The sequence below is a fragment of the Pleionea sp. WD8-19 genome, from assembly GCF_055326765.1.
In genome coordinates, this window is the sequence record NZ_JBUZOU010000023.1 from 1 (window position 1) to 41,894 (window position 41,894).

Annotated in this window: 35 protein-coding genes, 1 tRNA gene and 2 pseudogenes; 29 read left to right on the plus strand and 9 right to left on the minus strand. The window is 43.0% G+C overall.

All coding sequences use genetic code 11. The features are described from left to right. Positions 1-182: 182 nt before the first annotated feature. The gene (rlmB, locus tag ACTUJY_RS19120; RefSeq protein ID WP_463617740.1) at positions 183-941 is read right to left on the minus strand and encodes a 23S rRNA (guanosine(2251)-2'-O)-methyltransferase RlmB; all 759 of its coding nucleotides are present in this window, start codon (positions 939-941) and stop codon (positions 183-185) included. Between the two features lie 34 nt (positions 942-975). Then, positions 976-3,378 (minus strand): ribonuclease R, encoded by a 2,403-nt coding sequence (rnr, locus tag ACTUJY_RS19125; RefSeq protein WP_463617741.1) that lies wholly within the window; start codon positions 3,376-3,378, stop codon positions 976-978. 100 nt (positions 3,379-3,478) lie between these two features. Between rnr and ACTUJY_RS19130 the strand changes: the two genes are divergently transcribed. The 21 genes from ACTUJY_RS19130 (at position 3,479) to ACTUJY_RS19230 (ending at position 23,671) form a co-directional block, all read left to right on the plus strand. Further along, a tRNA-Leu gene (locus tag ACTUJY_RS19130) sits at positions 3,479-3,565 on the plus strand. Between the two features lie 635 nt (positions 3,566-4,200). Continuing rightward, positions 4,201-4,662: a hypothetical protein gene (locus tag ACTUJY_RS19135; protein ID WP_463617742.1), complete on the plus strand. Its 462-nt coding sequence runs from the start codon at positions 4,201-4,203 to the stop codon at positions 4,660-4,662. Continuing rightward, positions 4,613-7,300 (plus strand): ligand-binding sensor domain-containing protein, encoded by a 2,688-nt coding sequence (locus ACTUJY_RS19140; protein ID WP_463617743.1) that lies wholly within the window; start codon positions 4,613-4,615, stop codon positions 7,298-7,300. Before ACTUJY_RS19135 ends, ACTUJY_RS19140 begins: the two co-directional genes overlap by 50 nt. A 376-nt stretch (positions 7,301-7,676) precedes the next feature. Then, positions 7,677-8,282: a 4'-phosphopantetheinyl transferase family protein gene (locus ACTUJY_RS19145; protein WP_463617744.1), complete on the plus strand. Its 606-nt coding sequence runs from the start codon at positions 7,677-7,679 to the stop codon at positions 8,280-8,282. Positions 8,283-8,486: 204 nt separating this feature from the next. Continuing rightward, entirely contained in the window at positions 8,487-9,233 is a 747-nt protein-coding gene (locus ACTUJY_RS19150) for a beta-ketoacyl synthase chain length factor (protein ID WP_463617745.1), read from the plus strand. Between the two features lie 2 nt (positions 9,234-9,235). Then, positions 9,236-10,021 (plus strand): lysophospholipid acyltransferase family protein, encoded by a 786-nt coding sequence (locus ACTUJY_RS19155; RefSeq protein ID WP_463617746.1) that lies wholly within the window; start codon positions 9,236-9,238, stop codon positions 10,019-10,021. After that, positions 10,008-10,262 carry a phosphopantetheine-binding protein gene (locus ACTUJY_RS19160; protein WP_463617747.1) on the plus strand — a complete coding sequence of 85 codons (255 nt, stop codon included), beginning with the start codon at positions 10,008-10,010 and terminating at the stop codon, positions 10,260-10,262. Before ACTUJY_RS19155 ends, ACTUJY_RS19160 begins: the two co-directional genes overlap by 14 nt. 18 nt (positions 10,263-10,280) lie before the next feature. After that, positions 10,281-10,526 carry an acyl carrier protein gene (locus ACTUJY_RS19165; protein WP_463617748.1) on the plus strand — a complete coding sequence of 82 codons (246 nt, stop codon included), beginning with the start codon at positions 10,281-10,283 and terminating at the stop codon, positions 10,524-10,526. Continuing rightward, entirely contained in the window at positions 10,501-11,091 is a 591-nt protein-coding gene (locus tag ACTUJY_RS19170; protein WP_463617749.1) for a COG4648 family protein, read from the plus strand. Before ACTUJY_RS19165 ends, ACTUJY_RS19170 begins: the two co-directional genes overlap by 26 nt. A gap of 2 nt (positions 11,092-11,093) precedes the next feature. After that, positions 11,094-12,509, plus strand: coding sequence for an AMP-binding protein (locus ACTUJY_RS19175; protein ID WP_463617750.1), 1,416 nt, complete (start codon positions 11,094-11,096; stop codon positions 12,507-12,509). Continuing rightward, positions 12,506-12,865 (plus strand): ApeI family dehydratase, encoded by a 360-nt coding sequence (locus tag ACTUJY_RS19180; protein WP_463617751.1) that lies wholly within the window; start codon positions 12,506-12,508, stop codon positions 12,863-12,865. The genes ACTUJY_RS19175 and ACTUJY_RS19180 overlap by 4 nt, the downstream gene beginning before the upstream one ends. Beyond that, complete coding sequence (locus ACTUJY_RS19185; RefSeq protein ID WP_463617752.1) at positions 12,862-14,580, plus strand: glycosyltransferase family 2 protein; 1,719 nt, start codon at positions 12,862-12,864, stop codon at positions 14,578-14,580. The genes ACTUJY_RS19180 and ACTUJY_RS19185 overlap by 4 nt, the downstream gene beginning before the upstream one ends. Continuing rightward, positions 14,573-16,120, plus strand: a complete 1,548-nt coding sequence (locus ACTUJY_RS19190; RefSeq protein ID WP_463617753.1) for an HAL/PAL/TAL family ammonia-lyase — start codon at positions 14,573-14,575, stop codon at positions 16,118-16,120. The genes ACTUJY_RS19185 and ACTUJY_RS19190 overlap by 8 nt, the downstream gene beginning before the upstream one ends. After that, the gene (locus ACTUJY_RS19195) at positions 16,113-16,532 is read left to right on the plus strand and encodes an acyl-CoA thioesterase (RefSeq protein ID WP_463617754.1); all 420 of its coding nucleotides are present in this window, start codon (positions 16,113-16,115) and stop codon (positions 16,530-16,532) included. The genes ACTUJY_RS19190 and ACTUJY_RS19195 overlap by 8 nt, the downstream gene beginning before the upstream one ends. Continuing rightward, entirely contained in the window at positions 16,522-17,091 is a 570-nt protein-coding gene (locus tag ACTUJY_RS19200) for a LolA family protein (RefSeq protein WP_463617755.1), read from the plus strand. Before ACTUJY_RS19195 ends, ACTUJY_RS19200 begins: the two co-directional genes overlap by 11 nt. A gap of 9 nt (positions 17,092-17,100) precedes the next feature. Further along, positions 17,101-19,416, plus strand: coding sequence for an MMPL family transporter (locus tag ACTUJY_RS19205; RefSeq protein ID WP_463617756.1), 2,316 nt, complete (start codon positions 17,101-17,103; stop codon positions 19,414-19,416). A 133-nt stretch (positions 19,417-19,549) separates the two neighbouring features. Further along, positions 19,550-19,993: a DUF3261 domain-containing protein gene (locus ACTUJY_RS19210; protein WP_463617757.1), complete on the plus strand. Its 444-nt coding sequence runs from the start codon at positions 19,550-19,552 to the stop codon at positions 19,991-19,993. Between the two features lie 15 nt (positions 19,994-20,008). Then, on the plus strand, positions 20,009-21,220 hold the full coding sequence (locus ACTUJY_RS19215; RefSeq protein WP_463617758.1) for a beta-ketoacyl-[acyl-carrier-protein] synthase family protein: 1,212 nt from the start codon (positions 20,009-20,011) through the stop codon (positions 21,218-21,220). 8 nt (positions 21,221-21,228) lie between these two features. After that, positions 21,229-21,714 (plus strand): ApeP family dehydratase, encoded by a 486-nt coding sequence (locus ACTUJY_RS19220; protein ID WP_463617759.1) that lies wholly within the window; start codon positions 21,229-21,231, stop codon positions 21,712-21,714. Continuing rightward, positions 21,711-22,442, plus strand: coding sequence for a 3-ketoacyl-ACP reductase FabG2 (locus ACTUJY_RS19225; protein WP_463617760.1), 732 nt, complete (start codon positions 21,711-21,713; stop codon positions 22,440-22,442). The genes ACTUJY_RS19220 and ACTUJY_RS19225 overlap by 4 nt, the downstream gene beginning before the upstream one ends. Then, positions 22,439-23,671, plus strand: coding sequence for a beta-ketoacyl-ACP synthase (locus ACTUJY_RS19230; protein ID WP_463617761.1), 1,233 nt, complete (start codon positions 22,439-22,441; stop codon positions 23,669-23,671). The genes ACTUJY_RS19225 and ACTUJY_RS19230 overlap by 4 nt, the downstream gene beginning before the upstream one ends. A gap of 23 nt (positions 23,672-23,694) precedes the next feature. On the opposite strand, the gene ACTUJY_RS19235 is transcribed toward ACTUJY_RS19230, so the two are convergent. After that, positions 23,695-24,318, minus strand: a complete 624-nt coding sequence (locus ACTUJY_RS19235; RefSeq protein ID WP_463617762.1) for a DUF2799 domain-containing protein — start codon at positions 24,316-24,318, stop codon at positions 23,695-23,697. 85 nt (positions 24,319-24,403) lie between these two features. Here ACTUJY_RS19235 and ACTUJY_RS19240 point away from each other — a divergent pair, with 85 nt between their 5' ends. Both ACTUJY_RS19240 and ACTUJY_RS19245 read left to right on the plus strand, forming a co-directional pair. Further along, positions 24,404-25,312 carry a patatin-like phospholipase family protein gene (locus tag ACTUJY_RS19240; RefSeq protein ID WP_463617763.1) on the plus strand — a complete coding sequence of 303 codons (909 nt, stop codon included), beginning with the start codon at positions 24,404-24,406 and terminating at the stop codon, positions 25,310-25,312. 3 nt (positions 25,313-25,315) lie between these two features. Beyond that, positions 25,316-25,657 (plus strand): hypothetical protein, encoded by a 342-nt coding sequence (locus tag ACTUJY_RS19245; RefSeq protein ID WP_463617764.1) that lies wholly within the window; start codon positions 25,316-25,318, stop codon positions 25,655-25,657. A gap of 2 nt (positions 25,658-25,659) precedes the next feature. On the opposite strand, the gene ACTUJY_RS19250 is transcribed toward ACTUJY_RS19245, so the two are convergent. After that, positions 25,660-27,921, minus strand: a complete 2,262-nt coding sequence (locus ACTUJY_RS19250; RefSeq protein WP_463617765.1) for a TonB-dependent receptor plug domain-containing protein — start codon at positions 27,919-27,921, stop codon at positions 25,660-25,662. A gap of 228 nt (positions 27,922-28,149) precedes the next feature. Between ACTUJY_RS19250 and ACTUJY_RS19255 the strand changes: the two genes are divergently transcribed. The 4 genes from ACTUJY_RS19255 to ACTUJY_RS19270 all read left to right on the plus strand — a co-directional run bounded on the left by ACTUJY_RS19255 (position 28,150) and on the right by ACTUJY_RS19270 (position 34,987). Next, positions 28,150-28,860, plus strand: a complete 711-nt coding sequence (locus ACTUJY_RS19255) for a substrate-binding periplasmic protein (protein ID WP_463617766.1) — start codon at positions 28,150-28,152, stop codon at positions 28,858-28,860. Positions 28,861-29,288: 428 nt separating this feature from the next. Next, positions 29,289-32,819 carry a S8 family serine peptidase gene (locus tag ACTUJY_RS19260; RefSeq protein WP_463617767.1) on the plus strand — a complete coding sequence of 1,177 codons (3,531 nt, stop codon included), beginning with the start codon at positions 29,289-29,291 and terminating at the stop codon, positions 32,817-32,819. Between the two features lie 703 nt (positions 32,820-33,522). Further along, positions 33,523-34,530, plus strand: coding sequence for an alpha/beta hydrolase (locus ACTUJY_RS19265; protein WP_463617768.1), 1,008 nt, complete (start codon positions 33,523-33,525; stop codon positions 34,528-34,530). A 79-nt stretch (positions 34,531-34,609) separates the two neighbouring features. Next, on the plus strand, positions 34,610-34,987 hold the full coding sequence (locus ACTUJY_RS19270; RefSeq protein ID WP_463617769.1) for a hypothetical protein: 378 nt from the start codon (positions 34,610-34,612) through the stop codon (positions 34,985-34,987). 23 nt (positions 34,988-35,010) lie between these two features. Here the strand turns inward: ACTUJY_RS19270 and ACTUJY_RS19275 are convergent, their stop codons facing one another. Continuing rightward, complete coding sequence (locus tag ACTUJY_RS19275; RefSeq protein ID WP_463617770.1) at positions 35,011-35,355, minus strand: hypothetical protein; 345 nt, start codon at positions 35,353-35,355, stop codon at positions 35,011-35,013. A 266-nt stretch (positions 35,356-35,621) separates the two neighbouring features. Between ACTUJY_RS19275 and ACTUJY_RS19280 the strand changes: the two genes are divergently transcribed. Then, positions 35,622-37,721 carry a TonB-dependent receptor plug domain-containing protein gene (locus ACTUJY_RS19280; protein ID WP_463617771.1) on the plus strand — a complete coding sequence of 700 codons (2,100 nt, stop codon included), beginning with the start codon at positions 35,622-35,624 and terminating at the stop codon, positions 37,719-37,721. A gap of 205 nt (positions 37,722-37,926) precedes the next feature. On the opposite strand, the gene ACTUJY_RS19285 is transcribed toward ACTUJY_RS19280, so the two are convergent. From ACTUJY_RS19285 to istA, 4 genes and pseudogenes are all read right to left on the minus strand, one after another. Then, a complete protein-coding gene (locus ACTUJY_RS19285) occupies positions 37,927-38,487 on the minus strand; it encodes a porin family protein (RefSeq protein ID WP_463617772.1) in 561 nt (186 codons plus the stop codon). 396 nt (positions 38,488-38,883) lie between these two features. After that, positions 38,884-39,414 (minus strand): REP-associated tyrosine transposase, encoded by a 531-nt coding sequence (locus ACTUJY_RS19290; RefSeq protein WP_463617773.1) that lies wholly within the window; start codon positions 39,412-39,414, stop codon positions 38,884-38,886. A 291-nt stretch (positions 39,415-39,705) separates the two neighbouring features. Continuing rightward, positions 39,706-40,485 carry an IS21-like element helper ATPase IstB gene (gene istB, locus ACTUJY_RS19295; RefSeq protein ID WP_463617774.1) on the minus strand — a complete coding sequence of 260 codons (780 nt, stop codon included), beginning with the start codon at positions 40,483-40,485 and terminating at the stop codon, positions 39,706-39,708. After that, positions 40,482-41,501, minus strand: a pseudogene (istA, locus tag ACTUJY_RS19300) (IS21 family transposase). Before istA ends, istB begins: the two are co-directional and overlap by 4 nt. Positions 41,502-41,634: 133 nt before the next feature. Between istA and ACTUJY_RS19305 the strand changes: the two are divergent. Next, a pseudogene (locus tag ACTUJY_RS19305) lies at positions 41,635-41,894 on the plus strand (IS110 family transposase); the annotation flags it as partial.

The window sequence follows — 41,894 nt, forward strand, 5'->3', positions numbered from 1 at the left end:
AGTTCTAAGTTCTAAGTTCTAAGTTCTAAGTTCTAAGTTCTAAGTTCTAAGTTCTAAGTTCTAAGTTCTAAGTTCTAAGTTCTAAGTTCTAAGTTCTAAGTTCTAAGTTCTAAAAAGGATGTTTTGGACTAACCACCATGTCAACTTTATTTCTGATTTTCTTATTACTTATCACTTAGTGCTTATTGCTTAACGCTTTCATGTCCTCTTTGTCGCATCATTTCAAACAAGCACACGCCTGTAGCTACGGAAACATTCAAACTGGAAACGCTACCCGCCATTGGGATCTTGATCAGCTCATCGCAGTGTTCTCGTGTTAAGCGTCGCATACCTTTTCCTTCGGCGCCCATCACCAAAGCGATAGGGCCGGTAAACTTTGACTGATACAGATCTTGTTCAGCTTCACCCGCGGTGCCAATAATCCATACGCCCAAATCTTGTAACGACTTAAGTGCCCTTACAAGGTTAGTCACGGCAAAAAAAGGTACCGATTCTGCAGCACCACAAGCGACCTTACGCACAGTAGCGTTTAAACCAACCGACTTATCTTTCGGAACGATAATAGCGTCGACACCCGCAGCGTCTGCTGTTCGAAAGCAAGCGCCTAAATTATGAGGATCGGTGACACCATCCAAGATTAACAAGAGTACGTTCCCTTCTTTTTGCTCCACCAATTGGTATAGCTCGTTTTCTCCTTGCACTAAAGCCCCTGTGTTGGCAATCTCGGCTACCACGCCTTGATGATTTTCCGTAGTCAGTTGATCCAGCTTCTGTTTATCCCATCGAACTACTGGAATACGGTGCTTTGCGGCAAGGCTTATCAACTTTTGTGCCTTGGCATCCTGACGGTTGGCCTGGAGATAAATTTTGATCACTTGATCAACGCTTTTTTTCAATAGGAGATCCACGGCATGGATCCCGCATACAATATTTTCAGCCATATTTTTGTCGTTCATTTTAATTTTGTATTAATGTTCAACGCTTCGACTTTCGTCCACGCTGCTTACCCGATGTTTTTTTCGTGCCATGAGACTTTTTCTTATGCGATTTTTTTTCGCCTTGGTTTTCGCCTTTATGCCCCCGTTTTTCTTCGGTTTGTGATTGTTGTTTTTTATTCTTCACAGACTTACTTTTCGCACGAGCGTAAAGTTTTTCACGCTCACTCATCGGCTTGCGTTGGCTGTTTAATTTTTGCTCAATCAAGTCAAAATCGATTTTACGGTCTTCCAAGTCGACATTCGACACTTCAATTTTTACCAAGTCACCCAAAGCATAACTGACACCACTGGACTCACCGACCAGTCGCTGTTTACCCGCTTCAAAATGAAAATAATCGCGTCCAAGTGACGTAACATGCACCAGACCATCAATATGGAATTCCTGAATGCGAACGAACATCCCAAAGTTAGTCACTGCAACGACTTCACCATCGTACTGCGATCCAATGTGAGCGGACATAAATTCGCATTTGAGCCAGTCGACAACTTCACGCGTCGCCATATCGGCATTACGCTCCGTTGCGGAACAAACCTCGCCCAGTTGGCTCAATTGCTCGTGGCTATAACTTTGAGAGCCGGTGTAACTCAGTTCAGCGTCTTGTTGTTCAAGTTTGGATTTAATCAAGCGATGAATTAATAAATCGGGATATCGTCGAATGGGCGAAGTAAAGTGTGTATAAGCCTTAAAGGCTAAACCAAAGTGACCAATATTATCCGGTGCATAGACAGCCTGGCTCATCGATCTCAACAACATGGTTTGAATTTGTTCGGCATCAGGACGATGACTCACACCTTTTAATAATTCTGCGTAATGTGCGGGATCGGGCGAATCGCCTCCAAATAAAAACAATCCTAACTCACCTAAATAACTGCGTAAGTCCTCAAGCTTCTTTTCGGTAGGACCTTCGTGAATGCGGTACATGCCAGGCATTTTATGTTTAAGAAAAAAGCGAGCGGCAGCAACATTGGCACAAATCATACATTCTTCAATAATGCGGTGTGCATCGTTGCGGATCACCGGTACCACTTTTTCGATTTTGCGTTGTTCATTAAAAACAATTTGTGTTTCTGTCGTTTCAAACTCAATCGCACCCCGTTTTTTTCGCTCAACCGCGCGTGCCTGATATAACGCATACAACTCTTCAAGGTGTGGAATCAGCGCCTTGTATTCTTCTCGTAAGGGCTTATCGCCTTGTAATATCGCCCATACTTTATTGTAAGTGAGTCGTGCTTTTGAGTGCATCACTGCGGGATAAAATTGATAACCGCTGATTTTACCTTTTGCACTAATGGTGACTTCACACACCATACACAAACGATCAACATGAGGATTTAAAGAACAAAGACCATTCGAAATTTGTTCCGGTAACATTGGAACGACATACTCCGGAAAGTACACCGAGTTACCTCTTTGACTGGCTTCAACATCCAAAGCACTGTTAGGTTGGACATAATGTGAAACATCGGCAATTGCAACCCATAAACGCCAACCACCGCTCTCTTTCCATTCACAATAAACCGCATCGTCAAAATCACGTGCGTCTTCACCATCAATAGTAACCAGTGGCAAATGGCGCAAATCCACTCTTCCCTGTTTATCGCGTTCGGCGACTTCTGGAGCCAGACGTTGCAACTCATTGAGTACCGCTTCGGGCCAATCGCGACGGATATTATAGTTGTGTATGGCGATATCAATTTCCATTCCCGGAGCCAGATAGTCACCTAACACTTGCACAACCGCCCCAACCGGCTGCGTCTGCTCGCCAGGTCGGGTGGTAATTCGCGCTACTACCACTTGCCCTTGCTCCGCACCTGCAGTCATTCCGGGCGAAATAAGAATATCTTGGGTAAATCGTTGATCGTTGGGTTTAACAAAAGCAATACCGCTTTCTTGATAAAAGCGCCCTACAATTTGCAGAGGCTGTTCCGACTCCAGTATTTCAACAATCTTAGTGTCGACACGACCACGACTGTCGAACCCTTTAGGACGACACACGACTCGTTCGCCATGGAATACCTTGCGCATTTCCCTTGCCGAGACAAACCAATCATCGCCGCCTTTGTCTGGGGTAAAAAAGCCAAAACCATCTTTGTGCGCTGAAATCACACCAGGCGTCAAATCCAGCTTATTAATTAAGCCATACGCACCTTTTCGATTGCGGATAAGTTGCCCGTCACGCTCCATGGCTTTAAGACGCCGACTCAGTGCGACCAGTTCCTCTTCATCATGAAGTCCTAATCCTTCCATTATCTCAGGAAAATGCGCCGGCCCTTGGTGATTGGCCAGAAACTCCAGAATAAACTCTCGGCTGGGAATGGGATTATCGTATTTGGCGGCTTCGCGTTGAAAGTGCGGATCTTTAATTTTCTTTTTAGGCATGGTTTGTCCATTTGTTTTATACCCTGCAAGTGTAACTTAAAAATGCCCAAAAACAGAATTGACAATCACCACTGGCCAACGTATATTTCGCCTCCCTATTGCCCAGGTGGTGAAATTGGTAGACACGCTAGCTTCAGGTGCTAGTGCTCTCACGGGCGTGGCGGTTCGAGTCCGCCCCTGGGCACCATTCGTAATACAAATCATCTCGGCTTTATTTATCACAGTGCTAATCAGCCACGCCGTGCGTGTCGACCGAAGCGTCGGACCGTCGAGTCCACCCTGGGCACCATTCGTAATACAAATCATCTCGGCTTTATTTATCACAGTGCTAATCAGCCACGCCGTGCGTGTCGGCCGAAGCGTCGGACCGTTGTGTCTATCGTTCCAGGCAACAAACCAAACTGCCTAACTTTATTTCATATCAACCGTAATCATTTCCACGGCTTCAAGTTTTTGAACCATTCCCGCAAATAATATAGTTTGAAACAGGGCTTATTAAGCCAACGTGCTTCTTCTCAATTTAACGAAAACAAAAGCGAGACGATAATATCCTTATAAGCTGAAAGTGCATTTAATCCAGTTAGTGCGTTGCGCAACGAGAGCGGTACTTTATAATGCCATGAGTTATAGGCGTCAGCACTTTAACAAGTAAAAATGATAGACTCTGGTAAACTGAAATCGTACTCCCATTATAAGTTCAGAACAGACAGCATAAACATTTTTAATGTTGGAGACTCGTAGGAGTGTGATTTACGTCATTATTCCATTACATGTACATCGGGATATGATTAACTCAAAAATCAATAATTAAGGAAACTCAAAATGAAACAACTACTCATGTTGTCAATATGCCTGTTATGCTTAAACTCTCAAGCAACAGGCCGGGCATCGGTTGTTGATATGTGGGCTAAGTTGGAGCTACCCGACGGTAATTTTTTACATGTTGAAGTTTTTACGACATGTGCGGGCAGCTCAAACAATGTTGGGGCTTTATTATTCAGTGACCAGCAAGTGGAAATTTTTGCATCAGGGCTCGATGCAAAGTATGGAATAGAGTATGGTAACCGTGTTCGTGAACAGTGGGCAAACAAAGCGAAGAATGAGGATCCACGTTTACCAACTTATTTGATTGTACTCAACTCGGGAACAAGAAGTGTTAAAAGTAAAAGAAAAACAATATTCTACAAAGAAGACGATAATAAAGAGTATATGCCACCGACTACTTTTGGCAATTGTGGCGGTTACGTTCACGATCCCAATATCAGCAAAAACAAAGACTCCTGAAGTATCAGAAGTATTTAAGCACATATCCAAGGCGCACGGTTTACCCTCAAACCGTACGCCCTCTATTTTTCTCGACTCTCATGGTTACCTTTGGGCCGCAACCTATAACGGTCTAGCTCGTTACGATGGTTCAAATTTTGAATTATTTTCGAAAAAACCAGATAAAAAAGTATTAAAGAGCGCCCAAGTCAATGCGATACATGTCATCGCGTCAAACAACTGGATGTCGGGGTCCCCTCCAAGCTATGTTGCTTATGTAGGACTCAATGATAAACAAGGCGTTCAAATTTTAGAAAACGGAAAAGTCACGGGTGAACTTTTAGAGTTAAACAATAGAACCATTAACCCAAATGGCATCATCGAAATCAACTCTGGTAAGTACTTGGCCATTTTATCCGAAAACATGGTTTTTATTATTGATACAGAAAGTAATCAAAAGGTAAAAACATACGAGTTTGACGCTTATGTGACCGCGATAGACAAAAACCTCAAGTTCGTTGGAACAACAAGCGGTATAAAACCGATGGGTTCGGCACAAACCATTAATCTCAATTTGAAAAATAAGTACGTCAATGCGGTCGAGCCTATCAATGGAGGAACGCTGTTCGGATTAAAACAGGGTCTTTATTTTCAAGCCACAAACGGAGAGTTAACCAGCGTAATGGGCTTCGAAAATATCAATGTCCGTTATATATCCAGCAAAGATGATACTGTGTTCATTGGTAGCAATAAAGGCCTTTTTGAATGCCCTACTACAATGAGTTCTGTGACAAATTGTAAGCGCTATTTAAAAGATAAAACCATAACGAGTATTGCACACGACCATCTGACAAACTTAATCTGGGCCTCAACGACCAGTAATGGCATTTTCCAGCTCGCTGGCAATCGACAAGATATTGTTAATTATGCGGGAATAGATGGTGTTTACTATCACTCAATCACTGAGATTAAAGATGAAACATTTATTGCAACTTTCGGAGATGGGTTGTGGCACTTTTCGTCTAACAACACACCTGTGAACTATGGCATAGAAAAAATTGGCAGCAATAAAATTTCTTCAATGAGTAAAGATGGTCAAGGACAACTCTGGATAGGACACTTTAATGGCGTTACTGTTTTTAATTTAGAAAAAAAACAGTTTAATCAGTTACTCAAAGATAAAATTGTTCTCAATGTTGTCTCAGGTAATGACTTTGTGTACGTAGGTACCGATCGGTCTGGAATTTACAAGCTTTCTTTAACCGGTGAAGTAGAAGATATTATCAGCCTAAAAGCGGATCTTTTCAGTAACGCTGTCACCGCATTAAATGTTGACGAGTTCGGTGTGCTTTGGGCAGGAACAGACGTTGGCCTATTTAAAATAGCGTCGGAAAAAGAAGTTACCCATTACTTGCATAACAAATCAATTTGGTCGCTTTTAACGCTGAATGCAAATGAACTTTTGATAGGTACAAATGGCGATGGGCTGTTACATTGGAAAGAAGGTGAAGTCGTAAAACAACTTACAACCAGTAACTCAAACCTTTTAAATGATACAATCTCAGACATTTCACTCTTCGAAGAAGGGCCCTCCCTGAGTTTCATACTCAGTACACTCGACGGTGTTTCGATTCTCAAATATTTGGATGCAGATTGGTTTCAAAACTTTACACAGAAAGATGGGCTTTACCCAAGTGAGTTACTAAGACATTCTACTAGCGTTACACCGGAAGGCTCTATTTATGTTGGAGGTGCAGACGGTTGGACCCTACTGAACTCATTACCCAATACAAAATCGATCCCATCCCTTCCGATATATTCAAAAACGCCTATACAAAGCATGTTAGAGTTTGGTCAATCGTTTTTGATAGAATTTACAATCGTCAATCACTCACACTTATACCCAACACGCTACTTCTATTCCATTGATAACGCCCCAATGCAAGAGTTACATACCAATGTTATTTATCTGGACTCATTAAGCCCAGGGGAACACACCATTAGAGTACATGCTCGCTCAAGCAGCGCTTCCGGTATTCGAGAGTTCCAGGTTACTGTGCTCCCCCCGCATAGCGAGTACTGGCTTTACGCTGCTGTTATTTTAATGATTCTAAGCACACTTTATTTTTATTATTGGCGAAAGGTAAAAAAACTCAATAAAACAATTGAAGGGCTGAATATTGAAATTGAAGAGTTGCTAAGAGACGAAGACTCAAACTCAATGCTGTTAGCTTATAACCATCTGCCTCTCGAAGTTCCCAAAACGATCAAGCAAATGGGGTTGGTCGAACAAATAAAGCTGGTTGTCACTTTAGATCAAAACTTAAACGCTGCGGTAACCATTAAGGACACTGTCGATCCAGACCAAACAATCAAGATGCCATTCGAAATAAAAGCACATTTGTGGGGCATATTTGCAGTTGCCATCAATCAATTAATGACACCGGGGCAGAAGCTCTCCATACACATGACCAGCAACGATCGCTTGTTTGATATGAAGCTCGTTTTCAAAGATAAAAATGACACAATCTTCAATGCCGTTAAGCAATTTATTAACAATCATTACGATCTTACAGGCATAAAGCTGCGGTACACAAACGCTTCAGCCGGAGCAATGATGACGATTCTGGTAGAAAAAACACAATTTACCTATGCCTAAATTATCATCTCGAGCGCTTCGTCCGAATAATTGGGTACCTCTACATGGGTGTCTCGTTACCGTTATTTCTTTTGGTGCTCACTATGGTTTATTGCAAAAATTAAGGCATAAAACATAAACACTTTTGGTCGCAGTCCGTAAAAATAAACAGTGGATCGCCGAGCTCTATGCAAGCCAAACAGCGTTAAGACCTTAACTCAAATCTTCTCCAACACGTAGAGCCAGCAGTAACTCATTGAGTTTTATTGCTTTTTAAAAGCTTCTTCTGCACTGTCCTGAGTTTTAGGACCTTTTATTTTTTAACATATCTTCCTTTCTAGCCAACCCGTCTATAATAAAGTATCCATTATTTATCGCTGTCATAAAGGAGCCGCGGTTGGAATTGCCTGGTGAGAATCATGTGCACCTTTGGAAAGTCGAGTTTCCGATCGACGCCGAGGTTAAAATTGCAGAGCAAAAAAAGCATTGGCGTGCTCTAACCCATCAGTGGATCAAGCAAGTTCTGGTAGACGAATATCAATTGGATGAAAGTCAAACTGAAATTGCCTATGAACCATCGGGTAAGCCCTACTTTCAAAATACCGCAGCGGGACTGCATATCAGCATAAGCCACTCTTACGAGCTGTCGGCATTTACACTGTCTTTAATCGATTCCGTGGGGGTCGATCTGGAAAAGCATTTGCCCAGAAAAAATCTGGAAGCCCTTTGGCAACATCTCAACTTAGAAGGCGAGCAACACGTCACCGGAGTGCACTTCTATCGATTGTGGACTCAACTAGAAGCCTACACCAAAGCCGTAGGTGCCAGTATTTGGGAGACACAACCTGTCGCGCCACAAATAATGAAGTTCAGCAAAACGGAGAAAGAAGTGAAAGGTGAAATCAACGGGAGCCCTTGGGCTTTTTTTGACAAGTCCAATGAAAAATACAGTTTGGCGATTGCCGTTGGCGGTGACGATTCCGCTAAACTCATCGAGCCTTAAAAATATTATTCTCGATTACGAGATATTGGGCAAAAAATAATCTTTTCGTGACCATTGCAATTTAGCCTCAATACACGTAGTATTCCCGCTCGCCGTTCCACATGATGGCCAAATTATTCTTTAAATATTAATAAGTTAGTTAACTTTCGTAAAATTATTAACTTTAAATTAGACGTCTATCCAGTTGTAAAAAGCCGCAATTTCATGACCGGGGTGAAATTTAATATCGAGCATTGGGCCGCCTGGGCACCAGGGCTAGAAACGAACAATCTATGGCAGCAATGGGCTGTAGGCTCGCTGTCGCCTAGCATTTTTACCGGTCAACCCGATACCAGTCAGCCTGACGCCAGTTTTATACCAGCGATGCAACGAAGGCGATTCAGTCGATTAAGCAAAATGGCTTTACATGTGGCACACAAATGTCAGGGAGATCATCAGGACATGAGTTCTGTGTTTGGCTCTCGACACGGTGAGTTGCAACGTACCCGTAAACTACTGGAAGAAGTCATCACTCAACAGCTGCTTTCGCCGACCGGCTTTAGCATGTCAGTTCACAATACGGCCAGCGGCTTGAACTCCATTCTCAATAAAAATCGACAGGCATCCACTTCCATTGCCGCAGGCCTTAATACGTTAGAGCATTGTTTTTTGGAGGCGTTTGGACTATTAACATCTGGAGAAAGAGAACAGGTATTAGTGGTTTATGCGGATGAACCCGTACCCAATGACTACCAAAGCTATATCGAGCATCCCGAAATTCCCGTGGCCGCAGCGTTTGTGGTTTCTTTATCTCAGCCTCGTTGGCAACTCACACTCTCTGCCACTAATGAGTCGAGTTCGCTAAGCGAAATGCCCATATTAAGCTTTATCCGCTTTTTCCTTGGTGGTCAGTCCGATTACCGATTGCTTACAGAAGGCAATCAGTGGCACTGGCATTACCTCGGTGAATAACCATGCGTGCTAAAATCAACTATTTATGGCGCGTACTGGCCACCGGTTGGTGTTTTGTTTCTTTTGGTCTGGGCGGATTGTTATTGACACTCACTGTATTTCCCTGGTTGAACCTTACCGTTAAAGATCGCCAAATACGCAAAAAGAAAGCGCAATACGTAATCCACCGGTGCTTTCGCTTTTTTATAGGTCAGATGATAGTTCTGGGTGTTATGCGTGTAACTTTAAAAAATAGAGAGCGATTGTCTCCTTCGGGTGGGCAATTAATTCTCGCCTCACATCCAACATTGATCGATGTGGTTTTACTTATCTCACTTCTACCGGAAACGGACTGCATTGTAAAACGACAACTGTTTCAAAACTTCTTTCTTAAAGGCGTTGTAACCGCCGCAGACTATACCAGTAATTCAGATGACCCCGCCGTACTGATGGAAAGCTGTAAAAGAATTCTCGATGAGAAAAATTCGCTGATTATTTTTCCGGAAGGCACCCGTTCAGTACCAGGCAAATCGCTCAAACTGCAAAGAGGTGCATCGCGTATCGCTTTATACGCTCGCAAAGATATAACACCAGTAACGATAACCTGCACTCCTCCTGCATTAATGAAAGGAGTTCCTTGGTATCGAGTGCCAGAACGTCCGTTTCACGTCACTCTGTCGGTAGGTGAAAATATTGCCATAAAACCATACTTTGATTGCACTCAAGCAGAAAGCAAACAAGCACGCCAATTGACCGACTATTTAAAAAATTATTTTACAGAGGAAATTACCACCCATGAACCAGCTTGAGCAAGAACTGAAGCAATTAATCATTGATGCTTTAGAACTCGAAGATATGACCAGTGACGATATTGAATCTGAAGCCCCCTTGTTTGCCGAAGGTTTGGGTTTAGATTCCATTGATGCTCTAGAAATTGGTGTTGCCATTCAAAAAAAATACAATGTTAAGCTGGATGCCAACGCGGAAGAAAATAAAAAGCATTTTCATAGCATCGCCAACATGGCCAAATTTATTCAACAGAATCAGTAACACCGGAGTAACCCTGCAATGAAATCACGCGCAGAAATTTTAATCACCTTGAAAGACATTCTGGATGAATTATTCGAAATTGATGCTAATGATGTTTCTGAAGAGAGTCATCTATACAACGACCTCGACTTAGACAGCATTGACGCCGTCGATCTGGTTATCAAACTTCAAGAGCTGACCGGTAAGAAACTCAAGCCTGAAGAGTTTAAAAACGTTCGCACCGTTTCAGATGTCATCGATGCTGTTGAAAAACTGGTCGCCTAAATTGCCAGCAATTTTGCAAGTCATAGTTTCGGTGGTTTTTATTGTTTATCCACTGATTGTTTACTTTGGCTTGCAATATTTTGAAGCCCGCTACCTCGCAATCGCTTTATTGGCATTATTTGCATTGCGTTTAGCGACACAAAAAAATTTAAAACAAACAAAAGCTTTGTTTACTCCTGGTATGTTTATAACAATAGGTGTACTGATAACAGCAGCTATTGTTTTCAACCAAATTCGTTACATCCAGTTTTATCCGGTTTTTCTAAATTTATTCTTATTTCTGCATTTTTCGCTGAGTCTAAAAAAACCACCTAATATGATTGAGCGTTTTGCTCTTGCAATGGGCGAGCCTGAATCCCCTGAATTAAGCCGTTATACAAAAAAAGTATGCATTGTTTGGTGTTTGTTCTTCATTATTAACGGGACCATCGCTTACTACACGACGACATTTGATACCCTAAAGTGGTGGACACTGTACAACGGACTTATCGCTTACTTGTTAATGGGACTTATTTTCGCGATCGAGCTATTTTGTCGCCCTAAACGTGAAACACCGGCGAAGTGATCATGAATAGTTTAACATCCAGCGCTTGCCCCGCTTTATTACCTCATACCCATGTTTGGTGGAGCAAGTTAATGGCGACCAATGCGAACCATATCATAGCTCTGCATAAAAACAATCCAATTGGTTATTCACAGTTTTATCGAGATTTACTTTGTATTAATGAATTAGTTTCAAAAAGTGAACATCAACGTTGGTTATTATTCACCGAGAATAGCTATTATTTTTTACTGAGTTTTATTGCACTTGCTGCAAATAACAAACACATCATACTGCCTCCCAACGGCCAACAAGGTACGATTATTAACCTAGCCGGTCAATTCGATAATGCGCTAGGTGATGAATTTTTATCATCACCTCATCAAAACATTGCAAAGCTACTCGAAACTTCTAAAACAGAGATTTCGACAACTTCATTAACCATGTACGATGTTAAACTCACGTTTTTTACTTCGGGCTCCACCGGTAATGCGAAGCCCGTTTCTAAAAAACTCAGTCATTTGTTGCAAGAAGTGCAAACATTGCAAAATACATGGGGTGAGGAGCTTCTCAATAGTTTATGTGTTAGTACTGTTTCACATCAACATATTTATGGGTTGTTATTTCGTTTACTCTGGCCATTTACTTCCAAACGCTTATTTTGCAGTGAACGAGTGGAATACCCAGAGCAAATAGACGCGTTAGCACAGCAATATTCCCAATTACATTTGGTCAGCAGTCCTGCACATCTTCATCGTATTGGCGATATCCTTACTCCCAAATTACTCACCCAACGTTTGGGCCTCATTTTTAGCTCTGGTGGCCCGTTGACTTTAGAAACCGCTGAGCTTTACTTTAATCGACTCAATCTATGCCCAATTGAAGTTTTCGGTAGTACCGAAACCGGAGGTGTTGCTTGGCGACAAAGGTTTCCGAACAACCAAAGCGGCTTTTGGCAATGCTTCAAGGATGTATCCGTTACAACCATTGGTGATCAAAATCAGCTGTGCGTATCTTCACCTTTTATTGATACTCACGATAATCAATTCATAATGGGTGACAAGGTTCGTATACTCGATCAGAGGCAATTCGAACTGCTAGGCCGGATTGATCGCATCGTTAAGATTGAAGAAAAGCGAATATCTCTGGACCAAGTTGAACAACTACTGATGCAATCTGACTGCGTTCAATCAGCGAAAGTCATCATAGCACCCGGTAAACGTAAAGCATTAGGTTGTGTGATTGTTTTAACGCAAGAAGGTCATACATTATTAGCCAATGGTAAATTGTCACTGGTTCAGCGACTCAAGCATGAACTCAATGCTCACTTAGAAAAAGTGGTATTACCGAGAAAGTGGCGCTTTGTGAACGACTTTCCTGTTAATGAACAAGGTAAAACCACCGTCAGTGCATTAGAAAATTTATTCAAGGACAAGCCATGAAACGACTACCCGATTACCAGGAAATCGAGCGCAGTGACCAACAGGTAAAGCTACTGCTTTCTATAACATCAGACATTGTTTATCTACAAGGTCACTTTCCTGAAGCGCCAATCTTACCCGGTGTAGTACAAACACAATGGTCTATTGAGTTGGCGCAAAAATTTTGGCCGTTTGAAATACAATGCCAATCACTTAAGCAGATAAAGTTTAAAGAACTCATTTTGCCTGGCAATCAAGTTGTTTTGGCGTTGCAATTTAAAGCAGAAAAAAAGCAATTGGTTTTCAGTTATCACAATGCCGATGAAAGCCAGCCTTTATCTTCTGGCATCATTGAACAGGTCATTAAAGTCGAATGAAATTTTCGCCCTGCATTGTAATCCCAGTTTACAATCATTATCGAATGATTGAGTCTACTGTGGCCAAGATCCATGAAAAACGTTATCCGGTAATTTTGGTAAATGATGGTTCGGATCAAACCACTACCGATACTTTGCGTGATATTGCAAACCGATACTCTTCGGTTGAACTGGTCGAGCACAGTGAAAACCAAGGCAAAGGTGGTGCAGTGATAACCGGAATTTATCGTGCCGCTGAATTAAATTTTAGCCATGCATTGCAAGTTGATGCGGATGGCCAACACAACCTGGACGATATCGATACATTTATCGCTTCAGCCAATCAACACCCAGATGCATTGATTTGTGGTATCCCGCAATTTGACAAGAGTGTTCCTAAACATCGTTTCTACGCTCGCTATTTGACTCACGTCTGGGTCTGGATTGAGTGTTTATCTTTCACTATTAAAGACTCCATGTGCGGATTTCGAGTTTATCCTTTGCAGCCCGTTCTGAAAACGATAAAGCGCCACTCAATTGGTAAACGCATGGATTTTGATACCGAAATTTTAGTGAAATTATATTGGGATGGTGTTGCTATTATCAATCAGCCGACACGCGTCATTTACCCAGAAGATGGCGAATCTCACTTTCAACCATGGCGCGATAATGTGTTAATTAGCAAAATGCACACGCGCCTGTTCTTTGGCATGCTTTGGCGAGCGCCAATGTTGTTGACTCGAAAGCTGAAACGAAAAAACAAACCTACCCATTTAACCGCACAGCGAAAAGAAAAAGGTTCTCGGTTGGGTATTAACTTATTGCTAAAGTGCTACCAATGGTTTGGTTTAAAACCCGTCTATTTATTACTTTACCCCATTATCTTTTACTTTCTAGTCACCTCCCCCGTGCAAAGGCGGGTTTCTTTAGCGTATTTACGTCGCCTACACCGGAGAAGTCAGCGCGATTTATTTGAAAGCCAACCGGGCTTTTGGCAAGCATTCCAACATTTTTATCAATTTGGTGTCATCAACGCCGATAAATTTCCAGCTTGGTCTGGAAAAGTACATTTGGACGACTTAAATTTTGCCAATGAGCATGACTTACAGAAAATTCGTGAATCGAAAAAAGGCGCCTTATTTTTTTTAAGTCATGTTGGCAATATCGATATGGGTCGTGCAATTTCCGCAAAATACGCCGATATCCCGATCAACTTTGTTGTTGATTACGAGCATTCTGGCATGTTTAATTCGGCGTTGGAATCTATTTCTAGTGACGCCAAACAAAGATTAATACACATTAAAGATTTTGGCATTGACACAGCCATTGACTTAAAACAACGCATCGATCAGGGTGAAATTATCGTTATTGCGGCAGACAGGCGAGATGAACAATTACCGTCAACGGATCTACCAGTAACGTTTTTAGGTGAAACAGCACTGCTCAACCGAGGACCATTTCTCCTCGCTGGATTAATGGAGTGCCCTGTATTCAGTTTCTGCTTTATCAAAACCGCCACCGGTTACGACTTCCACCTCGACAAACTAACCGACGGCATTCAATTAAAACGCAAAACTCGACAGCAACAACTGAAAAATCTGGCGCAAGTTTACGCCGATAGACTTGAAAGTTATTGTGAGAAAGCGCCCTATCAGTGGTTTAATTTCTTTGACTTTTGGCAACATAACCAAATAACAACCACTGAGTTATCATTACAGGTACACAAACATGAGTAAACAAAAAGTCCTGATAAGTTTTGGTGATAATGCCATTACCATTGAGGATATAGTCAACATTGCTAACGGTAATCACAAAGTAAGATTATCAGCGAACGATGATTTTCAAAAAAAGATCCGAAAAGGCGCTGAGTTTCTGGAAAAGCTGCTCAAGGAAGACGGTGTGATATACGGTGTCACTACCGGCTATGGTGACTCCTGTACCGTTAATGTTCCCGCTCATTTGGTGCATGAGCTTCCGGTACACTTAACTCGGTATCATGGTTGTGGTATGGGACGTTATTTTACTGAGCCACAAACATTGGCCATTCTAGCAACGCGTTTATGTTCGCTTTCTCAAGGTTTTTCCGGTGTACGCTGGGAGTTACTGGAGCAACTTACCCAACTGATCAACCATCAAATTCTTCCTTTAATCCCAGAAGAAGGCTCAGTGGGTGCCAGTGGTGATTTAACGCCTTTGTCTTATGTCGGAGCTGCGCTTATCGGAGAGCGCGATGCACTGTATCAAGGAGAACAAAAGCCCATCGCCGAAGTTTATAAAGCCTTAAACATCGAACCAATAAAATTGGCACCTAAAGAAGGTCTTGCCATTATGAATGGCACTGCGGTTATGACGGCGATTGCTTGCATTGCATGGAAACGCGCAGAGTACTTAATGCGACTCAGCACTCGAATCACGTCCTTGTCGTCACTCGCGTTGCTCGGTAACAGTGCGCATTTCGACGACATTTTATTTTCTGTCAAGCCGCATCAGGGGCAACAAAAAACAGCAGAACGCATACGCATCGACTTGAATCATCACGAACATCCTCGCAATTCCGCGAGATTGCAGGATCGTTATTCGATACGATGTGCGCCTCACATCATTGGCGTTTTAGCCGACGCCTTGCCATGGATGAAACGCGATATAGAAAATGAATTAAACAGTGCCAATGATAATCCCATTATTGATGGTGAAGGTGAGCATGTCTTACACGGTGGTCACTTTTACGGTGGGCACATTGCCTTTGTGATGGATTCAATGAAAAACTGCATCGCCAATTTGGCCGACTTGATGGATCGACAGATGGCATTGTTAGTTGACCAGCGATTTAATCACGGTTTACCGTCTAATTTATCCGGAGCACCCGAACACCGCTCACCGATTAATCACGGATTTAAAGCGGTACAAATTGGCGTGTCATCTTGGACAGCGGAAGCTTTAAAACTGACCATGCCCGCGTCGGTGTTTTCTCGCTCCACCGAATGCCATAACCAGGATAAAGTCAGCATGGGAACCATTGCTGCACGTGACTGCATGCGCGTACTTGAGTTAACCGAACAAGTCGCATCGGCTGTTTTATGGTCAGCGGTTCAAGGCATTCATTTACGCGTCAAAGACAACCAACTGGACCTTAATACTCTTACGGATGATGTTAAAGAAACGGTCAGCCAGGTAGACACATTAGTCGACTACATCGACGAGGATCGAATGATGGAACATGATTTACGCAAATTGTTGCTTCATGTACAACAGGAGTACTTTAATCTGTATGAATAAATTATCAGCCAGTGTCGAAGTCACCCCTCCCTTTCATGATATCGATCAACTGGGTATTGTTTGGCACGGCCATTACATAAAATACTTTGAAATCGCTCGCTGCGAGCTGTTAAAAAAGTTTCAATACGATTATCCAGACATGGTGAAGTCTGGATACATCTGGCCAATCGTTGATGTTAGAGTAAAATATGTTGGCTCTTTGTATTACGATCAAACCGTAACCGTTACCGCAACACTGATCGAGTACGAAAATCGAATACGTATTGACTATCGTATTCGTGATCAGAAAGGCACCGTGTTAACCAAAGGACAAACAACACAAGTTGCCATAAACAATACGACTCGCGAACTTGAATTCAACTCACCCGATGTGGTGATCAAAAACGTGGAAAGTGCGCTCAATGATCAATAAACTTGCAATTGCAATGTGTTTGGCATTTTTCGGGAACCTCTGTGCGAGTGATCAAAATGCCTTGTCGCAAGTTTCTCAATGCATATCGGTTGGCTCACAACTCAAAGGGCAGTTTAAGCAAGAAAAACACATCGCCATTTTAACACGCCCCGTAATTACCAGTGGCGAGTTTCAAATCAATGGCAACGAACTTTCTTGGCAACAACTGAAACCCATCTGGGTTAAATACACCATTAATGAAGAGTCCATCTTTCGAAACAAGCAAAACGAATCACCGCAACTGATTGCTCGCATGAGTGACAATTCCTATAGTCAGTTGCTGGCAACCCTACTGCATGCCATGGCAGGAAATTTTGAAAAATTACAAAACAGTTTTGATTTGAGTATAAGAAATGACACTTGCCAGTGGCAAATATCTCTCAAAGAAAAAAATGCAGATACCCAAAATAGAATGGCTCGATTTGTGTTAAGCGGCAGTCAGTTAGTTGAGAAAGTTATGATTGAAGAAACCTCTGGCGACCGCACTGAAATCTACTTTCAATATCCAGCGCTTCCTTAATAATTCCAAATGCGCGCACTTGCCTTACTCTGGACCTTTATCATAACCGCTGCAATTATCTTCAGCGGATATCGGCTGTACCAAGGTCAAGCACTGGAAACGGATATTTTTACCATTATCCCCGATGTTGACATTGCTCCAGGCTTTCAACAAGCCGCCGCTAAAGCGCTAGCAAACGACGAAAATAAGGTGCTGGTGTTGTTAGAAGGTAAGCAAAAGACGGCGTTGCTCGATGTTGCCGATAAGCTAGCGTCAGAGATCAAACAACATTCATGGTTAGCCCTGCATAAACAGCGACCGCCAGATTCTTTTTTCCATCAGTTATTCGATTATCGTTACGGTTTACTTGATACCGATACTCAGGAGCTGCTTCACTTACAAGAAAAGCCGGTATTATTAAACCAGAAGCCAGAAAATATTAAACAACTTTTTAATCAACGCTTGCAGCAGAATTTTGCCGATGCGTTATCGCTGGGTACCAGCAACCGTTTTGCAGACGATCCTTTTGGGTTATTCGAACATTATATACAACGGCAATTGCCAAGGTCCCCTTTTGTCATAGAGCGCGGTTATCCTATCGTTCAACAAGAACAGAAAGTATTTCTAATTTTAACCTTGGCATTAAAAGGTTCTGTTTTTGGGTCAGAGTTACAAAGCCAATTTCATCTTCTGGAACAACAATTCGAAAAGTTAGCCAGCGAACATAAAGTATCACTGTCTTCGCTTGGCGTTATTCAACACGCTGCACAATCTCGTACACAAGCCCAACAAGAAATTTCGACCATCGGCAGTGTTTCTTTACTGGGTATACTATTACTATTTTTGCTGTGTTTTCGAAGTTTAACACCCATGTTTTGGGCACTACTTGCCCTAACCAGTGGAACCCTTATTGCGTTTTCCCTTTCGCTCTTGGTATTGGGTCGTATTCATATATTAACTTTGGTTTTTGGTGCCAGCGTGATCGGTATCGCAATCGACTACGTTTTTCACTTTTTTGCGTACCAACGGATCAATCGAGTAAGCGGAAAAAAAACATTACACCATATTCGCACAGCGATCAGTCTTGGCTTATTCACCAGCCTTTGCGGATTCGCATCACTTTACTTCACGAATTTTCCGGCGTTGATGCAACTTTCAATATTTGCGATGGGCGGTCTATTGGGTGCGTTTGCCAGTGTTTATTGTTGGCTCGGTACAATGACAGCACCAATCTCTACACCTCGGGTTTTCTCTATCCAGCATCCGATGTTGCATTTGTATAAAAAACACTTAAACGTTTTTGGCGGGGTTACTGCTTTATTTTTGTTGTTATTGCTGGCGCTGGTGCTCTTCCCTATTCGCAGTAACGATGACATTCGTTTATTACGCATCGAATTTCCAGAGTTGGAACAACGTCAAGTACAGTTGCAACAACTGAGCGACAGTCGGCGACATACCGGATTTATTTTACTGCGCGCACCAACGTTATCGGAGCTACTCTTACGAGAGAAAGAAGCATTAACCCAACTGAAGCAATCACAAAAATCCGAATCAATTCGTCAAATTTTTGCACTTTCAAAACTGATCCCTGCGAAAGAGGTTTTGCAAGCCAATCATGCTTCGTTCAATCAGCACGTGGTTCAATCAAACATTGCGGAAAAAGTGCTACTGGAATTTGGTTTGCAGCCCAACATTATTGCCCAAGCGCTGACGCAAATGTCAAAACCCATAACCGAAAGCTACGAAGAAGATTTACCATCACTGATTCAATCCTCTCCCTTTTCACACTTGTTAATCGGTCAAATCGATGATCTTTGGTACAGCCAGATCCAGCTGGATGCCCCTGCTGATATCAACCTCGCCAACACCTTTCATTCGAACAATATCGTCTGGTATGACAAAGTCGGCAACATCAATCGCCTGTTTGGTGAGTTTCGTCGGTTAGCCATTACTTATTTGTCGGGAGCTTATTTATTAGTAACGTTGCTATTTTGTTGGCGATACGGGGTTAAGAAAGGTTTTGCCACAGTACTCCCTTCGCTTACCGCAATTACGGCAACGCTCTTGTTGCTGTCATTGTTTGGCGTCGCACTTAATTTGTTCCATTTATTAGCAACGATTTTAGTATTGGCCGTAGGAATCGATTTCAGCTTGTTTCTTAATGAATCCAAAGGCGAAGTCAAGCCTGCCCTATTAGCCGCCAGTCTTTCCGCCGTCACAACATTACTGGCTTTCGGGTTGCTCTCCTTCAGTGCCACCCATGCTTTAGCCTCTTTTGGTATTGTGATTTGTATTGGTATTGTGATTGTTTATCTGCTAGCTCCTGTTACACTGAGCCGCAATTAATCGTTTCAGAATAAGTCTCGTGATATTATTTTTCCGCAACCTATTTTTCTGCCTATTTCTGAGCACTTTGTTGGCTTGCCAAACTCGGCCACCAAAACCACCTGAGCGCCACTTCTTAAAACAATGGTTAGCGATGAATCATCAAGTTACCTTAGAAGAATTCTCTCATTTGGTTCATTTCAATTATCAGCATCAACAGCAATCGTTGATTTTCCAGGGGCAAACCACCGGGCAAGCCATCACAATGGTCGCTTTGTCTGACATTGGTATTCCGTTATTTGACTTACAGCTCCGAAACAATCAATTGCTGTACCAAAAACGCATACCCAGCGAATTACCAATCCCACACTCTTGGTTGATGGAAAGTTTGCAATTGATATTTTGGCCAACAGAAATGATTGAACAAAACCTGCAACACGGCTGCCAGCTTGAACAGAAAACAGCGCAGCGAAACATCCGATGTGATCGGGTTTCAGCACTGCAAATTGATTATCACTTTGAAAATCAGGTGCTCACCTCGGTAAAATACACGCCTTTAGACTCCGAGCTGTCAATAGAAATCAGCATCCAACATTGAAACGGTAGTGTCAGTATGGCAAGCACAAAACGGCAACAACTGGGTATTCACGATGTGGCGATCGTGTGCGCTTTGGGCAGTGGTCAAGCGGAAGTATCACGTCACCTGTTTGCAGGAAGCAGCCCAGGCATGCAGTGCGAAGCCGGTTGGTTACCTGATAAGTCCGTCTTTGTAGGCAAAGTATTGTCCCCACTGGAGCCCATTCCTGATTCGCTTAGCACGTTTAACTGTCGGAATAATCGTCTGCTAAAACACGTGGCGGATCAAATAATGCCCAGTATCCAATCCCTTAAAACCCAATACGGTGTTGATCGTATCGCTGTCATTTTGGGATCCAGCACATCGGGCATATTAGAGGGTGAGCTCGGATTAGCGTATCAACTGGAACACGGTGAGATGCCGCAGTCATTCCATTATCGACAACAGGAGATTGGCACTTCCGCACTCTTTTTACGTGAATACCTTCAACTCTCTGGTCCCGCGTATACGGTTTCTACAGCGTGTTCATCCAGTGCGAAAGTGTTCGCCAGTGCTCAACGACTGATTGCCAGCGGCGTGTGTGATGCAGCCATTATTGGTGGTGCCGACTCATTGTGTCGGTTAACTATCAATGGCTTTACCGCACTGGAATCGGTCAGTGATGAACGCTGTGATCCCATGGGTAAACATCGCAATGGCATCAATATTGGTGAAGGAGCCGCTCTTTTTGTAGTTTCTTCAGCGCCCGCGGACATCGTTTTAAAAGGAACTGGCGAAAGTTCTGACGCTCACCACATATCCGCTCCCGAGCCGGAAGGACGCGGTGCAGAAGCTGCCATTCAAGCGGCACTTATTGATGCCAAGTTAGCGCCACAAGCGATTCATTATCTTAATTTGCACGGCACTGCTACCCGAAAAAATGACGCGATGGAATCGAAAGCCGTCTATCGAATATTTGGTAACACACTTCCTTGCAGCTCCACCAAAGCTCTGGTTGGACACACTTTAGGTGCGGCAGGCGCGCTTGAAGCCGCATTCCTATGGCTAACACTATCAAAGCACAACAAGAGCAAGCTTCTACCACCGCATGTTTTCAGTGGCGATCGCGACCCCGATTTAAGCCCTATTCGGCTCACAACGCTCGACCAAGCTTGTACACTACCCGAACAAGATGCTATCCATTTAATGAGCACGTCTTTTGCCTTTGGTGGCAGCAATGCCTGTATTATTTTGGGTCGCAATTCATGAGTACTCCAATGTCCGTTAACGCCGTCCCCTACTCGATGGAGCAGCTGCTCCCTCATGCACATCCTATGATTTTGATCGATGAAGCCATCGATGCCGATGAACACCAGTTAACGGCTAGAGTAACGATAGGTAAAGACAGCCTTTTCTATAATGATAAAATGCAAGGTATTCCTTCTTGGGTGGGAATGGAAATGATGGCACAAACCATTGCCGCTTATGCCGGATTTCAGGAGTTGCGCCATCAACAACCCGTAAAAGTCGGCTTTTTATTAGGCACGCGAAAGTACGAAAGCAGCGAAAGCTGTTTTCCATTGGGTCATGAGTACCAAATTAAAGTGATTAAACTTTACCAAGAAGACAATGGCCTAGGATCTTTTAAGTGCACAATGAGCAAAGGCGAGCATGAAATCGCCACCGCCAATATCAATGTGTTTTCACCACCCAATATTGATGAGTTTTTAAAACAACAGACACCACAAGGATCAACACAATGACAGCAGCTCGCAAAGTTTTGGTAACCGGCGCCAGCAAAGGGATCGGTCAGGCCATCGCCAAGCATCTGGGAAAATCCGGATTTGCAGTTACGGTTCATTACAACAGCGACATAAAGGGTGCAGAACAAACCAAAGCCGCTATCGAAGAGTCGGGAGCACACGCTGATCTGCTGCAATTTAATATTTCCGATCGCGCCCAGTGTCGCGAAGTACTGGAGCAGTACGTCGACAACCATGGAGCATTTTACGGCGTTGTTTGCAATGCTGGTATCACGCGCGATACCGCCTTTCCCGCTATGAGTGAAGATGAGTGGGATTCCGTGATCCATACCAATCTCGATGGCATCTATAATGTACTGCATCCATTAATGATGCCCATGATCCGGCTTCGACAAGGTGGCCGAATTGTCACAATGGCATCAGTTTCCGGTATTGCCGGCAACCGAGGGCAGGTCAATTACTCGGCCTCCAAGGCAGGCATAATTGGTGCCACCAAAGCGCTGGCTCTTGAGTTGGCGAAACGAAAAATTACCGTGAATTGCGTCGCTCCAGGCTTGATCGAAACCGAAATGTTACCCGAAGAAGTAAAAACCGAAGCCATGAAATTGATTCCAATGCAGCGCACTGGAGAGGTCGATGAAATTGCCAGCCTAGTGAACTACCTTTTCTCGGACGGCGCTGCCTACATCACGCGACAAGTGATCAGTGTAAACGGAGGCATGGTATGACACGACGTGTCGCCATCACCGGTATGGCTGGTTTGACCGCTTTTGGCGATCAACCGGATGTCATTTTTGATCGTTTCAAACTCGGTGAAAATGCCGTTGTTCACATGACCGACTGGGATGACATCGACGATTTGCACACAAGGCTTGCCGCTCCTATTACCGACTTTAAAAAGCCAAAGCATTATCCACGTAAAAAAGTGCGTTCTATGGGACGGGTTTCTCTTATGGCAACACGCGCGACGGAGTTGGCTTTAGCCAACGCCGGCTTATTGGACAACGATGAAATTAAACATGGAAAAATGGGCGTGTCATACGGCTCGTCTTCCGGCTCAACCAAGCCAATCGCTGTATTTGGCAACCTTCTAAAAAACCATAATATGCAGGGTTTCAACTCCACTTCTTATGTTGAAATGATGAGCCATACGGCTCCAGTCAATATCGGTGTTTTTTTTGAGCTAAAAGGCCGGGTAATCACCACCAGCAGCGCTTGCACTTCTGGCAGCCAAGGGCTCGGTTACGCTTACGAAGCCATCAAAAACGGAAAACAAACCTATATGGTCGCCGGTGGCGCCGAAGAGCTGTGCGTTACGCAAGCCGCCGTATTCGACACCTTATTTGCCACCAGTACCCGCAATGACTCCCCCAAAACCACACCGCGCCCTTTTGATCGCGATCGCGATGGACTGGTTATTGGTGAAGGGGCCTGCAGCTTTATTCTGGAAGATTTAGAGCACGCCCAAGCTCGCGGTGCAAAAATTTACGCCGAAGTGGTGGGTTTTGGAACTAACTCCGATGGCCAACATATCACCCAACCTGCGGCCGATACCATGCAAGTTGCCATGCAACTCGCTCTCGAAGATGCCAATATTTCGCCACAACACATTGGCTATGTTAACGCACACGGTACAGCGACCGATCGCGGTGACGTTGCTGAGTCCCAGGCCACTTCTCGATTGTTCGGAAAACACATGCCCATCAGTTCGTTAAAAAGTTACTTCGGGCACACGCTGGGTGCTTGCGGTGCGCTTGAAGCCTGGTTGACGATCGAAATGATGAATCGAGATTGGTTTGCAGCAACCTGCAATTTGCAAAACGTCGACCCGGAATGCGGTGAACTCCATTACATACAAGATCCCGCAGGGTTTAATCAACAAGTCGAGTATGTCATGTCGAATAACTTTGCTTTTGGCGGAATCAACACCTCGCTGATCTTTAAGCGTTGGCAATAAGGTCCACTTTTTGGCACACCTTTTTAATGTGAATAACGCGCACTCAATGAGTCGGCTTGTCGCGCCAAACGGCTGATGGCGCGTTCTATCTCCAACATGGTGTATTCTTTTTCGGCCATCAATTGTTCAATTTTACGATTTTGAACCAACAATTCGCGACGAAGCCTGGGCGAAGTATTATCCGAAACGATCATGGCTTCATTGCTTTCCAATTCCTTTTGAAGCGAACTTTGCTCTTCGTGTAGAACATCAATATCACGCTGTAGGTGTTCAATTTCAGCCAGTAAACCATGCACTTTTTTGCCTTGTTTATACGCTGCAAGAAACGACTTTTTCAAGTCTGCCGGACAACTTCCATGCCAGTTGCCGCCTCTTTTTCCGAGATGAAACGCATTCGCCGGTACACAATATTGACGCATTCCACTCTTATGCCCAGCGAGGTATTGCTGCATATTGGGTGTAACACCATACTCGGCACACGCTTGACGATGTTGACTGATCCGACTGTTACTGTACCCTCGCGAGCCATCTTCAAAACCAATCAGGTTCCAGTCAGCCGTATGGCATTCATCTTTTGACAAAGTCGCACAACCCGCCAGTAAAGTCGCTCCAACGAACAAAGCCCAAAACCGTAAAGCGTAAAGCATAACCTCAATTCCAGAGTGTTTATTTATTTGCAATAGAGTATAGAATATAACGCAACGCCTCAACTCGTCTCTAATAACAGACACCATGACAAAAAAGCAGATTGGATTGGCTCTCGGCAGCGGCGCAGCCCGTGGATTGAGCCACTTTGGAGTAATAAAAGCATTGTATCGGGAAAATATTCGCCCCGACGTTATTTGCGGAACGTCTATGGGCGCATTGGTGGGCGCCGCTTACGTCACCGGCCATATGAGTGCGCTGGAATCCTGGTTTCTAGAACAGACCACCACAAAAATTTTGCGCCATCTCGACATTAATCTTTTTGCGAGCGGTGGTATTGCCGATGGCGAGCAATTTATTCGCTTTTTAAAGAACGAATTTGGCGATTATCGCATTGAAGATTTACCCATTCCTTTTGCGGCGATTGCTTGTGATATGCACTCCGGTAAAGAAATCTGGATCACTGAAGGCTCCATCTGGGATGCCGTACGCGCATCCGGCGCTTACCCAGGTTTGTTATCACCGGTCAAACGCGAGTCTCAATGGTTAGTGGATGGGGGCATCGTCAACCCTGTTCCCGTATCCGTGTGTCGTGCCATGGGTGCAACGCATATTATTGGCATTAACCTCAATCACGATTTACTGCAACCCAAGACAGCTAAAGCCAAAGAACAGCGCAACGGTTTGCTCAAACTCGATAATACCGTATTAGGTAAGGTCGGCAGTATTTTAAAACAAACCATCAACGAGCGGTTGCCATTTGCCAATCGCAGCAAAGAATATACGCCCGGGATCATGGACGTGATTTCTTGTACAGTAAATATTATGCAAGATCGCATCACGCGCAGTCGCTTGGCAGGCGATCCGGCCGAAGTCATGTTTAATCCACGTTTATCACACATTGGATTTTTAGAAACCGATAAAGCAGCAGAAATTATTTCCGAAGGCGAACAGTGTGTCATCCGTAATATCGAACAATTGGAGCTCTTGCGTTAACTTATGAAAAAGCGATTACTTACAATACTGATTATGTGCAGTACCGCCTTCGCCGAAGATATTCCCTTTACTGGTAAATGGTGTGGCAAATGGGATGGCCTTTACCAAACTTGTTTCACTATCACCAAAACGAACGACAGTTACCAGGTCTACTATCAATGGGAAGAGCATCAAGGCGGTGGATTTCAAAAGAAATCCATTCCCGGTAAGCAACTCAATGCCAACACACTCGACTTCCTGGGCAAATTGATCGTTGTCGATCTAACCGATCATTCGAAAGCAACCGCCGTTGGTCTGTTTGAGTCACACGCTCGTATTGCGCAGCTCACTAAAATACCAATTTGAGCTTACAAAGGATAATTCACTCCCAATACAAATCTGCGTGTGTCTTGCGGTACAGAAATAAAGTCAAAATCTCCAAGCCCAGCGTTGTAATATTTTTCGTCCAATAAATTTTCTATTCTAAAAAAGAGTTCGCCCTGACCAAACAGGTTTTTATAGCCCGAATAAACATTAATTAAATGATAAGATTCGACAACTTGCCCAATATTACTTCCACTTTCATTCGCATGAGTATCGTCGTAATAATAGGCGGTTGGTGTGATGTAAAAGTTATTTGATTTATAGGTTGCGCCAAGTTTGGCTTTTTGATCCGATGTGAATGGTAAATCCGTTTTCACACCATCTGCAGTTACGTCGCCTTCTATGACACTCAAGCTTCCAAAAAGTTGTAAGCTTCCAAATGAAAATTCGTTTTGATACAGAAAACTGATGTCTACGCCACTCGCATCCACCTCTCCAGTATTTTGATTGGATTGAGTGAAAGCAATATTACCTCCGGGTACAAAATCGGACTGCGTGGGATTTGTGGGTGACTTCAGTATTAAGTTATCAACTTGTTCCTGATAGAAGGTTGCAGATAAATTAAAGTTTTCGGTCACTCGATAATTCACATTAACCTCAAAGGTTTTCATTTCCTCCGGCTTTAAATCAGGATTAGGTACATGAAAAAAACCGCTTTGATAAATACCATTATTGTCGGGTACCGGTACAAATCCACCAAAGTTTTCATAGGCACTTTTGGGCGACGGCGCTAAGAAGGCTTCACCGTATAAAATTTTAATGATAAACGTATCGCTCGCTGTCCATACAATTCCGGCTCTAGGATTTGTTGTAGCTCCGTACGAAGTGCTTTTATCAAATCGGATACCACCGACACCGACCAGCGTATCCGAAAATTGATATTTGTATTGAGCAAAAGCACCATAAGATTGATAGTTCAATTCAAATATTTGCAGAGGCAAATTACCTTGAGTGCCAATATAAAACATATTTTGATCCGTCGCAGCCACATCTTGATCATAAGGTTTTGGTAGATCGCCTGTTTTGGGTATCGATTTAAACTGTTCAAAAACATATCCTAAAATAACACTCGATTGATCACTCGTATCAATATAAAACTGCTGACCTATTTCGAACTCACTCCCCATTGCGTATTTGTAGCCATCTTCGTAGCCGACAAAAATGTTGGTAAATTTAGTTTCCGGATCAACTTCATAAAAAGAGTAAGAAAGTTGGACACTTGAAGACATCTCATTATCGATATCGAAGTCATACCCCATATTAAAATTACTCAGTCGAGTTCGCCAAATGGCATCGCTTCGAAAATCTTGGTATTCAGGTCGAGTACTTAACCCTGAATGATTTTCAAACATACTGTAGTTGAATCCCATATGAAATTTTTCACCATGGCGCAACTTCAAATAAAGGCTCTCGCTTTCTGTCGGAAACTCGGGGCGGTTTCGATCTTCCGCATTAATAATGGTAAACCCGCCAAAGTCGACTAAATCGCCCAACACATAATGCTCAGGATACTCTTTTTGATAATCGGAGTGATCGTCTCGACTGATATGTGCACCTATCGTTAAGTACGTTTCCTCACCGAGCGAACTACCGACCAAAAACGAACCGCGCTTGTAACTTTCACTCCCGGCTGACAACGAAATATTTTCTACCAACTGCAGTAAATCGGGCTCAGTGATAATATTAATGACACCGGTAAATGCATCGGCACCGTAAAGTGCTGAGGCTGGCCCAAACACAACTTCGACTTGTTTGGCGTAATACAATGGAAAGTTATCAGCAATAGGCACTTCCTCTCCAGTTGGTGAGCTGATTCGAACACCATCAAGCAATACAACGAACTTGTTATTGCCCTGAATCCCTCGAATTGAAAATCGATTATACGGCACAGGATCAGACGCTTTTTGGTTTTCGACACCCGGAAGATCACGCATTAAATCTTCAAGATTGCGGTAACCGCGATCTTGAATCATCGAACGCGGAATCACCATGATGGTTCCCGGCGCTTGAGAGGCGCTTTCTTTTGATCGGGAAGCCGTTACAACATCAATGTGTAATAACGCTTCAAGCGATATGTTTCCGATATCCGAGGTGTCATCTTGTGCATGGATTGCATAAGCCCCGGCAAGAATCGACGAAAGAATGGCTCGTCTATACAATGTAATGGCAACCATATTATCGCGTGCTCCAATATTTTCTTGTGCGTTAAGTTCTTGAAAATATAGTTCAAAATGAAATTTATACATAAAAAGCTGAACGTGCGAATTTCAAAACCTAATTCAATAATCGAAATAAAAAGGACTCACACCACCTTCATTCGTAGTCGATGTGCACCTTAATATTTGAACTTTGTCCTTTCCTCACTCATAATTTTCAAATATTTTACCTGTCACTTAATCCTTTGAAGGTTTACCAAGCTTATTTTAATGACGTTTTTGACCCGTTTATTCATACTTTCAATCTGCACTTTAAACATGGCAGATAGCTTCGCGACAAACATTGAAGTGGTCGCCGAAGACACGGCACCGCTTCACTATATGAAAGAGGGCAAAGTATCGGGTGTCACAATTGACTTAATTGATGCCGTTATGAAGCGAGCAAAACTGAACTACCAATTAAACATTTATGATTGGTCAGTGGCTTACAACAAAGCACTTAAACATGAAAACGTACTGATTTTCAGCATTGTGAGAACGCCCGAACGAGAGTCTCATTTCAAATGGGTTGGTGAGCTTTACGAAGTACAAAACCACTTTTATGCGCTTGCCAACAGAGAAGACATTCAAATTACCTCGTTGGAAGATGCTAAACGTTACAATGTTGGTGTGATTAACAGCGACTTTAGAGCAGGTTGGCTCAAAAATAATCGTTTTAATAAGCTGGTTTATGCCGACAATGAGCAAGAATTATTTACGAATTTGTTCACCCAAAAATACGACATTATCCCAGTCACTCTTGGAAGAATCAGTACCTACTGTAAAGCACGACGTATTAATTGCGATCGTTTTCGAGCAGTGTACACCATCAAAGAACTCCCACCTCAAAAACTGTACATGGCATATGGCAATAAAACGTCCGACGATATCGTTAATAAAACCAAACAAGCGTTGGATGAAGTCAAGTCCAGCGGTTTGTTTGACTTGATCATTGGTCCTTATAAAATGATGCAAAAGCCTCATCTTTAATAAAGTCAACTCGACAAACACACCTTAATAAATCAACTACAAATCACTCACTTTTATATCAACTGGACGCACACCGGTTGAACATTCTCTCAACAAGACTCTAAACAACATTCAACTGCATTTATCCAGTCGGTTAACTCGTTATTGGTGTCAATGATTTTCTTCTCACTGACGTTAAGATTACCGAACTAAGGGAAATCCCCTATTTAAGCGGGGTTTTCACCCATATTTTTCAAACGCTTGTTTGTGTCAATATCCCAATCGTACAGGACCTTTGCAGAACATGCCTGTAAGCAAAACGAAAAAAACACCTGCAAAACCCACCTTACGCAACAAGCAACTCAGAGCATCGAAACCTTCGGCTTCGAATGCTCAAAATAAAATCACAAGCGCAAAAACTTGTGATCAATAAAAAAGAGGAAAAGATAATGTCGACACCTTTTATACCAAAAACCAGTAGCTTACTCGTGGCGTTAGCCGTTGGTACAGCTTCATCCGTTTCATTAGCAAAATCCATTATCGTGGAATTAAATGATGCGCCGGTCGCCCATCAAATTTTTGCAGCCAAAAAAGCAGGCGCGCCAATGACCGACGATCAAATCCAATCGGAACGTGCGCATGTAACGGCTTCGCAAAATCGTTTTTTAGAGTCACTCAATAATCAAGGCATTGGCTATACCATTGAGTCGGTCGATATTCCCGATGCAACCGGCAATACCTACCGCATCGACTTACGTTACACCTTGGTGCTCAATGGCTTAAACCTCGATGTCGCAGAAAGTGCACTGAACACCATCGAAAATATGCCGGAAGTGAAAAAAGTACACGAGGTTCGCGAATTAAAACCCATGCTGGATAAAAGCGTGGCGTACACCAAAGCCTCTGAAGTGTATGGTCAAATTGCAGAGTTAACCGCTTACGATGATCACCGCGAAGGCTTTGAAGGGCAAGGTATGTATGTATCGGTGATTGATACCGGCATCGATTGGACAAACGAAATGTTTGGTGGAGACATCACTCCACCTCGTTTTGGCGTTTCACCTCCTATTGCAGCACTCAATAACCGTAAAGTAGCCTATTATTTACCGATTTCAGGTGAAGGTATCGACACTTACGGCCATGGCACTCACGTTGCCGCTACCGCCGCAGGGTACTTGGCTTACGCCCCCGGCGCCGATGGTTTACCCAACACTGCCGACGACGCACCCGTCCATGGCATGGCACCGCAAGCAAAACTGATGGGCTATCAGGTTTGTAACGCGGCAGGACGTTGCATTACGCCCGCGACCATTATGGCCTTGGAGGACAGCGTATCACCACGCACGTTAACCGGACACGTAAAACCAGTAGCAGACGTTATTAACTTAAGTTTGGGCGGACCGGGTGGTCCCGATGACGCGAGTGCCGTTGCGGCCAGCAATGCTGCCTTAGCAGGCGCGGTTGTTGTCGCAGCAGCGGGTAATGATGGTCCAGGCGAGCAAACCATTGGTTCTCCTGCAGCGGGTCGACACGTTATCGCCGTTGCCGCAAGCAGTGATCCTGGCGTTGCTCCAAACACCATCGAAGTTTTTAATGAGTCCAATACCGACATTGATACCACTTTTGGCCCATTTGTCGCGGCTATGTCTTCAGACAGCAACCTGAAGCAATCATTAAACACGCCTATCAGTGGGCATTACGTATTTGCCGGTTTAGCGGATACACCCGATCAAGTTCCAGTGAGCGTTGCTGGAAACGTCTGCTTGGTTGAACGTGGAAGCTCCGTTAATATTGATGCCGCCGATGCAGGAACCGGTTTGTTCGCGAACAAAGCGGCCAACTGCCAGGCCAAAGGCGCTATTGCAACGGTCATTTACAACAATACTCCTGAAGCATTAGGGGCCGTTTTAGCGCCTGCAGCGACGCCGGTATTCACTCTGTCGGGTAACGACGGACAAACACTACAAACGCTCGGCTACGACGCTTCCGGCGTTTCAAAGCGAAAGGTTCAACTGAACCCGATTGATCCGACGCTCTACCAACCGGGAATCGCAGGCTTCAGTTCACGCGGAACCATTATTGGATTGGGTCAAATTAAAGCCGACCTTGCGGCACCCGGTGTTGCCATTTTAGCGGCAACAACAAAAACAGGGGCTCCCGTGGCGTCTATGGCCGATCCCTCAGGTTTCACCTCAGCCAATGGCACCAGTATGGCATCGCCTCATGTGGCCGGTGCTGCCGCACAAGTTCGTCAAGCACGACCTGAGTTGTCGGTTGCCGAAGTTCGTGCTGTATTGATGAACACGGCCACCAATCCACGCTTTTCTGATGGAACGCCCAAAGCGGATAATACGGAAAACGACAGCATCTTAGCGCAAGGTGCCGGACTGATTGATGTGAAAGCGGCCGTGAATGCAAAAGCAGTGATGGGCATTCCTGGTGACGGTCTTATCGAGCCAGAAATTTTAGGAAGTTACTCCTTTAAAACGCTCCCATTAATCAACACGCGTATTCAACATAGCGAAGCGGTAGACGTCACATTACGTAGCCTAGGAAGTGAGGGAAGCTACAGATTAAGTGTTGCGAACAATCGCGATCTGCAAATTGATGGTATCGATGTGACGTTATCCGAAACCACCGTTTCACTTGGCAGTAACAATGATGCCACATTTACGGTAAACGCCAACTTCGATGGCGACAAAGTGCGCTCAACATTGCTTGAAAATGGTCAGTATTTGCAAACCATGTGGTACGTGATCGCCGAACGTACCGATGGCAGCGAAACGTTGAGAATGCCCTTTTACTTAAAGCCCACCATGAGTGAACCCGCTGATGTCGTAGGCTCACAAAGTGAAACCTTTAGCGGTACGCTTACAGCAGGTGATAATAACGCACAAGCGGTCGCTGGCGTCACTTATCAAGATTATCCGATTGAAGTGGATGCGTCCGCCTTCCGTTTGATTGGTGATTTAAGCTACACCAGTAACGGCATTGATGATGTGGATTTGTTTCTGCTCGATCCGGATGGTAATCAAGTGGCGTCTTCCACTAATGCCGGCGGACCTGAGCACGTTGAAGTCAATGTGGCCAAGCCAGGCACTTATACTTTTCGCGTTTCGGGCTGGTTAAATGGTCCAGTCGAGACACAATTGATCAGCACCCAAGAGCTGGGTGGTATTGCTCCGATGCTTTCGGCAGCACCGGCTGACTTTGTTGGAAGCGATGGCGAACCTATGGACTTCGACGGTGAGGTAACGTTTAACTGGACAGCTAATGGCGGCGAACAAAAGTTTGAACTCGAACGCTCAAGTGATGGTGAAAATTTTTCAACAATTGCTTTACTTGACGCATCCGCCAATCAATACACTGATTCAGATTTAGACAACGGAACGTATACGTATCGCATTCGAGCATGGTTTAACGGCAAAGTCGGGTATTACGTTAGTGCACCCAGCAATGCAAAAACCATTACGGTTGATCAGCGCAAAAAAATAAACCTCACACGAAAAGTCAGCACATCCATTTCCAACTTAAGTTTAGTTAACGATGTATTTAGTTTGGATATGGCGCTCACCAACAATGCCGATGACGATTATGTACCTCACTTAACTTTTCGGATTAAAAAAGTGAAGTCCGCATCCGGAAGTGTTCGTGTTATCAATGCTGATAATGGGGGTTCAGGTATGCCAGGTGATCATGCACTTTATGATTATTCTTACCAAATTGGTCAAGATGACGTTTTTAGTGCAGGTGAAACATCCGATGCTCGAAGCATGCAATTTGCAAACTCGGCGCACGAGTTGTTTCAAATTTACGTAAAAATTACCGGCTATAAACAATTAGCGCCCAGCACCGGCAGTCAATCACCGGATGCAATTACCCAAGAAGACGATCCTTCTTTAATCGATCAGTTGATTGAGCTTACAATCAATCCGGTTACCGGTGAAATTGTTTCAAGTTTGGTTGATGAATTACCTTAAATCAAGGAGCGCTTCTGTGCTTTAAAAAGCAAGCATCCACCTTACAATATGTCGTAAGGTGGATGCAGCTTTGTGAAGTTCAGCGATTTTAGTTACTTCAGAATTAATATACATTTGGAATGCGTTTAAGCGATGCGTTGTCATCCATTCAACAAAAAATGTACTACCGTAGGATGTGGTGGAGCGCAGTGCAACCCATCAATAAATACAGCAATCACTCGAAAGTCTATTCCATGCTTAATCACTTAAAGAGATGGGTTGTCACCCATCCTACAAAAAAGATCTACCGTAGGATGTGGTGGAGCGCAGTGCAACCCATCAATAAATACAGCAATCATTCGAAAGTCTATTCCATGCTTAATCACTTAAAGAGATGGGTTAACACCCATCCTACAAAAAAGATCTACCGTAGGATGTGGTGAAGCGCAGCGTAACCCATCAATAAATACAGCAATCACTCGAAAGTATATTCCATGCTTAATCACTTGAAGAGATGGGTTACTACCCATCCTACAAAAAAGCTCTCCCGTTAGATGTGGTGAAGCGCAGCGTAACCCATCAACAAATACACCTTTCGATGACACCACAACAACCGAACAGCTAAAGTTGGCTTTGAAAAAAAACGTTATTTTAACTTTATCACCTGCTCTATTTGGTTTCATAATACGTATCAATAGGAAAACACACAGCATTAATAGGAACCATGCGACTCTTCACCTGTGTCATCATCTTTTTGCTATCCGCTTGCGCCCGGTATCAGGCTCCTTCACACCTCAGTCCGGATGCTAAGCTCACGTTGGAGTCCGGGGAACTTCGTGATCAACTGTTCACCCTCGATTTACTTTGGAATGGTGCAGATGGATTCAACGACAACTATTCCGCACTGAGTGAAAAACTATTAGCCCAGTCCGGACTGGGCTATACCACTAAAAAGATAACCTTTGACTCCGCTTCAGTCATCGCTTATCAAGCTTCACCACAGAAAGCAAAGGACAAAACTAATCGGCATGATTCGCTGATTATTCTTTACTTTCATGGTGGTGGCTACAAAACAGGCTCGGCTCGTTCAATGCCAACGATACCGGTGTTATTAAGTCATCATTTACAGGTGCCTGTCTATGCGGTCGAATACCGAACGTCTGCTCTAGCCCCCTTTCCTGCAGCGTTAGATGATGCATTTAACGCTTGGAAAAACCTGAAGCAACATTTTCCTGCACACATTCCAACACTGTTTGTGGGCGACTCCTCAGGCGGTGGATTAGCCACCGCATTAATGCTAAAAGCAAAAAGTGAGAATGCCCCTCTTCCCAACGCTGCTATTCTGCTGTCTCCGTGGCTCGACTTAACAAACAGCGGCGACACCCATATCACACTGCGTGATGCGGATCCCTTTTTAGGTACAGGTTTAGGTTTACTCAGTCTCGAGGAAGATTACGCAGGTGATACACCACTCGATCATCCGTTCATATCTCCAATTTATGGCGATCTTAAAGGTTTGCCACCGATTTTATTACAACTGGGCAGTAAAGAAGTGTTACTCAGTGATTCCATTATTTTCTCTCGAAAGGCTCGAGAACAACAAGTCGATATCACTCTCGATATTTGGGATGGCATGTGGCATGTTTTTCAAGCCATTCCTCATTTGCCGGAGTCTCAAAAAGCGTGGCTTGAAATTAAAACCTTTGTTTATCATAAAGTATTGAACAATTAAAAAGTGCAAAACTTGCGAATTGGAAGATCTTAATTTTTTAAGCTAAACCTATAACATCATCACTCAAACGAGATTCATAATGACACAACACGATTCCGAACGAGACAAAATGCAGATACTCCACGTCGGCGAAAAGCTGCATATTATGTATCGATCACTTTACGAAAATTCTACACGACGTCACTTTATTGGCGAAATCACGTCGGTACAAGGAGCTCTATGCCGACTCAAAGGTTACGTCTTTATTTATGACGAAAAGTCTACCGAGTTCATTAAGAAGAAGGAACAACGCATCACCATCATTGATGTCGCTGAAAGTGGGGTGATAGCCAATGTACTGGATCCTTCCATTGAATTGAACAGTGTTTACTACTATTACGCACCAGGTGAAGGTCTCGTCGCCACCGATGGAAAGCAATTTACGCTCAATATTAATGAGTTTGGTTCGAAAAGTTAAAGCACTTGCCGAGCCTTTCAATATTATGAGGCATACCAGCCTGGTAGCATGCCTTTGATCATTACGGCTGTAATTAAAGTGATGACAACAAGCACTAGTGAAAACATTAGGTTAGCCGCTTGATTATCTTTATCTATTCTAGGAAGTACACGATCGCCGGTCAGCAAGTAAATGGCTCCGACAACGATCAAAGCTCCAGAAAAGCTAAACTGTAAAGCCGCTTGAAACCAAAAATCGGAGTCTTCGATGGTGACCAGTCGGCTGCTTCCCTTTCCGACATAAAACCGGCCTCGTTCAATACCATTTTCAGTGTAATGAAAAAGAAACACACCGCATAACGTAACCACAACAGACATGAATCGACTCATAAAAAAACACCCGAAGAATTAAAAAAACTGCATGCTTGACTGAGTCTAACAGTAGGAGAAAATATTACTTAACTTTTACAAATTGCTTGCCACCGTAAATGAAACACTTAAATATGGGGGGGCGGTAGCCCCCTAATCCTATGTCACATTACTGTTAGATTTCAAGTGACTATTGTAGCGATAGCGAGAAAAGGTTGAATCCTCTGTCCGCTATTCAAATGACCACTGCAGATAAAAATAAAGTCGAGGGTGAATAGTCGTGCAAAATGTCTCCACCTACTTTGACAAAGCATGGAATAACACTAAACTTAGCTGAATATATGATTTATCCTGTTTATCAAACAATGAATTATAGAGTTTGTGTTTTTTTAAGTCTTTATTCAGCATCTCTCTCCGCTCAAGATAACTTAGAACGACTTTTCTCTATGAAGTTAGAAGAACTATTAAAAGTTAAGGTGACAGGTGCGACACTTACTCAAGAATCTTTGCAAAGTACACCTTCCTCTGTAACCGTTTTTTCTAAGGAAGAGTTAAAGAGGATGGGTATTGACTATCTCAATGAATTAGCCAATTTAGTTCCAGGGTTTCAAAGTTACCGCACTGGAGGAAGTCCAGTGGAAGATACTATTATTTCTAGAGCTCGCCCATACGCTGTTGCGCCCGCAGAGATACTTATTATGGTCAATGGTTTGCGTTATGATGAACCACGCAGTAGCGCAACAGCACCTATTGTTCCTAAATTTCCTTTGAATATCATTGAAAGAGTCGAGTTTATACGGGGCCCTGGCTCTGCAATATATGGTTCGAACGCTATGGTAGGAACCATTAATATCGTAACCCAAAGAAATTCCAATCAATTGAGCGCAGGTTATGGCAGCCATCATCAAAAAATATTTCAAACACAAGTGTCTGAAACTCAAGGTGACTGGATGCTCGACATCATAGCTCAAACCGAGCAAGATGATGGCGAAGCTTATCAAGTAAATGATACTTTTAGTAACGAAATCATAAGTACTAACGATCCTCGTCACTTACAAGATTTCCTTCTGACGGTTTCGCATAGCAAAACATCCCTAAAAATACATCACCATCAATTTAAAACAAATAACTTCTATGAACTAGATGGCACTTCAAATAACTTCAACCAGCGAAGAGGTCGTTTGAATATTTTCTCCTTGGCACAAAAATATACACTCTTTGAATTTGATTCATGGTTGCAATTAGATCAAAAGTATTCGCAACTCAATCTTTCTACGCAATTAAGTCCTGCAGGTGCATTTTCGACAATCAGTGAACCAAGCAGCAGCGATCCCATGTTTTTAAAGGTTAACTTTAAGGATTACCGTGAAACGCGTCTTTTATGGCAAAACAGTCGAAATTACAATGTTGATAATAAATTTCAATTTGGCATTGAATTTAGGCGCATCGAATCACCTACAACCATAGCTTATAATAATTTCGATTTGTCCGATTTGGCAAGCGGGCAATTTCCAATTCGCTACTATGGAGAGTTACGAGCAACAACCCCTGTACAGGAACAATCCACCCGCAATATTACTGGCTTATACTCTCAATATATGGAAAGTTTTTTTAATTCGGCAAGAGTCTCTTTGGGACTGCGTTATGATCATTTTAGCTCCATAGGTTCGCAGGTAAGCCCTCGACTAAGTTGGATTCAGGAAATAAGCGAATCATTCGCAATTAAATACATCTACGGTAAAGCTTTTAGAGCGCCAACAGAGGCCGAGCTGTTTTTGAGAAATAATCCAGTCATATTGGGTAATGAACAACTGGAACCTGAAACCGTTAAAAGCAGTGAAATAATATTTCAAGGTTTGTGGAGAGACAGCTTTTTTGCATTAGGTTACTTCGAAAATCATATTGAGAATGCTATTGTCGAAACACCAACAATCACGGGAATATCGCAATATCAGAACGTACCTCAAGATCCAAACAAAGGATTTGAATTGGAATGGTCCTATCAATTCAACGCCGAATGGTTGCTCAGAGCCAGCTATACTCATATTACTGAAAAAGCATCTCTTTCTTTTCGTGAAGCCAGTCGAACTGCTTCGATAGTTGCTAATTACCAAAAGGAATATTGGAATTTTAATCTCATAGCAACTTGGAACGATGAGCGAGAAATACCCCAACAACCCGAAAGTGAGTCACGAAACCTTATTCGTGGTGAATTGCTCTTAAATGCTAAAGCGATTTATCGATTCAACTCTCATCTTTCAGGATCACTATCAATTAAAAATTTGTCAAATGAAAAATATTACACCCCCTCTTTTTCTGCGTCTTTGGAAAAGGGTGTAATCAATCGCGGACGCCAATTAAGTCTAAAGTTAGACTGGATTTATTAGTCACTTTCATGAATCATAAAATCACTTGTGACGGCGAATGCTATTTCAGCTTTAAACAAAACACTCTAACTATCAGCTATAAATTATGGCTATCCAAGCTTGTTTAAGGAAAAAATAGCCAGTGGATGCAATGAAGTAAAAGTACATTCAAAAATCTACTATCATTGGCGTTAACACACTGCTTAATCTAAACGTTAGATCATTTTTAGAAGCGATAAGATATTTTCAGTGAATAGATTTTAAATTTTTGCTTAAAACTTATTGTATTAAATTCTTGAGAGCTATCCCTTACCAATGGAATCGATCGATTTATCTTCATTGCATAGTAATCGTAAACCATTGCTACACTCAAATTAGAGCTGAGCTCATAACTCATACCGGCTCCCCAGAAAGGGTCAATGCCAGAGCGGCTTTCTTGATAAATTGGAGAAATCGCTACCAAATAATCTGATATCAGACTAAACCTAGAGGTATAGTCTATATCCCAATCAATAAAGCCAGCTCGCAAAAAAGCAGAAAAAGGGCTGAAGTCACCTGTGCTTAATACAGAACTTAGCGTAAACCCACTGGCGTCTACCGAGTTAAAATCACTGAGCAAAAAGTCATTATTTTCTGTTACAAATCCGCGTATGTCGGATCCAAAAGGAGACTTCCCGAAGTCAACATATCCCAAGTCTAGCGAAATCATGTTATTCAACTGGTACCCTAGATTTAATTCATAAGTATCATTTTTTATTCTATTTTTAGAGTGTATAACAGAATTCATTAGACTATCCGTTTCACCAACACTTATGCTGAAGGTTATAGGATTTGTGAAACTTGTTGACTTGGCGAATAGACAAGGTGAAAAAACAAAGAGCAATAGAAAACCAACGAAGGGTCTAGTCATATTACTTTTCCTTTTATTAAAAATTGAAATATAAATTTTATCGGCATTAAGTAAAACGACTAGAAGGCAATTTATGGGTTAAAAAGAAATTTTCAATCTCTTCAAAAGAGCATAATATAATTGAGCGACGTATATAACATCTAAAAAACAACATTCATACAATCAAGTTTCCAAGCTTAATCACTTGAAAGAGATGGGTTAACACCCATCCTACAAACGTGCTCTCTAGTAGGATGTGGTGGAGCGCAGCGTAACCCATCAGAAAAAAACAAGTTAGTTCTGCTCGCCAACATTCAAGTCGATATCATCACCAGCCCAGTCCTCAGTTAAATCTCCTTGTCGAACGAACTTATGAAACGAAGAATAAGGCCAATCGCACACTCGGTTTACATAATCATGTTTAACCGGATTATAATGAATATAATCCACATGCCGATTAAAATCGATTTGGTCACGAATCGTGTGCTCCCAAAATCGACGTTGCCATATGCCTTTTTCGTTTTTACTTCTCCTGCTTTTCGATAAACCAAAATCACATTCCAGCTGTTTGGAAAAATAGGCTTTAATTTTTCTCCAGCGATTTGAATAGTCAACATCACCCTTTGGCAGACTCCAAATGCAGTGCAAATGGTCGGGCAGTATAACGATGGCATCAATATCGAATGGGTTTTCGCGTTTTACCATCCGAAAAGCTTGCCGCAATGTGTTAATATTGTCGATAAGTAACGATTGTTTTCGATCAAGTAAGTTTACAGTAAAAAATAAAACCCCAACTGGCACATAGTTCCGTCGATAGTTTGTCATTGAATAAATCCATTTATATAAGTTTTCCGATATTAAAAACCCACGCCACAAAAATCAAATATAGCACCGTCCCGTAGGATGTGGTGGAGCGTAGTGTAACCCATCAGTAAAAACAACATCCATGTTCACATATTAGCATTCCGATCAATCAAATTGCTTTTTAAAAGATGGGTTATCACCCAATGGCATGGACTCCTCCCCACTCAAGTAAATTTCGCTAAAGTGTCAACGGCAACTTAAAACTGACCCACTTTGCATTAAAAACGACAATTTAAAATTAACCCACCCACTTTATTGATTGATTTGAACAGGTGGAGCAATACCCGCATTCTTCTTGTCTTTCAGCCGATAACTGTCACCTGAGATTTGAACAATATGAGCATGATGAAGTAGCCTATCGAGTAAAGCAGCTGTCAGAGTTGTGTCATCAGCAAATGCAGTTGACCATTGTGAGAACGGTAAGTTGCTTGTAACAATAATACTTCCTTTCTCGTATCGTTTTGCGATGACATTAAAAAACAGATTTGCTTCTTCGCGGCCAAACGGTAAATAACCGATCTCGTCGATGACTAATAGCTTGGGACTAAGAACGCTCCTTTTTAGGTACGTCTCCAGTTTTCCCTGGGCTTTAGCTGTCGCCAGTTGCAGCATTAAATCCGCAGCCGTGATAAAACGAGTTTTGTAGCCTCGAAGTACAGTTTTATAAGCAAGTGCTATCGCTAGGTGACTTTTGCCTACTCCGCTAGGTCCAATAAAGACAACATTATCAGCACGCTCAATAAAGCTCAGTCCTGTGAGTTCTTGTAGTTGCTTTTTGGGTGCGCCAGAGGCAAAACCAAAGTCGTATTCCTCAAACCGTTTAATCGATGGCAGTCCGGCAAACTTTAACAACGTACTCTGTGTTCGCTCAGCCTTTGCATCGATTTCCTGCTGAAGTAGTTGTTCTAAAAAATCAGCGAGTGTTTTTTCTTCTGAACAGTTTTTATCGGCGATGGCTGACCACTCACTGGCAATCGCATCCAGTTTTAATGTTGTGCAAGCTTGCTGTATTCGCTCTTGCTGGATATTCATAAACTGACCTCCAGTAGTTGGTCATATCGTATGAGAGGGTGTTGCAAGCTCTCTAGTGGCACGGGGCATTTTGACTGAGGTAGTCGAGCGATTCGTTGAGAAGTGAGTTTCGGTAGCGGGATCAAGGTTAATCGCTCTTTCTCCAACAGTACCTGTGGCTTTTCTTTTGTCGTCCCATGTTTACGTTGATGGGCAACTGTCGCTAGCCAGTTGCCTATGTAAGCGTTGGCCGCTTCAATAGTGAGTGACAAGCCATTTTGTTTCAATGTCGTTGCCAATGGCGTAATGAAACTTCGTTTTAAATACCCATTAAACCGCTCGACCTTACCCTTGGTTTTCGCTCGATACGGACGACAAGCGCGCAACCGATAACCGTATTTTTTGGCGTGCTCTAACAAAACGGGATTCCATTGGTGCAATCCGTCGCCATACGCATTTCGTTGAAGCATCACGCATTTTGCGTTATCAAAAAGGATTTCTTTAGGGACTCCACCGAAATACTCCAAAGCACCTTCGATACCGGCAAGCCAGTCCTTTTGCTGTTCCGTTTGAGTAAACAAGACATAACTGGCTCGACTATAACCCAGTGTTGCAACAAAGGCTTTCAGTGATTGTTTGCCTCGTTTTATCGTCGTAAAGTCCACTTGCAGCTGAACGCCGGGCTCGGTTTCAAATCGCTTGATTGGTTCTTCTTTTACCTGTTTGAAAGGTCGAATGAAATTTTTGACCGTTGAAATGCTGCCTGTATAACCCTGCTGCTCGATTTCCCGGACTAATACGGTTGCGGGTATCCAGTGCGGTCGAGCGGCTTGTATTCGCTCGCAAAGATAATCTTTGAAGGGCTCGAGTATCGATGCTCGTTATGCTCTCTCTGGATAGATGGGAATTTTATTGGGTTGGCGTAACCACTTTTTTACCGTATTTCTCGATAACCCTAATTGACGTGCAATCGCACGAATACTCAAACCTTGTTTATGTAGTACATGAATGTCCACTAATCTCTCCTGAGATATCATTAGCGCCGCCTTGAGTCATTGTCGGACGGCTATTTTGCCTCAGGTGGGTCAAAATTAAATTGTCGTTAGTGGGTCATTTTTGCATTGGCGTTAACACTAAAGTGGGAGGCGACAAAACCAAAGGAGCCATACCATGAACAATAGTACAACAATTTGTATTGATTTAGCTAAAGGTGTTTTTCAAGTTGCGGTTTTCAATAAATTCGGAAAAGCCAAATCAAACCAAGAAGTATCCGCGAAGAAAATGTGCGCAATCATTGAACAGCATCCCCATGCTGACATTTATATGGAAGCTTGTGGTTCTGCGCATTATTGGGCCAGGCGTTTTACAAAGTTAGGGCATAAGGTAGGTTTAATACCGCCCCATATTGCGGCTAAGTTTCGCACAGGAAA

What these genes read in the sequence shown, in the direction of transcription:
- rlmB (WP_463617740.1), bottom strand. Translation starts at nt 941, where the DNA reads ATGGCTGAAAATATTGTATGCGGGATCCATGCCGTGGATCTCCTATTG.
- rnr (WP_463617741.1), bottom strand. Translation starts at nt 3,378, where the DNA reads ATGCCTAAAAAGAAAATTAAAGATCCGCACTTTCAACGCGAAGCCGCC.
- ACTUJY_RS19135 (WP_463617742.1), top strand. Translation starts at nt 4,201, where the DNA reads ATGAAACAACTACTCATGTTGTCAATATGCCTGTTATGCTTAAACTCT.
- ACTUJY_RS19150 (WP_463617745.1), top strand. Translation starts at nt 8,487, where the DNA reads ATGACCGGGGTGAAATTTAATATCGAGCATTGGGCCGCCTGGGCACCA.
- ACTUJY_RS19155 (WP_463617746.1), top strand. Translation starts at nt 9,236, where the DNA reads ATGCGTGCTAAAATCAACTATTTATGGCGCGTACTGGCCACCGGTTGG.
- ACTUJY_RS19160 (WP_463617747.1), top strand. Translation starts at nt 10,008, where the DNA reads ATGAACCAGCTTGAGCAAGAACTGAAGCAATTAATCATTGATGCTTTA.
- ACTUJY_RS19165 (WP_463617748.1), top strand. Translation starts at nt 10,281, where the DNA reads ATGAAATCACGCGCAGAAATTTTAATCACCTTGAAAGACATTCTGGAT.
- ACTUJY_RS19170 (WP_463617749.1), top strand. Translation starts at nt 10,501, where the DNA reads ATGCTGTTGAAAAACTGGTCGCCTAAATTGCCAGCAATTTTGCAAGTC.
- ACTUJY_RS19175 (WP_463617750.1), top strand. Translation starts at nt 11,094, where the DNA reads ATGAATAGTTTAACATCCAGCGCTTGCCCCGCTTTATTACCTCATACC.
- ACTUJY_RS19180 (WP_463617751.1), top strand. Translation starts at nt 12,506, where the DNA reads ATGAAACGACTACCCGATTACCAGGAAATCGAGCGCAGTGACCAACAG.
- ACTUJY_RS19185 (WP_463617752.1), top strand. Translation starts at nt 12,862, where the DNA reads ATGAAATTTTCGCCCTGCATTGTAATCCCAGTTTACAATCATTATCGA.
- ACTUJY_RS19190 (WP_463617753.1), top strand. Translation starts at nt 14,573, where the DNA reads ATGAGTAAACAAAAAGTCCTGATAAGTTTTGGTGATAATGCCATTACC.
- ACTUJY_RS19195 (WP_463617754.1), top strand. Translation starts at nt 16,113, where the DNA reads ATGAATAAATTATCAGCCAGTGTCGAAGTCACCCCTCCCTTTCATGAT.
- ACTUJY_RS19200 (WP_463617755.1), top strand. Translation starts at nt 16,522, where the DNA reads ATGATCAATAAACTTGCAATTGCAATGTGTTTGGCATTTTTCGGGAAC.
- ACTUJY_RS19205 (WP_463617756.1), top strand. Translation starts at nt 17,101, where the DNA reads ATGCGCGCACTTGCCTTACTCTGGACCTTTATCATAACCGCTGCAATT.
- ACTUJY_RS19210 (WP_463617757.1), top strand. Translation starts at nt 19,550, where the DNA reads ATGAATCATCAAGTTACCTTAGAAGAATTCTCTCATTTGGTTCATTTC.
- ACTUJY_RS19215 (WP_463617758.1), top strand. Translation starts at nt 20,009, where the DNA reads ATGGCAAGCACAAAACGGCAACAACTGGGTATTCACGATGTGGCGATC.
- ACTUJY_RS19220 (WP_463617759.1), top strand. Translation starts at nt 21,229, where the DNA reads ATGTCCGTTAACGCCGTCCCCTACTCGATGGAGCAGCTGCTCCCTCAT.
- ACTUJY_RS19225 (WP_463617760.1), top strand. Translation starts at nt 21,711, where the DNA reads ATGACAGCAGCTCGCAAAGTTTTGGTAACCGGCGCCAGCAAAGGGATC.
- ACTUJY_RS19230 (WP_463617761.1), top strand. Translation starts at nt 22,439, where the DNA reads ATGACACGACGTGTCGCCATCACCGGTATGGCTGGTTTGACCGCTTTT.
- ACTUJY_RS19235 (WP_463617762.1), bottom strand. Translation starts at nt 24,318, where the DNA reads ATGCTTTACGCTTTACGGTTTTGGGCTTTGTTCGTTGGAGCGACTTTA.
- ACTUJY_RS19240 (WP_463617763.1), top strand. Translation starts at nt 24,404, where the DNA reads ATGACAAAAAAGCAGATTGGATTGGCTCTCGGCAGCGGCGCAGCCCGT.
- ACTUJY_RS19245 (WP_463617764.1), top strand. Translation starts at nt 25,316, where the DNA reads ATGAAAAAGCGATTACTTACAATACTGATTATGTGCAGTACCGCCTTC.
- ACTUJY_RS19250 (WP_463617765.1), bottom strand. Translation starts at nt 27,921, where the DNA reads ATGTATAAATTTCATTTTGAACTATATTTTCAAGAACTTAACGCACAA.
- ACTUJY_RS19255 (WP_463617766.1), top strand. Translation starts at nt 28,150, where the DNA reads ATGGCAGATAGCTTCGCGACAAACATTGAAGTGGTCGCCGAAGACACG.
- ACTUJY_RS19260 (WP_463617767.1), top strand. Translation starts at nt 29,289, where the DNA reads ATGTCGACACCTTTTATACCAAAAACCAGTAGCTTACTCGTGGCGTTA.
- ACTUJY_RS19265 (WP_463617768.1), top strand. Translation starts at nt 33,523, where the DNA reads ATGCGACTCTTCACCTGTGTCATCATCTTTTTGCTATCCGCTTGCGCC.
- ACTUJY_RS19270 (WP_463617769.1), top strand. Translation starts at nt 34,610, where the DNA reads ATGACACAACACGATTCCGAACGAGACAAAATGCAGATACTCCACGTC.
- ACTUJY_RS19275 (WP_463617770.1), bottom strand. Translation starts at nt 35,355, where the DNA reads ATGAGTCGATTCATGTCTGTTGTGGTTACGTTATGCGGTGTGTTTCTT.
- ACTUJY_RS19280 (WP_463617771.1), top strand. Translation starts at nt 35,622, where the DNA reads ATGTCTCCACCTACTTTGACAAAGCATGGAATAACACTAAACTTAGCT.
- ACTUJY_RS19285 (WP_463617772.1), bottom strand. Translation starts at nt 38,487, where the DNA reads ATGAATTCTGTTATACACTCTAAAAATAGAATAAAAAATGATACTTAT.
- ACTUJY_RS19290 (WP_463617773.1), bottom strand. Translation starts at nt 39,414, where the DNA reads ATGACAAACTATCGACGGAACTATGTGCCAGTTGGGGTTTTATTTTTT.
- istB (WP_463617774.1), bottom strand. Translation starts at nt 40,485, where the DNA reads ATGAATATCCAGCAAGAGCGAATACAGCAAGCTTGCACAACATTAAAA.